This window comes from Streptomyces sp. NPDC046870 (genome assembly GCF_040704595.1).
Lineage (GTDB): Bacteria > Actinomycetota > Actinomycetes > Streptomycetales > Streptomycetaceae > Streptomyces > Streptomyces argyrophylli.
In genome coordinates, this window is the sequence record NZ_JBEYXM010000029.1 from 1 (window position 1) to 57394 (window position 57394).

The following is a 57394-nucleotide window of genomic DNA, read 5'->3' on the forward strand; positions in this document are numbered from 1 at the left end:
GAGGAGCCGCACCCTTTCCGGGCACACACCCACACTCCGCCACCCCACCCCCGCACGGAAGAGACAAGAACCTGCCCGGGAAAGAACCTTCCCCCCTTCCCGCCCGCCCGGGAGTGCCCCTCACACGTGTTGCCGGATCGACGTCGTCATCCGCCGTGCGCGAGACCGTCAGGAGCGGACCGCGAGGATCCAGCGGTTGGCGGCCAGCGCGTCGTCCGGCGCCGGGCGCAGGGCGACGCCGTGGCGGCCCGCGAAGTCGAACGGCGTGTGCACGGCCGTGTCCCAGCCCCGCGCTTCGAGATCGGCGACGGAGTCCGGGCGGGGTCCGGTGCTGAACAGGGCGAGCAGGTCGATGCCGAGCCGGTCCCGGACCGCCGCGTAGACGGGGTAGTCGCGTTGCCCGGCCGGGTTCACCCCGCGTTTGACCTCGTAGCCGAGCGCACTGCCCGGCGCGCTGTGCGCGTTGACGGTCGCGAGCAGTTCCTGTTCCGCGGCCGGCGGCAGATACGGCACCAGCCCCTCGGCGAGCCAGGCCGTCGGGCGCGTCGGATCGAAACCGGCCGTGATCAGGGCGTCGGTCCAGTCCTGGCGCAGGTCGGCGGCGAGGGCGACGCGGGTGGCCCGCGGCACGGCCCCGAGCGTGTCCAGGACGGACCGCTTGAAGGCGAGTACCTCCTCCTGGTCGATCTCGAAGACCGTGGTGCCCTCCGGCCACGGCAGCCGGTGGGCGCGGGTGTCCAGACCGGCGCCCAGCACGACCGCCTGCCGGCAGCCGCCGGCCGCGGCGCTGAGCAGGAAGTCGTCGAAGAAGCGGGTGCGCAGTCCGAAGAACCGGGCCAGCCGTCCCCACAGCGGATCGGCGTCGCCGTCGGGCACCTCGTCGAACCGGCGCGGCCAGTCGGCGCAGCCGGGCGCCGCGCGGACGAAGTGCTCCGCGTACTCGTCCCGCGCCGGTGCGTCGGGCCGGGAGGTCTCGATCGCGCGGGCCGCGGCGACCAGTAAGGCGGTCACGCCCACCCCCGCGACTCCGGTGCTGCTTCCTCGGGCGGTATCGGTCATGTTCCTCTCCGCGGTGCCGTGTCGTGCGCGGTCTCATTGCCTGAAACGTCCCCGGGGGGACCGGGGTTCACTCGACACGTGTGCGCGGGTGCCGGATCCGGCGTCCGGTGGCGGCCCGCGCCGAAGGCCGGCCATGACCGCCCCCGCCACTCGTCGCCGTACCCCGGACGGCATGATGGTGGTTCCCGCACCCGCCTCCGGAGGGGAAGACATGTCCGCCGCACCGGCACCGGAAGGCCGCCCGGTCTCCGTCTCGATCCTGCTCGTCGAGGACGACGAGGTGATCCGCAGATCCGTCGCGCTCGCCCTGGAGCGCTACGGCTACCGGGTCACCACGGCCGGGGACGGGCTGACCGGACTGGAGCGGTTCCGCGAGGGCGGGCACGACGTGCTGCTGCTGGACGTGATGCTGCCGCACCTGGACGGTGTCGGACTGTGCCGGCGCGTCCGGGAGACCAGCACGACGCCCGTGCTGATGATGTCCGCGCGCGGCGACGCCCTGGACGTGGTCTCGGGGCTGGAGGCCGGCGCCGACGACTACGTCGTCAAACCCGTGGACACCGCCGTACTGGTGGCCCGGATCCGCTCACTGCTGCGCCGTGCCACCTTCGTCGCGGCCGACGCCTCGCCCGTCGAGGCCGCGCGGAAGGACACCGTGCTGGTCTTCGGCGACCTGGCCGTCGACACGGCCGGGCTGGAGGTGTCACGGGGAGGCGAGCCGGTCGCGCTGGCCCCCACCGAGCTGCGGCTGCTGCTGGAGTTCGCCGCCAGCCCCGGCATCGTCCTCGACCGGCAGACGCTCCTTCGCAGAGTGTGGGACTACGGCTGGGACGGCGACACCCGGGTGGTCGACCTGTGTGTGCAGCGGCTGCGGAAGAAGATCGGCGCCGAGCGGATCGAGACCGTACGAGGCTTCGGCTACAAGCTGCGGCGGACCTGACGTGGACACCGTCCGCTCCGTGCTCAACTGGCGTTCGCTGCGCTGGAGGATCGCCCTGCTGGTGGCCGTGGCCTGCTGCGCCGTCGCGCTCACCGTCGGACTGCTGGTCCACCGCAGCACCCTGGACCGCTCCATGAACGACGGCGCCGCCAAGGCGGTGACCGCCCTGTCCCACTCGGTGGAGCGCTACGCGCGCGAGGGGACGCCCGCCCCCGGCGACGAGTTGGACCCCGCGGCCATGCCCGAGGAGCTGCTGCGCCGCCTCCACGACCGGAAGGACCCGGTCCACAACCCCGTCACCTGGTATGACGGCGATTCCCAGGATCCCGACATGTGGGCGGCGACCAGCTACCGGGGTGCGCCCTTCGCGGTGTACGTGGACATGACCCCCGATCTGCTCACCCGGCAGGCGCTGGACCGGCACATGTGGAAGTACTCGCTGGTGGTGCTCGGGATCGTCGTGCCGGTGTCGGCGCTCGCCGCCGAGCTGCCCCACCGCAGACTGCGACGGGTGGCCCGGACCGCGCGCCGCATCTCGGACGGCGACCTGGCCGCACGGACCGGGGCCGGTGGCGGGGACGAGATCAGCGCCATCTCCGCCACCGTGGACGCGATGGCCGACAGCCTGCACGAACGGCTGCTCGCCGAGCAGAGGTTCACCGCCGACGTCGCCCACGAACTGCGCACCCCGCTGATGGGGCTCGTCACGGCGAGCGGCCTGCTGCCCGAGGGCGAGGCCACCGATCTGGTCCGGGACCGGGTGGCGGTGCTGCGGAACCTCGTGGAGGAGCTGCTGGAGATCTCCCGGCTCGACGCGGGTGCCGAGACGGCCGATCCGCGCCCGGTGCCGCTGGCCGCCGTGATCCGCGACTCGCTGGCCCGCACCGGCCTCGGGGCACGGTTCACGGCGCACGGGGAGCCGTGGGCGGACACCGATCCGCGCCGGCTGGACCGGATCGTCGCCAACCTGGTCACCAACGCACACCGGCACGGCCGCGCGCCGGTCGAGGTCGAGGTGACGGGCACGACGGTCACCGTACGCGACCACGGCCCCGGTTATCCCGCCCACCTGCTGGCCCACGGACCGCAGCGGTTCCGCACCGGGGCGGCCGAACGCGGCCACGGCCACGGCCTGGGTCTGACCATCGCGCTGGGCCAGGCACGGGTCATCGGGGCCCGGCTGGAGCTGGCCAACTCCCCCGACGGCGGGGCGGTGGCCGTGCTCCGGCTGCCCGCCGCGCCCTGACCGCACCGCCGTATCCGGGCCCCGATACACGACGGATGCACAGCCGAGCGGTGCCGGCGCGCCGGCCACCGCCGCCCGGACACACCTGCCCCGCAAGGTGACCGGGGTGCGTGGACGTCACGCACCTGCCCTCAGGAGGTGCGTTCCCATGTGCCCGGCCACCGTTCCCGGCGAGTCCGAGCTGTGCCCCGACCAGGTGCCGCCGACCACCGGCCGGCGACGCACGCCCCGGCGGCGGCGCCCGCTCCGGTCGCGTCTGTTCGTCTCCGGTACCGCCGGCGTCGGCGCGCTGACCGCCCTGGTGGTGCTCGGCACCGTCGTGCACCCCGGCGGTGACCGTCCGGCGGTCCCCGGGTCGCCGACGTCCCTGTCCTGGCCGGCGGAGGGACAGACCAGCATCTACGTCGAGGGCCCGGGCTCCCGGGGCGCACTCGGCTCCCGGGGCGCGCAGAAGCCCGTTCCGCTGGCCAGCGTGACCAAGGTGATGACCGCGTACGTCATCCTGCGCGACCATCCGATCCCTCCCGGCGGCAGTGGCGTCCTCCTCACCGTCGACGCGCGGGCCGCCCAGGAGTCCAGTCTGGGCGCGGAGTCGACGGTGGCGGTCGAGGCGGGACGCCGGCTGAGCGAACGGCAGGTGCTGGAACTGATGCTGCTTCCCTCCGCCGGCAACGTCGCCCGGATGCTGGCCCGTTGGGACGCCGGTTCGGAGGAGGCGTTCGTCGGGAAGATGAACCGCGCCGCCCACGGTCTGGGCATGACGAACACCACGTACACCGACCCCAGTGGCATCGCCCCGACGACGGTCAGCACCTCCGAGGACCAACTGAAGCTGGCCCGGCAGGTGATGCGCGACCCGGTGTTCCGGTCCGTCGTCGCCGAGCGCGAGGCCCGCGTGCCCGGGGTGTCCGGCACGGTCCGCAACACCAACACCCTGGTCGGCGAGGGCGGGGTGATCGGCGTCAAGACCGGGTCCAGCACCCCCGCGGGCGGCAACCTGATGTGGGCGGCCACCGCACCGGACCGCGACGGGCACCAGCGGCTGGTGCTGGGCGTCATACTGCACCAGCAGGCCGGCACCGGCTCCGAGCAGGGCCTCGACGCCGCGCTCACGGCCGGCCGTTCGCTGATCGCGAGCGCGCGGCGGTGGGTGGCGGCGCCCGGGTCGGCCACGCGGTGACGGGCGGCGCCCGGCGGTGGGGTGCTCTCGGCGGGTGGGTGGGGCGCGGATCGGCTGTCCGGTGGTGGGTCCTCGGCGTGGGCCGTCCGCGCATGCCGCGGTGCACGGATCGGCTGTCCGGTGACGGGTCCTCGGCGTGGGCCGTCCGCGCATGCCGCGGTGCGCGGATCGGCCGTCCGGTGGTGGGTCCTCGGCGTGGCCGCCCGGGCGTGCCGCTGTGCGGGCCACCGCGTTGCCCGCCGTGTCGGAGGCGCTCACCCGCGGGGACCCGAAGCCGGCTCCGCGCGGTGCGTCGAGGACGCCGCGCCCGTCACGCCCACGCCGCGGCCGCTGCCGGGGGTGCCCGTCGCCGTAGGACACCCCGTCGGCCGGCCGACGCGGCCCCTCAGTCCTGGATGCGCAGGACGATCGGGTTGGTCAGCGCCGCCATCGCGCCCCACTGGAGGTCCGGGCCCATCGTGTTGCCCTTGCCGGGGGTGCCGTCCGCCTTCGGGTGGCGGACCTCGGCGCGCACGTACGCGGCGAGCGAGGCGGTGGTGCGCCAGACGACCGTGCCGGTGCCGGCGGCGCCCAGCGACTCCTGGTGCAGCTGGCCCTCGTCGGTGATGAACCGCACCGTGCCGTTCGGCACCCCCGACACCTCAAGGCGCACGTCGACGGGTGTGTCGGCGGGCACCCGGAGCGTCTCGCCGATGCCGGCCTGACGGCCGCCGCCGGTCGCGGTGAAGGCGACGGTGACGGCCGAGGATTCGGCGACGTAGCTACGGCCCCCGCGGATGCCCTCCAGGATCGCCGGCCGGCTCAGGTCGTCGGCGTACACGACCGTCTGCGGCAGGCCGATGACCTGCGGCACGCTGTGCGCGTCGCTGTTGGCCATGGCGGGCAGCCAGTCCTCGCCGGTGCGCATCGCCGTGCCGAGCATCGCGTCCCAGGTGTCGACGGCGGACTCGTCGTCGTAGGTCCAGGGGCCGTTCCACACCTCCACGGCGTCGGCGTCCTCGTAGCCGAACTTCCACTGGCACGCCACGTACGGGCAGTAGGGGTGCGCCGGGACGACCAGGCCGCCCTGGCGGCGCACCTGGCGGGCGAAGCGCGGGAACGCGTCGTCGCGCGAGCGGTAGCGCCAGTCGATCCACGAGCCGTTGTCCAGGCCGAGCGCCAGCCAGTGGCCGTTGCGGGTGGTGATCTCCTCGCCGTTGACGATCAGCAGGTCGGGGCCGGCGTACTCGCCCCAGACCGCGTGCGCGGAGGAGGTGTTGTGGTCCGTGGAGACGATGAAGTCCAGGCCGGCCTCGCGCGCGCCGGCGGCGACCTCCGACGGCAGGCGCTTGCCGTCGGAGTGCACGGTGTGCAGGTGGCAGTCGCCGCGGTACCAGGCCCGGCCGCGGCCCTTGGCGCGCTCGCGCGGGTAGTTCGGCTTGAACGGGGAGCCCGCGGGGCCGTAGCGCAGGGTGACGGTCACCGAGTAGTCCATGCCCTGCGGGGCCACCTGGTAGGGGCCGAGGACGACGTGCCAGGTGCCGGGGTTGACCGGGCCGGGCAGGTAACCCGGGGTCGCCGCTTCGCTGTTGACGACGAAGGAGGTGCGGGCGCCGCCGGACCAGCCGCGGAAGCCCTTGCCGCCGAGCGCGGTGCCGCGCTCGTCGAAGAGGCCGGTGTCGCACGCGTTGCCCGGCGTGCCGCTCGGCACGGACGGCTTGTCGTACGTGTAGGACACGGCGATCTGGTTCACGCCCCGGGGCACTTCCACCGGCAGGTGGACGAAGTCGGCGGCGCCCGTGGCGAGATGGCCGGTGATGGTGCGCGTCACCTCCGTGCCGTCGGCGGGCACGCCCACCGGTGCGGCCTCGTCGGCCTCGGCGAAGCGGACGGGCGCGAGGGTCAGCGCGCCGGCCGCGCCGAGCACCCCGCCCGCCATGAGCAGGCCCCTGCGGCCCATGCCGGCCGTGCTCTCCATGGCCGGGCTCGATCCGTGCTCACATGTTCCGTTCTGGCACATGCGGTCCCCTCCTGAGTGTGTGCGGTGTCCGGTGACCCCGGCACATTCGTCGGCCGAAGTGAAACACCACGCACTCTTCGGCGAAACCCTCACCACGGTTGGTTGAAGCCGGGACGACGCTCGCCGGCCGGCGGGAGCGCGGCGTGCGCGTGGCGGTTCTCGCCGCCCCGCGCCGGACTCGACAAGAGACCACTGGACCTTTATCGTGGGGTCAGTAAAGTTCCACTGGCCTCTTACGGGTCAGCAATTGCCCCTGCCACCGGGCCGCACGGCGCCGCCCGCACAGAAACCGAGGCAACAACCATGAGCAAGACCTGGCTGATCACCGGAAGCTCCCGCGGACTGGGCCGTACCCTCGCCGAGTCCGTCCTGGAAGCCGGGCACAACGTGGTGGCCACCGCCCGGCGTACCGAGGCGCTCGGCGCCCTCGCCGAGAAGTACGGCGACAAGGTCCGCCTCGTCACGCTGGACGTCACCGACGCCGCCGCCGCGCGGAGGGCCGTGCGGGCGGCCGTCGAGGCGTTCGGCGGTCTGGACGTGGTGGTGAACAACGCCGGCTACGCCGACATGGCCGCCATCGAGGACATGACCGACGAGGCCTTCCGCGCGCAGATCGACGCCAACCTCTTCGGCGTCGTCAACGTCACCCGCGCCGCCCTGCCGGTCCTGCGCGAGCAGGGCTCCGGGCACGTCATCCAGATCTCCTCCGTCGGCGGACGCGTGGGCGTCCCGGGCCTGGGCGCCTACCAGGCGGCCAAGTGGGCGGTCGGCGGCTTCTCCGAGGTGCTGGCCAAGGAAGTGGCCCCCCTCGGCATCAAGGTGACCGTCGCCGAGCCGGGCGGCATGCGCACCGACTGGGCCGGCTCCTCCATGGCCACCCCGCCCGTCAGCGCACCCTACGAGCACGTCGTCGGCGGTGCCGTCGCTGCCATCCGCGGGCAGGACGGCAAGCAGCCGGGCGACCCGGCCCGCATCGCCCGGGTCCTGCTGGACATCACGGAGACCGCGGAGCCGCCGCTGCGCCTGCTGCTCGGCAAGGACGCCGTGGCTGTCGCGCAGGACATGGCCGGCCGGCTCGCCGCCCAGGACGCCGAGTGGCGCCATGTGAGCGAGTCCGTGTGACGGTCGCCGTGCGGCGAGCAGGTTCGCACACCCCCGTCGGGGCCGTCCTCCGGGACCGTCCCGGCGGAGCGTAGGGTTGCGGCGGGCGGCACCGGGTGCGGGCCGTGGAGGAGTTCCCTGGGGAAGCGACGATGACAGACGACCGGCCGACGGACTTCCAGCGCGCGCGCAGCGCCGAGCAGCGTGAGGTCCGCAAGCGGGCCATCCTCGAAGCCGCGACACAGCTGCTGACGGAGATGCCGGTCAGCGAGATCAGCCTGCGGGAGCTGAGCCGGCGGGTGGGGCTGTCGAAGACCAACGTCGTACGGTACTTCGAGACTCGGGAGGCGGTGTTCTTCGCACTGCTCAACCGGTCCCTCGCCGAGTGGGTCGAGGAACTGCCCGCCGACCTGCCGACCGCCGGTGCCGGCTCGCCGGAGACCGTGACGGGTGCCCTGGCCCGGTCCCTGGCCCGCCGGTCCCTGCTGTGCGACCTGCTGAGCGCGCTGGGTTCCGAACTCGAACGGAACATCTCCGCCGAGTCCGCGCGCGCCTTCAAGCTCGCCCACGTCCGGCTGCTGGGCACGCTGGCGGATCTGCTGCGCCGGCACATCACCGCGCTGACCCCGGCCGCCGCCCGCGAACTGGTCTCCCTGACCGTCGTGTGCACGGCCGGGCTCTGGCCCTTCGCCCACCCCTCACCGGCTGTCGCCGAGGCCCAGGAGGACCCGGAACTCGCCGGTACGAAGGTGGACTTCGCCGAGCGGCTGGGCCGTACCCTGCACGTCACCGTCGCCGGGCTGCTGAGCCTGGGCTGACGCGAGCGGCCGGCCCGGCCCGGACTCCTGCCGGAGCGGCGGGTCCCGGCGGCACGCGCCGGGCCGTACGACGCCGGGCCACAGTGATTGGCGACGTTGAAGCCGTCGCCGTCCAGGCCGCTCCTGCCGACCTGTCACGTGAGGCTTGGTCACATCTGAACAGGTGACGGGATCGGTGATCCGCCACGCTGATATCGTCGATCCATGACCACGCAGACGGCACCGCAGCAGGCAGGACCGACACTGCGGCAGAAGATCGTCCTGGCCGCCGCCCGGCTCCTGGAGGAGGGCGGCCTGGACGCGGTGTCGACCCGTGCCGTCGCCGCCCGCGCCGGCGTGCCGACCCCGTCGATCTTCCGGATCTTCGGGGACAAGGAGGGGCTGCTCGAAGAGGTCGCGGAGCACGGTTTCCGGCGCTACCTCGAGGTGAAGGCCGAACTGCTCACCGACGACGACCCGGTGCAGGCGCTGCGCGAGGCGTGGGACCTGCACATCCGCTTCGGACTCGAGCACCCGGCCTACTACTCGCTCGTCTACGGCCAGGTCCGCCCCGGCCACATCCCGCAGGCCGGACGGCGGGCCGCCGCCGCCCTGCGGCACATGATCACCCGAGTGGCCGCGGCGGGGCGGCTGCGGATGAGCGTCGAACGCGCCACCGAGGTCATGCATTCCGCCGGCGTGGGCACGATCCTCACGCTGATGAGCCTGCCCGAGGACGCCCGCGACCCGCGGACCGCCGACACGGCACGCGAGATGGTGATCAGCACCCTGACGCTTCCGCCCGCGCAGCACGGCGCCGGCGACGACGGAGTTCCCCGGGCCACCGTGGCCGGCAATGCCATGGCGCTGCTCGCCGCCCTCGACCGGGAGGGCACCGTGGCGCTCAGTCCCGCCGAGTCGAGTCTGCTGCGCGAGTGGCTGAACCGGCTGGCCGACGCGACGGGCGGCTGACACGGTCACACACTCCGCCCGGCAAGGATCACCCTTCGCCCGGCACGGACGGTCAGCCGTCATGGCGCACACGGTCACACTTCGTCCGGCGCGGCGGAGCATCGTGGGGCGCATGACCCGTGACGACGTCCCCCTCAGTGCCATGATGCTGCTCGCCGCCCTCGACCGGGAGGGCACCGTGGCGCTCAGTCCCGCCGAGCTGGGTCTGCTGCGCGAGTGGCTGAACCGGCTGGCCGACGCGGCGGGGCCACGCGCGGATGACGTCGGCACGGATGGTCAGCCGTCGTGGCACATACGGTCGTAACCCGTCCCGTCTGGCGGAGCATCGTGGGGACATGACCAGTAACGACCCGTCCGTCTTCGGTGGACGCCTGCTCATCGGCGCCACCGGCTCCGCCGCGATCGCCATGCTCCCGATGTACGTCAACGCGCTGCGCACCACGTTCACCGGGACCGTCACCGTCCTGATGACGCACACCGCCGCCACGTTCCTCCCGCCGCACACCGTCGGCCTGTTCGCGGACCGGGTGGTCACGGGCGCCGCGCCGGACGGCTGGGCCCGCGAGAACCAGGCGACCCTCGCGGCGGAGCACGACATGATGGCCGTCCTGCCGGCCACCGCCAACATGCTCTCCGCCACCGCCACGGGCGCCGTGCCGAACATGCTGACCGCGACGATCGCCGCCGCCGACTTCCCCGTGGTGTTCTTCCCGGTGATGACCGGCGAGATGTGGCTCAAGCCCGCCGTCCAGCGCAACGTCGACCAGCTCCGCCAGGACGGCTACCACGTCGTCGACCCGCAGTGGGGACAGCGCTACGACGTCGGTCTGAAGCAGCTCGTCAAGGCTCCCATGCCGCCGGCCCCGCCCCGGTTCGTCGAGACCGTCCGGGAGTTCATGCCCCCGCGCCGGCCCGAGGACGGCTGAGCGCGGCACCGGGGGGGCCGGGAATCCGCCGCGTCCCCCTCGGCGCCGCATCACCGGACCGTCACCGCGCGCCCGGCCGCCCGGCACGGTAGGCGCCGGGCGTCATGCCCGTGACCGTCCGGAACGCCCGGTGCAGTTGCGCCTCGCCGCCGAATCCGCACGCGTGGGCCACGGCGGCGAGAGGGCGCTCGGGGTGCGACCGCACCAGCCGCTGGGCGTGTGACACCCGGAGCCGGCGGATCAGCTCGGTGAGCGATTCGCCGTACGCGGCCAGCGCGCGGTACATCGTGCGCCGGGAGATTCCGCAGCCCGCGGCCACCCCGGCGGCGTCGAGGCTGGGGTCGGTGGCGTGCCGGCGCACGAACCGGTGGATCCGTTCGCGGGTCAGCGCCGCGGCGGACGCCTCCGGCGGCGCGCTGCCCGCGGCCCAGGCCAGACCGGTGTCCAGCAGGTCGACGGCGTGCGGCAGCAGCGCGGCCGCCGCCCCGGCATCCCGGCCCTGCAACCGGTTGAGGCCGACGAGGAAGTCCGCGATGACCCGGCCGGGGCCCGAGGCGCCCAGCTCGACGCCGGCCGCCCCGGCCGGCGAGCGGTGCGCCAGCCTGGATACGGGCACCTTGACCACCAGCTGGGAGAAGTCGTCGTCGAAGTCCAGCGCGTAGGGACGGGTGCTGTCGACGAAGGCGATCGTCCCCGGCGCGAGCAGGGCCACCCGACCGCTCTGCTCCAGCCTGCCCCGGCCGCGCAGCTGGATGTTGGCGAGGAGGACGTCCTCGTGGTCGCGTCCGATCAGCCGGGGTGTCCGGGCCACTTGCTGGGGGCCCGCGGTCAGCTCGGCGAAGCCGATCCCGTCCAGGACGGAGTGTTCGATCCGCCCCTCGAAGGCCGCGCCCGGCGCGGGGCGCACCGCCACCCCGACGAACGTGTCACAGATGACGTCGGCCCAGTACGCGAACGCGTCGGAGGTGTCGACGTCCGCGCTGGACCACACGGTGCGCGCGACGGGCCGTGGGCAGGTGTTCATGTTCTCCATGATGGCTGGCCGCACGGGGTGCTCAGGACGTGGACCACTTCTGGTTGGGGCTGCCGGAGCAGGACCACAGCTGGAGCCGGGTGCCGTTGTCCGTGCCGTTGTCCCGGACGTCGGTGCACTTGTCGGCGAGGGTGCTGACCACGTCGTGCCGGACGTTCAGCGTGAACCGCTGCGCCGGGCTCCCGTCGCACGGGGCGAGTTCTAGGTCCGTCCCGTCGGCGGTCGAGCCGTTAGCGAGCCGCACGCACATGCCGAGCGCCCGCATGGTCCCGCCCGTGAACGCCCAGTGCTGCGCGGCGGATTGCGAGCAGTCCCAGATCATCAGGCCCGCGCCCGGCACGGCCTTGCCGCCCACGACGGCTATGCAGCGCTGCGAGGCGTGGCTGAACACGTTCACCCCGGGCGCCGCGGCCGGAGCGGGCGTCCCGGTCCCGTGTGTGGCCTTCGCCGTGGTGGTGGGACGCCGTACGGGGGACGCCGGGTCCTTGCCGGGCGCACTGCTGCCGGGCGAGGCGGACGCGGGCTCCCGGGAAGCGCCGGTCTTCTCGCCGGGGCCGGTCGCGGACGCCTTCACCGGGGGCGCCGACACGTCGCCGAGCCCGTCGATGACGTCCGCGCCGCGACCACGGGAGTCGACCGTTACCGAGGCCCCGCCGCGCCTGCCGTCGCCGTGACCGTTGACCAGGGCCAGGGTCAGCAGGACACCGCCCGCCGCCAGCAGCCCGACGACGCCCACGACACCGAGGGCACCGCGCAGCCCCTCACGCCGGGTCCTGGCGCCCGCGCCCCGCCGGGCCGGTCCGAGGGAGACCACCGGGTCCGGGGCGGGACCGCCGTCCGTGTCGGCGCGGCGTGCGAAGGCGTCGCCGGGTTCGTCCCCGGCGGAGCCGCCCACCGTGCCGTCGGCCGCCGGGGGCGGCGTCCCGCCGGCGCGGCCGGCGTTCCTGCGCGATCCCAGCGAGGAGATCCGGGTGAGCCGGGGCAGGGAGGTGCCGCTCCCGGCCGCGTCGGGCGCCCGGTCACCGCCGTCCGGTGCGGACCGCGCCGCGCCGGCCGCAGTGCCGTCCTGGCCGGGCCCGGAGCCGGGACCGACGGGTCTGGCGCTGCCGGGGACTCTCCTGGGGAGATCCCCCGCCGGCCGGGGCGTGTGTGGAGGCTGCATGGGTTCCTTTCCAGCGGAGCCGGAGCGTGGGTGGCAGTGTCGCGGGGGGTGCCCGACGCGTCTGCGGCGCGGTCCGGCCCTGCCACACATGGAGCGGATCCGCCGCCGCTCGGGGTTCACGCCCGGGAGGTGTGACATGCGACTCATACGGGTCCGCGCATGGGGACTCGAACCGGCGCGGACGCCACCGCGTACACGAACGCCGCCGCGCACACACGAACGCCACCCGACCTCACGGCCGGGCGGCGCCTGGTGCCCGGCACCCGCTCGCCTCGCCGAAAACCTCAGGCCCAGCAGCCGTTCACGGTCGCGGCCAGACCGTCCATCGCGTCCTTGATGTCGTTCGGAGCGGCCGTGGAGCCGTTCTCGACGAAGGAGAAGACCCGCCACTCGCCGTCGTCGGTCCGGGTCAGACCGCTCAGGGCGACGGCCCCGGTGAGGGTGCCGGTCTTGGCCTGCACCTTGCCGACCGCGCAGCGGGAGTCCGGGTCGTCGAACCGGCCCCACTCCGGGCCGAGGATGGAGCCGGCCTCACCGGCGACCGGCAGGCCGTCCAGGACGGAGCCCAGGATGTGCGCGTAGCGGGGCTCCGTGACCAATTCGAGGATCTGCGCGAGGGTGGCCGCCGGGATGCGGTCGCTGCGGGACAGGCCGCTGCCGTCGTGGACGACGAAGTTGTCGAGGGACACGCCGTAGCGGTGGCTGAGCACCTGGCGTACGACCTCGGTGCCGCCCTCGAAGGTGGCGGGGCGTCCCGCGCCCAGGGCGGTCATCCGCAGCAGGGTCTCGGCGATGTCGTTGTCGCTGGTCTTGAGCATCTTCTTGACGATGTCCGCCAGCGGGGCCGACCGGTGGCGCGCGACCGGTACGTCGCCGCGGTGCGCCGTGCCGCGCGTGACCTCGCCGTCGACGGTGACGCCGGCCTGGGCGAGCAGCCCGGCGAAGGTCCGCCCCGCGTCGAGGGAGGTGTCCTGGACGCCGCGGCCGTCGACGACGAGGGCGCGGACCGGGGCGACGGAGTCCGGGTAGTAGCCGTCGTTCCAGCCGTCGGCGAGGGTCGGTGCGGGGAACAGACTGTCGTCCACGGCGACCTTCACCGTGGTCAGGCCCGCCTTCCTCAGCCCGGCGACCGCGGTCGTCGCGAGTTCCGCGAGGTCGGCGCTGCCGAGGGTGCGGTCACCGCCGCCGACGAGGGTGAGGGTGCCGTGGCCGTAGACGACCTTGGTGGTGAACCGGTGCTCGGGGCCCAGCACGGTCAGGGCGGCGGTCGACGTGGCCAGCTTGACGTTGGAGGCCGGCATCAGCGCGGTGGCGCCGTTGTGGTCCCACAGGGTTTCGTCGGAGTCCGCGTCCAGGACCACGCCGCTCACGTCGGAGCCCAGCCGCTGGTCGAGCACGCGGGAGTCCAGGTTGGCGGCCATCTGCCGGTCGCCGGGGCCGGCCAGGTCCGCGTGCCCGGACGTGCCGCCGCCCGTGGCCGTGGTGCCGTCGCCGGCGGCGAAGGCCGAGGGACCGGCCAGCGCGGCCGAGGCGACGGGCACCGCCAACGCCAGCACGACGGTGCGCCGCAGACCCGCGCCGCCCCGCCTCGTCCTGCGGTGCCGGCGCCGGCCGCCCGGCACGAAGGAATCGGTCGGTGTCTCCGCTGGTGATTCCGCTGAGGAGTGGTTCATGGATTCCAGGGTTCGATCGGGATACGTGTGAAGTGGACCGGCGCGCACGCTACTCCGTCGCCCCCCGGCATCCGCACTGCTTCCGTGCCTCGCCACCACTTCTTCACACCGAGGTAACCCGTGCGTGTGCCTAGACTGAGACAGATGTCTCGGGGCGGGAAGGCGGCACACCGTGCCGGTCCTTCGCGTGCCACCGGGCCGGTGTGACACGGGGAGGGTACCGTCCGATGAAGTCCGCACGCCGGGAGAACGCCCGGTGGCCCGCGACGGGTGCGTGGGCCGTCATGCTGGGGCTGGCCGTGGCCGGGTGCTGGTTCGCCGGCCGGACCGGCGAGCCCCCGGACCACGCCGGTGACGTGGCCGCCGACCGTGTGACCGCGGGCCGGGTGTGCCGGTCGGCGCTCCCGCGCGGCATGGAGCTGTCCTGTGGGACGTACGGCTTCGGCGACCTGCGGTACGTCTGCGCCGACCGGCGCCACGACGGTGCGCGGTGCCGGCGGACGTCGCAGGTGACGGTCCGCAACCCGGGGCGCGCCACGGTGTACGTGTCGTACCTGGCGGGCCGGCGGCCGGGCGTGCGCGAGGAAGGCCCGCGGCAGGTGGTGGGGCCGGGAGACGAGACGACGCTGCGCCCCGGTGCGGGACGGCTGTTGTTCGACATCACCCTGCGCGGCGGGGACGCAGGACCGAGCCGCCTGGAGGTGGTCCGCGTCCGGTGAACCCTTACGGGGGCGCTCCGCGTGTGAGGGCGCGGACCGCCTCGCCCCGTGTCAGCGCGCCCGAGGCGTCCTGCCGTACGACACAGGTGTGGCCGTTCTCGGTGAACCGCGCGAAGGCCGCTTCACGCCGCCTCGGGGCGGGAGCCTCACCGGTGATCGCGACGGTGCTGCCGGTGCGCCGGGTCGCCGCCGCGCTGTCCTGGGGTGCAGGCACACGCCGGGGGTCGAGGGGCCCCACGTATGCTCCTCCCCATGAGCGCCGCACATCCCGCCCGTAAACGCGACGGCGCCGCGACGCGCGAGGCTATCCTCGCTGCCGCGGTCGTCGAATTCACCGAGCACGGCTACGCCCGGGCCGGGGTGCGGCAGATCGCCGAGCGGGCGGGTGTCACGGCGATGATGATCAACCGCTACTTCGGCTCCAAGGAGGGCCTGTTCGCCCAGGCCGTCGACCGCGCCTTCGGCCCACCGACCATCGTCGGCGACGAACTCCCCGGTCTGGCGGACTCCATCGCCCGCACGCTCGCCGAGCGGACGACACCCGGCGCCGAGCGGCTCGACCCGTTCCTGCTGTTGCTGCGCTCGGCATCGGACCCGGAGGCGGCGGGCATCGTCCGGCGCGGCGTCGAGACCCACGTGGGTGCCCGGCTCGCCGGGCTGCTCGGCGGGTCCGACGCGGACGTCCGCGCTCAGCTGGGACTCGCGCTGGTCGCCGGTACGTGGTTGCTGCGCAGCGTCGTCGGCATCACCGCGCTCGCGGCGGCCGACAACGAACGCCTCGCGGAGATCCTCGCCGACATGCTCCGCCCGGTCACCGGCGAGACCGACGCCCCACCCGGGCCCACGCCCGACGCCGGCCCGGACGGCACGCAGGGGTAGCGCACCGGCGTCAGGAGGTCACGTCGTACGGTCCGACGCCGACGCCGTCCCGTCCGCGTCCCGCCCGGAGTGCGTCGGCGGGCGTGCCGCCCACTCGCGCTCAGAACGCGGACCGGATGAGCCCGCCGTCCACGCGGATCGTCGCTCCGCTGACGTACTGGGCGTAGCCGCTGCACAGGTACGCCACCGCCGCCGCGATCTCGTCCGGCTCGCCGAACCGCTCCTGGTCGTTGGGGATGAGTGCCTCGACGGCGTTGGGCTGGATCTCCTCCCAGGTGTGGCCCCAGCCGCGGGCGGGCCCGATCCCGGTGACGAGTTCCCTGGTGGCCTCCACCAGGATCGCGCCGGGTGACACCACGTTGGAGGTGACGCCGGTGCCCTTCAGCTCACGGGCCAGGGACACGGCCAGGTTGTGCCGGGCCGCCAGGGTGGCGTTGTACTGCGGGTGGGTGTTCATCGGCTGGGAGGCGAGCCCGCCGCCGATCGTCACGACCCGTCCCCAGCCACGCTCCCGCATCGCCGGGACCAGGTGCTGGATCATCCGGACACCCGAGACGACGTTGACGTTGTAGGTGTCCCGCCACTCGTCGGGGCTCGCCTGCGCCCACGACAGGTGCCGGTAGAAGCCGGCGTTGTTGACGAGGATGTCGACGGGACCGTCGGCGGTGGCCGCACGGGCGACCCCGGCGGCGGCCTCGTCGTCGGACAGGTCGCCGAGGACCGCGATGGCGGTCCCGCCGGCCTCGCGGATCTCCCGCGCGACCTTCTCCGTGCGTTCCTTGCCCCGGCCGTGCACCACGACCGCCGCGCCTTCCGCCGCCAGCAGCTTCGCGGTGGCCTCACCGAGCCCGCTGCTCGAACCGGTGACGAGTGCGCGCTTGCCGGTCAGATTGAGGTTCATTCCTGCTCTCTCTCCTGGGATTCCATGCCGTGACGGCAGGAAACGTGTGTCACAGGAACTAAGTATACAGCCGTAGACTTCCATACTCCCGTGGTGACCCTGGAACCCGCACGACCCGAGCGGCATCCTCAGTGGCAGGCGACAGGCGAAGGAACAAGGCGACAGCAGTGCACCCACACAGCGCGACGCGTGCCCCCGGACGCATGGCAGGCCCGGGAACCGATACCCGCCGGCGTCTTGTTCCGCCCTTCCCGAAGCCGGCGGTCCGTCTGTGGGAGCGCACAGGTCTCGATCCGGCGCGTGCGCAGCGCGTCGCGAAGGCGATGGACTGGCTGGGGCCGCTGCTCGTCGCCGTCCTGGCCGGAGCGGTCCGTTTCCGGCACCTCGGCCGGCCGCGCGGCCTCGTCTTCGACGAGACCTACTACGCCAAGGACGCCTGGTCCCTGCTGCGGCTCGGCTACGAGGGCAGCTGGCCGGACCGCAGGATCACCGACCCGCAGACCCTCGCGCACCCCCGGGTGGTCCCGCTCTCCGACACCGGGGCCTTCGTCGCGCACCCGCCGACGGGCAAGTGGGTGATCGCCCTCGGCGAGTGGATGTTCGGCCTGAACCCGTTCGGCTGGCGGTTCATGACCGCGGCCCTCGGCACCCTGTCGGTGCTCATGCTGTGCCGCACAGGCCGCCGCCTGTTCCGTTCGACGCTGCTGGGCTGCCTGGCCGGCGCGCTGATGGCGCTGGACGGTCTGCACCTCGTGATGAGCCGTACCGCGCTGCTGGACCTCGTGGTGATGTTCTTCGTCCTGGCGGCGTTCGGCTGCCTGCTGATCGACCGGGACCACGCACGGGCCCGGCTCGCGGCGGCCCTGCCCGTCGGCGCGGACGGCCGGGCGCGCCCGGACGCGCGCACCGGGGACCGTGCCGGGACCGGGGTCCGCCCCTGGCGGCTCGCCGCCGGCCTCTTCCTGGGACTGGCGGCCTCCACCAAATGGAACGGGCTCTACGTCCTCGCGTTCTTCGTGGTCCTGACCGTGCTGTGGGACGTCGGTGCCCGCCGCGTCGCCGGGGCCCGCCGCCCGTACCGGGCGGTGCTGCGCAAGGACCTCGGCTGGTCGTTCCTGTCGTTGGTCCCGGTCGCCGCGGCCACGTACCTGGCGACCTGGACCGGCTGGTTCCTGTCCGGCGAGGGATACGGACGCCACTGGGCCGACGGCCGCGGCGGCACCTGGTCATGGGTTCCCGCCCCGCTGCGCAGCTGGTGGTACTACGAGTACGGGGTCTACCGGTTCAACGTGGGGCTGCACTCGCCCCACTCGTACGAGTCCAACCCCTGGAGCTGGCTGGTCCTGGGCCGGCCCGTGCTGTTCCACTACGAGGGGCCGAAAGCCGGGCAGGACGGCTGCCACACGGCGGCCGGCTGCTCGCAGACGGTCCTCGCCCTCGGCACACCGCTGCTGTGGTGGTCGGCGTGCTGCGCCCTGGTGTACCTGCTCTACCGGTGGGCGCTGCGCCGCGACTGGCGGGCCGGCGCCGTCCTGTGCGCGACGGGCGCCGGCTATCTGCCCTGGTTCCTCTACCAGGACCGCACGATCTTCTCCTTCTACGCGGTGATCCTCGTGCCCTACCTGTGCCTGGCCGTCACGATGCTGCTGGGAGCCATGGCCGGACCGCCGGGCGCCGACCGCGGACGCCGCACGGTGGGCGCGGTGGCCGCGGGTGTGCTCGTCCTGCTCATCGCCTGGAACTTCGTCCACTTCTTCCCGCTCTACACCGGGCAGACGATCCCGTACGCCGACTGGCACAGCAGGATGTGGCTCGACACGTGGGTCTGACGGCACGTATCAGGTTGCCGGTATTGCGCGAAAGGCGCATATGTGTTCCGCTCTGTGTACTGACACCTGACACCTGACAACTGACAACTCACACCAGAACCGACTCGAGGAGAACACCCCATGCTTCGCAACGGACTGGAACCCTGGCACCTGCTCATCGTCGCGGTCGTGCTCATCGCGCTGTTCGGGTCGAAGAAGCTCCCCGACGCGGCCCGCGGTCTGGGCCGCTCGATGCGCATCCTCAAGAGCGAGGCCCGGGCGATGCGGGAGGACGACGCCGTCGAGGGGTCCACCGCCTCCGCCGCTGCGCAGGACGCCCGCACCCCGGCCGCCGGGCCCGCCACGACAGGGCCCGCCACCGAACGCTGACCGCCGCCGCCCGGGCGGCCGTGGCCGTGCGAAACGGGACAGTCGTCCGACGCAGAGTCCGAAGACGCCGTCGCACCGGTGACGCAGTCATTCGACGGATGTGTGCGCAATGTCGGTTCCCCGACACTGATCAGGTGCTGCTCGCACGCGCCGACCCGCGAGCAGGCGGGCACCGGCCCGCGCGGTTTCCCCGCCGCCCCGGACGCGCTCACGACCGACGAAAGGCGACCCGTATGCCCACCTTCGCTGACCACGTCATCGCCTCCCTGAAGGCCTCCGGCGTGCGGCGCCTGTACGGCCTGCCCGGCGACTCCCTCAACGGCCTGACCGACGCCATACGCCGGGACGGCGACGTCGAGTGGGTGCACGTGCGGCACGAGGAGAGCGCCGCCTTCGCGGCGGCGGCCGAGGCCGGGCTCACCGGTGAGCTGACCGTCTGTGTCGGCAGCTGCGGTCCGGGCAACCTGCACCTGGTCAACGGCCTCTTCGACGCCCAGCGCAGCCGTGTGCCGGTCCTCGCCATCGCCGCCCAGATCCCGGGCGGTGAGATCGGCTCCGGCTACTTCCAGGAGACGCGCCCGCAGGAACTGTTCGCCGACTGCAGCGTCTACGCGGAGGCCGTCACCAGCCCCGAGCACGCGACGCGCGTCCTGGAGATGGCGATGCGGGCGGCCGTCGAGCGCAGGGGCGTAGCGGTCGTCGTCGTACCCGGTGAGATCTTCCTCGGCAGGACCGGCCGCGACCTGGCCCCCGCGGTGGTGCGCCCGGCCGGGACCGTCGTCCGCCCGGACGACGCCGCCCTGCGCGAGGCCGCCGCGCTGCTGAACGACGGGCGGAAGGTGACGATCCTGGCGGGCGCGGGGGCCGCCGGCGCCCACGACGACCTGGTCAGGCTCGCCGAGACCCTCAAGGCACCCGTGGTGCACGCCCTGCGCGGCAAGGAGTACGTCGAGTACGACAACCCGTACGACGTCGGGATGACCGGCCTGCTCGGCTTCGCCTCCGGTTACAAGGCGATCGAGGAGGCCGACACCCTGCTGATGCTGGGCACCGACTTCCCCTACCGGCAGTTCTATCCGCGGGGCGCCAAGGTCATCCAGCTCGACATCCGCGGCGAGCAGATCGGCCGGCGCACCCATGTGGACCTGCCTCTGGTCGGCAGCGTGCGCGACACCCTGCCCGCGCTGCTGCCGCTGCTGACGGTCAAGAGCGGGCGGGGGCATCTCGACGACGCCCTCGCCCACTACGCCCGCACGCGCAGGTCGCTGGACGCGCTCGCCGTCAACGACCGTGAACGCACCCCGATCCACCCCCAGTTCGTGGCCCGCACCCTGGACCGCCTCGCGGACCGGGACGCGGTCTTCACCGTCGACGTCGGCTCCCCGGTGGTGTGGGCGGCCCGCTACCTGACCTTCAACGGACACCGGCGCCTGCTGGGGTCCTTCAACCACGGGACGATGGCCTGCGCCCTGCCGCACGCCGTGGGCGCGCAGGCGGCGTACCCGGGCCGTCAGGTGGTCTCGCTGTCGGGCGACGGCGGACTCACCATGCTCCTCGGGGAGCTGTTCACCCTGCGGCAGAACCGCCTGCCGGCCAAGATCGTCGTCTTCAACAACGGCTCGCTGAACTTCGTCGAGCTGGAGATGAAGGCGGCCGGCATCGTCAACTACGCGACCGAGCTGGACAATCCGCAGCTCGCCGAGGTCGCCGCCGCCGTCGGGCTGTGGGCCCGCAGGGTGGAGCGGCCGGGGGACCTGGAGGACGCGCTCAAGGGCGCCTTCGCGCACGACGGACCCGCCCTGGTCGAGGTCATGACGGCCCGCCAGGAGCTGTCCGTGCCGCCGGCGGTCACGGTGGAGCAGGCCAAGGGTTTCACGCTCTACGCGATCCGCACCATCCTGTCCGGCCGGGGCGAGGAACTCCTCGACCTGGTCACCACCAATGTCGCCCGACCGGCATGTCGACGGCGAGCAGTTCCGCGAGCCTGCCGATGCGCATGTCGCCGTCGCGGCCGAGCAGGGCCGGCACCGTGGCGGCGACGCCGGAGCAGCCGCCCGGAACACCAGCCGCCCTGTCGCCCACCTGGCCGCCCGGGGCTGGATCGACCGCAGCCCCGATCCCGCCGACCGGCGCTCGCGCATCCTGCGCCTGACCCCCGAGGGCCGGGCCGTGCTCACCGAACCGTCCGAGCACACCGCGCGGATGCTCGCCCGGCGGCTCAGCGGTCGGAGCGACGAGGACGTCCGCCGGCTGACGTGCCTCATGGCCCGGCTCCGGGCCAGCTTCGAGGACCCCTGGACCGGACGCGACCCCTGGGCGGAACGGCCCTCCGGGACCGCACAGGACCCCGGCGCCGGACCGCCGGCGACGAACGTCCACCCCGTACACCCGCTGTCACCACGTAAGGACGGGAAACCCCATGACAACCACCCCCGAAGCAGGTGTGCGGGCCCACGCCCGTCCAGGAGGAGGTCCGCCCGACGCGCCGATGACCCACGCGCAGATCATGCGCGCCCTGTCCGGGCTGCTGCTCGGCCTGTTCGCCGCCATCCTGTCCTCCACCGTGGTCACCAACGCGCTGCCGAGGATCATCGGTGACCTCGGCGGCGGCCAGAGCGCCTACACCTGGGTCGTCACCGCCTCCCTGCTGGCGGTGACCGCGTCGACCCCGCTGTGGGGCAAGCTCGCGGACCAGTTCAGCAAGAAGGTCCTGGTCCAGTCGGCGCTGATCGTCTACTCCGTCGGCTCCCTGGTGGCCGGTCTCGCGCCCGACCCCGCGACGCTGATCACCGCCCGTGTCATCCAGGGCCTGGGCGGCGGCGGTCTGTCCGCGCTGGCCCAGGTCGTCCTGGCCGCGATGATCTCTCCGCGCGAGCGCGGCCGGTACTCCGGCTACCTGGGCGCGACCTTCGCCGTCGCCACGGTCGGCGGGCCGCTGCTCGGCGGCGTCATCACCGACACCAGCTGGCTCGGCTGGCGCTGGTGCCTGTTCGTCGGCATCCCCTTCGCGCTCGTCGCGCTGGTGGTCCTCCAGCGGACGCTGAACCTGCCCGTGGCCAGGCGTGACGTCAAGGTGGACTGGGCCGGCGCCTTCTTCGTCACCGCCGCCGTCTGCACCCTGCTGATCTGGGTCACCTTCGCCGACGACAAGTACGCCTGGCTGTCCTGGCAGACGTACACCCTGGTGGGCGCGTCGATCGTGCTCGCGCTGACCTTCCTGTTCGTCGAGACGAAGGCCGCGGAACCGATCATCCCGCTGCGGCTGTTCCGCAACCCCACCATCGCCCTCGCCTCCGCCGCCTCCCTCTTCGTCGGCATCGCGCTGTTCGCGGGCACGGTCTTCTTCAGTCAGTACTTCCAGCTGGCGCGCGGCGACTCCCCGACCAGGTCGGGCGTCATGACGATCCCGTTCATCGCGGGTCTGTTCGTCTCCTCCACGGTCTCCGGCCGGGTCATCACCCGCACCGGCAAGTGGAAGGGCTGGCTGCTGACCGGCGGTGTGCTGCTGACGGCGGGCCTGGCCCTGCTGGGCATGCTCCGCTACGACACCCCGTACCTGTTCATCGCGCTGTGCATGGCGCTGATGGGTCTCGGCGTCGGCATGACCCTCCAGAACCTCGTGCTGTGCACCCAGAACCAGGTCGCCCCGACCGACCTCGGTGCCGCGTCCTCCACGGTGACCTTCTTCCGCTCGCTCGGCGGCGCGGTGGGCGTCTCCGTGCTCGGCTCGGTCCTCACCACCCGGATCGGGCACTACGCGCGTGAGACCATCACCCGGCTCAGCCCGCCGGACCGGGCCGTGGCCGCCAAGACCTCCGGCGACGGCCGGCTGCCCGACCTCGCCCTGCTGCCCGGCCCGGTCCGCGCCTGGCTGGAAGGCGCCTACGGGCACGCGATCGGCGACATCTTCATGTACGTCGCCCCGGTCGCGCTGATCGCCTTCCTGGTGACGCTGTTCATCAAGGAGGTCCCGCTGCGCGCCTCCAGCGGCCTCGTCCAGGCGGCGCGGGCGGCCCAGGCGGCGGAGACCGCCGAGGCCGTCGCCGGGATGCCCGTACCGGCGGAGGCCGCCGACACGGGCGCGCGGGCCCCCGCGCCCGGGGGTGTCCCGGTCCGCGGCCGGGTCAGGGCCGAGGGGAGTGAGCCCGTCCCGCGGGCCGTGGTCACGCTGACCTCGCCACAGGGCCGGCAGCTGGCCCGGGCGGAGGTACGGGCCGACGGCTCCTTCAGGCTGGACGCCCCCGGCTCCGGGCGGTACGTGCTGGTCACCTCCGCCGACGGCTACCCGCCGCAGCAGTCCACGATCGTCGTCGACGACGAACCGGTCGTCCACGACGTCCTGCTGACGGCACCGGCCGGCTGACCGGTACGGTGCCGCCGTACCGGCGTCCCCGTGCACAGCGGGGCCACCGCCCCCACGGCACCGGCGCCCGCACGTGCCCGAGGGGCTGGACGCGGACGGCAGCTTCGCTCGGGTCCCCTGACGGCATGTCAGGTCGCCGCACGCGACAAGAGGGACGACGTCGGACACGTATCTGCGCGCACACCGACCGGCTGGGGCGGCCGGTCACCGGCGGGCCGGCACTCGCCGCGACGACTCGGCGGCACCGGGAAGCGGAGGCGCCCCATATGTCCGCGAGCGGCTTACGCCCGGCACCCGCTCAGCCGACCTCGCCGCCCACCGCCCGTGTCACCGGTACCGCCGCCGCCCGTACGCCCGGTCCGAGCGCGGCGAGCACGCCGACGGCGGCGGCGCCCGCGAACAGTGCCGACAGGGCCGCCCAGGGCACCGAGATCACGGCGCCGTGCTGTCCGGCCACCGCCGCCACCCCCGCCGCGCCGCCCGCGAGGATGCCCAGCCCGGCGCCCAGCGCCGACACCACCACCGCCTCCACCCGCAGCATGGACCGCACACCCGCGCGGTCGAGACCGACGGCGCGCAGCAGGCCGATCTCCCGGGCCCGCTCGAAGACCGCCATGCCCATGGTGTTCGCCACGCCCAGCGCGGCCACGGCGACCGTGACACTGAGCATCGCGTACAGCACCGACAACAGCGGGCCGAAGCCGCGCTCCGCCTCGCGTGCCGCGTCCGCCCGGTCCTGGACGAGCAGCACCGGATTGTGCAGGGCACGGCGGATCTCCTCCTTCAGCGCGACCGTGCGGCCGGGCTCGGCACGCACCAGCACCGAGAGCACCGCACCGTCCGGCGTACCGCTCCCGGCCACCGCGCTCTCCGGCAGCAGGGCCGGACCGAGGGCGTCCGGGCCGTCGTAGACCGCGACGATCCGGCGGTCCAGCGCCGGGCCGTGCGCCGTGCCCTCGGCCGACAGACGCCTGCCGGTGATCCGGTCGCCCAGGCGCCACCCGTGCTCCTCGGCCAGGTCCCGCGTCACCGCGATGCCGCCGGCCCGGCCGGCCAGCTCGTCCAGGTCGCCCGCGCGCACCGTGAGATCGGCGAGCCGGCCCCGGCCCACGGCCCGCGGATCCACCACCGCGGTCCACAGTTCGGAACCGTCGCGGAGGCGGAAGCCGGCCTCGCGGACCGCGCTGACCGCCGCCACGTGCGGCAGCCGCGCCACCCGGGCCGCCGTGTGCGCGCCGATCCGCGCGTAGTCGACCGCGGTGATCCGCAGGTCCGTCGGCATGGCGGCCTCCGCCTCCCGCCCCGCCGTGGCGCTCAGCGAGGACAGCGCCACGGTGACCGCGCTGACGAGCGCCACGCACACGGTGAGCGCCCCGGCCGTCGCCGCCGTACGCCGTGGATCGCGGCGCGCGTTGGCCAGCGCCAGGGTGCCGCGCACTCCGGTCAGCAGCCGCACCGGCGCGCGCAGCGCCCGGGTGACGGCGTCCGCCAGCCGCGGCGTGAGCAGGATCAGCCCGGCCAGCAGCACCGGAGTGGCGAGCGACAGCACCCCGAGGTCGCCCTCGCCCGCCGCCATCAGCAGCGCACCGGCGGCGGTGGCCGCGAGGCCGGCCAGGGCGCGGCGCCGCAGCGCGGCGGGCGGGGCCGGCAGGTGCGTGCGCAGGGCCGCCACGGGGGCGACGGCGGAGGCCCGCAGGGCGGGGACGTACGCGGCGGCGGCCGTGAAACCCACGCCGACGCACAGGGCCGTCAGCAGCGGAACGGGGGACAGCAGGGCCGGCGCAGCGGTGCCGGCGGGTCCGGCGGCCGGTCCGAACAGGCCGGTGAGCAGCGAGGCCGCGCCCACCCCGAGCGCGTACCCGGCGACGGCCGCCACGGCTCCGACGACGGCCGCCTCGGCGAGCACCATGCCCAGCACCCGGCGGCGGCTCGCGCCCACCGCGCGCAGCAGGGCGTGCTCACGTGCCCGCACCGCGCTGAGCATGGTGAAGGTGTTGCTCACCAGGAAGGCGGAGACGAACAGGGCGATGCCGGCGAAGAGCAGCAGCAGCGTGCCGAGCTTCTTCCGGTCGGGTGCCGCCGCGGCCTCCCTGTCCAGCTCCGCGCGGGTCACCGCGTCGAGGCCCCGCGGCAGGATGCGTGACGCCCGCTGCGCGAGGGCCCGCGCCGGGGTGCCGGGGGCGGCCGTGAGGGTCACCGACGCGTACCGGCCGGGCGCCGGCGCGAACAGGGCCCGCGCGGTGGCACCGTCGAACGCGGTGACCGTGCCGCCGGCGGCGGTGGCGGGGTCGTACACGGTGAAGACACCGGTGAGCCGAACCGTGCGGACCTCGCCGGCGACGACGACCCGGACCCGGTCACCGACCCGGTACCCGGCCCGCTCGGCCGACCACCGGTCCACGGCGACCTCCCCGGGACCCTGCGGGCCGCGCCCCCGCGTCATCGGGTAACGGGGATCGGCGCCGTGTGCGTCCGGCACGAGGTTCACCCCGACGTCGGCGGACGGCGGCCCCACCAGGGTGCCGTCGCGCGCCACCAGGAAGGCCGGGCCGCGCAGGGTGCCCCGGGCCGCCGCCGCCCCGGGCAGCGCGGCGAGCCCGCGCCGCAGCGCCTCGCCGGGTGCCGCGCCGCCGCCGATGGGACGCACCTCCACGGACACGTCCGGCCGCGAGGCCCGCTGGAGCCGCTCGGCACCCCGGGCCAGGGACTCGGTGTACAGCAGGGAGCCGCTGACGCAGGCCACGCCGATCAGCACGGCCAGGGCGGGCAGGGCGAAGCGGTGCCGGTCGCGGAGCACGGAACGCATGACGGTACGGAGCATGGGGCCTTCCAGCGCTGCGGTCGGGAGTGACGGTGCCGGGAGCCGGCGGACGGTCCGATCCTGACCGGGTCCGGGGGCCGCGCGGATCAGCCGGAGGTGCGAAGGTGCGGGGCGCGCACCGGGCGTTCCTCGGCCGAACGGACGAGGCGCGGCGGCGGGGGAGCGCCGTAACCTCCCCGGCATGAACCAGCTCTTCGACGTCCCGGCGGGAGGCAGGCGGATCGCGGCGGCCTGCGCGGCGGTCCTGCTGACCGCAGCGGTGGCCACCGAGGGCGCGGACACCGGCTCCGTTGCGCTGGCCGCCGCCTGGACGGTGTCCGGCGGCCTGCCGCTCGCCGCCGTCGCCGTGCGCCGGGGCCGCTTCGACGCGGTGGCCGCCGCCGGTGTCCTCGCCTCGTGCCTGGTGACCCTCGTGACCATCCGGGTGGCCGCCCGACCCGACACCACCTTCGGGCTCGTCGAGACCTCCGCCCTGCTGCTGGTCGTCGTCCGGGCGGCGCGCCTGCGTCCGCCGCTGCGCGCCGCGGCCCTGGCCGGCGGGGCGCTGGTCGCACTGACCGTGATCCTCCTGCGGCTGCCGCCGTCGGAGTACGAACCGCTGGTGCCGTTCGTGGTCCCGGCGCTCTGGTTCGCCGCCGCCCTGGCGACGGCACTGGGCCTGTACCTCCGGCTGCTCGACCGCTACCGGGCGCAGGAGCACCAGGCCGGGCTGCAGGCGCAGCGCCTTGAGTACGCGCGGGAACTGCACGACTTCGTCGGCCACCACGTGACGGCGATCATCGCCCAGACCAAGGCCGTGAGGTACGCGACGGCGGCCGGCCGTCCCCCGTCGCCGGAGGAACTGGACGGCATGCTGGCGGCCGTGGAGGAGGCCGGGTCGCAGGCCATGCAGTCGATGCGCGCCATGGTGGCGGTCCTGCGCGACCCCGCCGGCCCGGCGGCCACGGCGGGTCCGGGCGCGGAACTCGCCGACCTGCGCGCCCTGACCGAACGCTTCTCCGCGACCGGCCCGGCCACCGCGCTCACCCTCGACCCCCGTCTCACCGCCGGCGCGCTGCCGCCGGGTGTGGCCGCCACCGTGCACCAGGTCGTACGCGAGTCGCTGACCAATGTGCGCAAGCACGCGCGCGGGGCGGGGGCGGTCACCGTCGACGTACGGCTGGCCGGCGACACCGCCCGCCCGTTCGTGCTCGTCTCGGTGACCGACGACGGACCGGACGCGGCCGGCAGCGGCGGGGCGCCCGTCGACGCGGGCGTCGGGCCCGCCCGCACCGGGTACGGACTGGTCGGGCTGGCCGAACGCGCGGCCATGATGGGCGGCACCTTGACCGCGGGGCCGCGGCCGGGTGTCGGCTGGCTCGTCGAGGCCCGCGTCCCGCTGCCCGGCCCCCTGCCCGTCCCCGGCGACGACCGGCGTGACGGTGACGACCGTACGACTGCCACCCTGGAGCCATGACGATCAGCATCCTCATCGCCGACGACCAGCAGATGATCCGCTCGGCCTACGGCATGATCCTCGGCGCCCAGCCCGACATGGAGATCGTCGCCTCGGTGGCCGACGGCAGCACCGCGGTGCGGGAGGCCCGCCGGCTGCGTCCGGACGTGTGCCTGCTGGACATCAGGATGCCGGGCACCGACGGCCTGGAGGCGACCCGGCTGCTGGCGGGCCCGGAGGCGCCCGACCCGCTGAAGGTGCTCATCGCCACCACCTTCGACCTCGACGAGTACGTGTACCGGGCGCTGCGCAACGGCGCCCACGGGTTCCTCCTCAAGGACGGGTCCCCCGCGCTGCTCGTCGAGGCGGTGCGCGCGGTGGCCGCCGACAACGCCCTGATCTCCCCGGCGGTGACGGTCCGGCTGCTCCGGCACATGACCGACGCCGCGTCCGCGGCAGGGTCCGGAAAGCCGGCGGACCGGCGGCGCGGCTCGTCACGGACCCGCCCGGCAGCGCTCGGACTCCCGCTCACCGCCCGCGAGCTGGACGTCGTACGACTCGTCGCGCGCGGCCGTACCAACGAGGAACTGGCGGCCGAGCTGCACGTCTCCCTGTCCACCGTCAAGACGCACCTCGGCAGTGTCCAGCGCAAGCTCGCCGCCCGCAACCGGGTGGAGATCGCCGCCTGGGCCTGGGAGAACGGGGTGTGCACCGGCCAGGACACGCGGGGCGCGGCCACCGACTGAAACGGCGTCGCCGGGAGGAGCAGGGCATACGTTTCTCGCTCCGGGCGGCCGATGGGGCGCACCCCGGGTTTGCGTGACGGCGTGTGCAGGGCACTCCCCACAGGTGTGCCGGGGGAGGCCGCTCCCGTTCGGGCGGCCGGGGCGCGACCCGCCCGACGCCGCCGTCGGCTGCGGGAGGCCCCCGGGCGCGCGCGGAGTTCCCCATGCATGAGTGGTACACAAACCGTAGGGCTCCCCCTATGGCCCCGCCGTCCGACCGTTGGGCATGCTGAGGCCATGTGCATCAACATCGTCGTCGTCGACGACGACCCCGGATTCCGCCGCATCGCCACGACGCTGCTGACGGCACGGGGCCTGCGCGTCGTGGCGGAGTCCGGGGACGGCGCATCGGCCCTGGCCGCCGTGCGGGCACACCGCCCCGACGGACTCCTGCTCGACCTGCACCTGCCCGACCTGGACGGACTGAGCGTGGCCCGTCGGCTGACCGAGGAGGACGATCCGCCGCGGATCGTGCTGACCTCCACGGACAAGTCGTTCTGGTCGCAGGAGGAACTGCGGAGAGCGGGGATCGAGTCCTTCGTCGCCAAGGACAAGCTGTTCGACGCCGACCTGCGGGGCATGTTCGCCCCCTCGGCGCCATGAGCCCCCGGCGTCCCGCTTACTGTCCGAGGTAGCGCAGCACCGCCAGCACGCGCCGGTGCTGCCCGGAAGCCGACTGGCTGAGCCCCAGTTTCATGAAGATGCCGGTCACGTGCCGCTCCACGGCGGCGACGCTCACGAAGAGCTTCTCGGAGATACCGGTGTTGGAATGGCCCTCCGCCATGAGCGAGAGGACCTCCCGCTCCTTCGGCGTCAGTGCCGCCAGCGGGTCCTCCGGGCGCTTGCGCCCCAGCAGGGCCGAGATCACGTCCGGGTCGAGGGCCGAGTCGCGGGCCACGACCCGCTCGACGGCGTCTATGAGGATCTGGGGACTGGCCACCTTCTCCTTCAGCAGGTAGCCCACCCCGCTCGGATCGTCCCCGACCAGGTCGAGCGCGTAGGAGGCGTCGAGGAACTGCGAGAGGACGATCACGGCGGTCTCCGGCCGCGCCGCGCGGATCTTCCGTACGGCGTCCAGGCCGTCGGCCTCCAGGGCCGGCGGCATCCGGATGTCGGTGATCACCACGTCGGGCCGGTGCTCCTCGGCGACGCGGACGAGGTCCACCGCGTTGTCGACGGACGCGACGACGTCGATGCCCGCGTGCCGCAGGATGGTCGCGATGCCCTCGCGTACGATCGGCTGGTCTTCTCCCAGCACCGCCCGCAGTGGTTGGCTCATGGCGGAATCCTAGCCTGCGGTGTGCCGTGTCCAGTTGACGAGGGACCTCACCGGCGCCGGCCGCTCACGCGGAGACCGGGGCGGAGTCGACCTCGCGCGCGTACAGGCGGGCCAGCTGGACGCGGGAGCGGACGCCGAGCTTCTCGAAGGCGTGCCGCAGGTGTGTGTTCACGGTGTGCGGGGACAGGAACAGCCGTTCCGCCGCCTCGCGGTTGGTGGCACCGTGGGCGATCAGCCGCACCACGCCGAGCTCCGACCGGGTCAAGCCCCGCCATTCCGGGTGCGGGGCGGCCGGGACGGCGGCGCCCGTCACGCCGACGGGCCGGATGCCGAGCCGGCGGAGCCTGCCGTGCACCCGCCGCGCGTCGCGCCCCGCCCCGCACCCGGTGTAGAGCGCGAACGCCTCCTCCAAGCGCGACCGGGCCGTGCCGGCGTCGGCCGAGGCGGCGCACTCCCCGGCGTCCTCGAGGGCGCGGGCCCGCAGCAAGGGGCGCGCGGTCCCATGGAGTTCCGCCGCCTCGGCGAGCAGGTCCGCGTCCCGGGCGAACAGGCCCCGGGCGTGCGCGGCGGCGCCCGCGAACAGCGGCAGGCCGGGGTTGAGCCGGGCCCGGTCCTCGGCGAACCCCACCGCCGCGGCGGCCACGTCACGCTGCCCGGAGGCCAGCGCGGCCGCCGCCAGCAGCACCACGTCCCCGGCGTCGACGCAGGTCGCGTGGAGGAAGCCGCGGCGCAGATGGGCGGCGGCCGCGCACAACCGGTCACGGGTCAGGGCCTCGTCCCGGTACAGGGCGGTCAGGACCGCGATCCACGCGCCGGCCCTGCGCGACTGCCGGTCCCCACCCGCCAGGTAGGTCTCCGCCAGGGCCGCGCACGCCTCCAGCGCGGCGTCGTCCCCGGTGTGGAAGGCGATCCGGGCGCGGGCGCACACCACGGCGGCCTCGCTCGCCGCGGACGTCCCCGGACCGTGCGGTCCGGCCCCGGCCGCCGCCAGTTCGCGTGCCGCCTCCGGCAGCCGGCCGGCGTCCAGCAGCAGCCGGGCCCGTGCGGTGCGCCACAGCGGCAGGTACGCCCGCCGGCCCCGCTGCTCCGCGTCCGCCAGCCCTCCTTCCACCAGGTCGGCGGCGGCCGTGCCGTCGCCGGCCAGGCCCAGCAGCGCGGCCCGCCAGACCGTCGACAGGACCACTTCGGGGAGGGCGGGCCCGTACGCCGGGTCCAGCTCGGCGGCCCTCGCCGGCACCGACTCGCTGTGTGCGAGCGCCTCGGCCCACCGCTGCCGGTGGCCGGCGCTCATCGAGCGGAGGGTGCGCTGCGTCAGGTCGTCGAGCGGGTGTGTGCCCCGGGCGCGTGCCGGGGACCCGGTGAGGGCTTCGCCGGCCTCCTCGGCCTCGCCCGCCAGCAGACGGTTCAGCAGCGTCGTCGACAGCAACTGGTCCTTCACCGGCCGCGGCACGCCGCGGTGGGCCAGGGCCCGGCGCAGATGTGCCTCGGCCTGGGGCACCGGGAACGGGCCGCCCATCCGGGTCAGTTCCAGGCACACCCGCGCGTGGGTGGCCGCGTCCGGCGGCATCCGGACCACCTCACGGGCCAGGGCGCGGGCCTCCGCGGCGTCACCGGTCTCCCACAGCAGCGGAACCAGCCGCGCCGCCAGCCGCATCCGCCGGGGCGGGGTGTCCTCGCTCAGCTCCACCGCGCGGCGCAGGTGTGCCGCCGCCGTCGCGGGCGAGTGGGGTGCCAGTTCCCGGGCGGCGGTCTCCAGGACGCGGATCGCGTGCTCGTCGCCGGGCTCGGCCAGTTCGGCGATCTCCGCGGCGAGCGCCGCCGGGGGCGTGCCGTCCGCGAGCCGCAGGTCGACCGAGCGCCGGCGCACGGACAGCCGTACGGGCGGCGGCAGGGTGGCGACGACGGCGTCCCGCACCGACGGGTGCGCGAAGGCGAGGTGCTGCCGCTCCGCCCGCATCAGTCCCGCCGCCAGCACCTCGCGCAGGGGGCGCAGCAGGGCGGACTCGCCGCGGCCGAGCACCCGGGACAGGTGCCGGACGGTGAGGGTGTCGCCCAGCGCGGAGGCGATCAGCACCAGTTCCTTCGCGGGCCGCGTCAACTGGTCGAGCCTGCGGGCGGCGACGGCCCCGGCCACCGGGTCCTCGCCGGCACGGGCACCGCCGGCGGTCTCGGTCCGCGCGGTGAGCAGGCCGCACAGCTGCCGGACGGCGCCGGGCAGGCCGCCGGCGAGGGGCAGGTACGGATCGGCCTGCGCGGCCCGCGGCCCCAGCAGGTCCCGGACCAGCAGCCGTACGGCGTCCGGGTCCAGGGCCCCGACGTCGAGGGGGAGCGCCCCCTCGGCCAGCAGATCGCGCCGCAGCGACTCCACGGCCGGCACGTCGGGGTGGGACCGCGCGGCCAGCACCCACAGCAGCGGCAGCCCGGCGAGCCGCGCGGTGAGCCCGCGCACCGCGAGCAGGGTCGGCTCGTCGCAGTACTGCACGTCGTCCAGGACGACGACGAGCGGCCGGTCGCGGGCGAGGTCCCGCAGCGCCTCCTCCACCCGCCGCATCGACTGGTACGGAGAACCGGCCCCGGGGTACGACGACCCGGCCCCGGGGTACGACGACCCCGACGCGAGGGCGTCCAGCAGGGGAGCCAGCGGTGGCATGCCGTGTCCGGCGACGCCGCTGCCGGTCAGGGTCAGGGCCCCGGCGGGCGCCGCCTCCTCGGCGGCGAAGGCGAGCAGGCGGGACTTTCCGGCGCCGGCGGGCCCCTCGACCCACAGCACCCCGCCCTCGTCACGGTGGAGGAGGCGCAGCATCCGCTGAAGGAGCTGTTCGCGCTGCTCCCCGTGCCCGCGCGGGACCGCCGCGGGCACGGGGACGGCGGCGCCGTGCGTTCTCGGCGGGATGTCAGTCGCCTGGATCAAGGCAGCCTCCGGTGGTCCGTGTGCCGAGCGGCCGGTGCCCCCGGCTGTGCGGCACGGCCGCGAGTCCGGCCCGCCCGGGAGCGGCCGGCCGCGTTCCGCCTCGTCGGCGTCCCGCACACGTGATGTGTCCTCGGTTCCGACAGGATGTGCCGTCGTCACCTCCAGTGGCTGTCAAGCACACCTGAGAGGCTCCCGGGGGCGCACTCCACGGGCGATGTGGGGACAACCCGACGTTCCGCACGCGTGCCGTCCCGGAACCAGCCGGTCCGCCTCGGCCGGAGCGACCGCTGCGCCGCACGTCACACGGCCGGTGCCCGCCACGGTGTGGGGTGGGCCCTACATAGCCGTGGGGCAGCCCCTAGGAAGGCGGAGGGAGCACACGACAGACCCGGATGCGGCCCGATTCCGAGACTGACGCTTGTATCCGGGGGCTGTTCCACACCGGCCGGCCCACCGGGACCGACATGTTTCACCGAGAACAAGAAGGCCCGCAGTGCACCGGACGCCTGCGGCTGACGAACGGGAACTGGGCATGGCACAGCTGGACACCATTCGGGCCGAGGTCCGTCACCCCCTGGGCAGCACCGGCGTCCGGATGGTCGCCGGACCGGGTGGTGTCCTCACCCGGAAGGCGATGCTGGCCGGCTCACTGGTCTCGGCCGCTGTCGGGGCCGTACTGATCGTCGCGCCCGTCGGCACGGTGACACGGGCCGGGGCGCTCTTCGGGGTCCACCTGACCGTCCAGGGGCTCCTGCAACTGCTCGCGGTCCACCGGTCGAAGGCGTCGGCGGCGGTCCGCTGGATGCTGGCCGCCGGAGGGCTGGCCGCCCTGCTGCTCGGCACGGTCCTCCTCCTGGGCCGGGCCGACACCGTGTTCCTGCTCGGGCTGTGGACCGGCTGCGGCTGGCTGCTGCGGGGACTCACCATGGCCGTCTCCGCCACCTCGGCCTCGGTGAGCCACGTCTTCGTCCACGACGACGTACTGAACGCGGTGATCGTCTCGGCGGGTCTGTTCATGACCGCCTTCCCCTTCTCGTCCCTGGGGCAGCTGGCCGACGTCGGCGGCTCCGTACTGATGGCCACCGGCGCCTTCGAGGCGTTCGCCGCCGCACGGCGGCACCCCCGCACCCTGCGCGCGATCGACTGAGACGCACCCCGGCCCGGGCGGCGCACTCGCAGGCAGCCGCGCGCCGGGACCGTACGCACACGACAACCCACGTTTCCAGGCCGGTCGACCGGCCGAGCCCCGAGGAGGCGACCATGAAGAAGTGCCGGCTCTCGCTGGAGGTCACACACTGGGTGACCTCGGACCTCACCCTCACGCTGAACTCCGAGATCTCCTACGACACCCACGATCCGCTGGCCGTCACCGTGGTCCTCGACGCCGACGGCGAGCGGCCGGTGCGCTGGATCTTCGCCCGCGACCTGCTGGCCGACGGCCTGTCCGCCCGGGTGGGCGAGGGCGACGTGGCGCTCTGGCCCGTGTGCGACCTCGACGGTGAAGCGTCCTCCTTCTGCCTGCGGGTGGGAGGCGCCCGCAAGGCACTCTTCGAGATCCCCGCCGAACCGGTCAGGACCTGGCTCGCCGGGACCTACACCATGGTCCCGCGCGGGGCCGAGCTGGACGGGGTCGACTGGGACGAGCTGGTCCAGCTGGCGGAGTGAGACGCGCCCACCGCCGGCACGGCGCGCGCGAGCGGATGCCGGGACACGTGTCCCGGAGGACCTACACACACCTTTCCCGGAAGGAAGACCATGCGAAGCAACCCGCGGCCCCTCCTCAGCGACTGGCAGTGGCAGCAGAGCGCCGCCTGCCGCGGCATGAGCAGCTCCACCTTCTTCTCCCCTCCGGGAGAGCGGGGGCGGGCGCGCCGCGACCGGGAGGAGCGGGCCCGGCGCATCTGCGGCCGCTGCGAGGTCGCCGACGTCTGTGCGGCCACGGCTTTCAAGCACGGGGAGAACTACGGCATCTGGGGCGGGATGTCGGACACGGACCGCCGCCGGTTCGACACGGGCACCGCGGGCGCGGCCTAGGGTCTTTCGTTCCGATCACGCCGGGCTCGCGGGCCCTGGCACCGACGCTGCACCTGCCACCGGCCCATCACGCACACGCGGCGCCGGCGCCGACCCCGACCGCATGACCGGGCTGAGTGCCGCACACTCGGGGTGACGGGCCTGTGGAGGGTGTTCCCGCCCTGGGCGGTGGTACGGCACCCGGCACGCGCCGCCGCCGCGGACGGCGTGGTCCTCGGCCTGTCGTCCACCGTCATGGTCCGGCGGGCCGGCCGCCTCCCGTGAAGCGACCGCCGCGGCGGTACGACCACTCGCGCCGCCCCCGCAGCATCCGGACACCACCCCGGGCCTTCCGCACCGCCCCCGCACCATCCGCTTCCGCACGGCCGGGCACAGCCCCCCGCACCGCCCTGCACCGGCCCCGCACACCCCGCCCCTGCCGTCCCCGTCTGCCGACGGGCACCGCGCCGCTCCCAAGGAGAAGTCCGATGGCCGCACCCGTACCGCCCCGACACGACCCGCGGTCCCCATGGCGTTCCGAGGGAGTGCCGGGCGGGCCGCCCACGCCGGACGGCCGGCGCTCCCGCAACGGCTGCCTGGTGCAGGTCGTGATCCTCCTCGTCGTCTACCTGGGGACCGGCCTGCTCTACAACACCATGCACGGCGACGGCACCACGTCCATCGACTACACCGCCTTCACCGCGCAACTGGACGCGGGCAACGTCAAGACGGTCTACTCCCGGGGCTCGCAGATCCAGGGCACGCTCAAGAAGGAGGCCCGCACGGCGCCCGGCGGTGACGGCGGCACCACCTATCTCCGCTTCAAGACGTACAAGCCCGCCTTCGCCGACGACGACGGGCTGTGGCGGGAGATCACGCGGCAGAAGGTCTCGGTCTCCGCGTCGCCGGTGGCCCAGGGACCGGGCCTCGGCCAGTCGTTGCTGGTGTCGCTGGTGCCGACCGCGCTGCTCATCGCCGTATGGGTGTTCTTCGCCCGCAGGGCGGGGGGCGGTCTCGGCGGCGGCATGGGCGGCATCCTGGGCCGCAGGCCGCCGAAGCCGGTCGAGGCGGAGCAGGGGCGGACGACGTTCGCCGACGTGGCCGGCATCGACGAGGTCGAGGGCGAACTCAACGACGTCGTCGACTTCCTCAAGCGGCCCGAGGCCTACCGCCGCCTGGGCGCGAAGATGCCCCGCGGCGTCCTGCTCGCCGGTCCACCCGGCACCGGGAAGACGCTGCTCGCACGGGCGGTGGCCGGCGAGGCCGGGGTGCCGTTCTTCTCCGCCTCGGCCTCCGAGTTCATCGAGATGATCGTCGGCGTGGGCGCCTCCCGGGTGCGCGAGTTGTTCGCCGAGGCCCGCAAGGTGGCCCCGTCGATCGTCTTCATCGACGAGATCGACACCATCGGCCGGGCGCGCACCGGTTCGGCGGTGGGCGGACACGACGAACGCGAGCAGACGCTCAACCAGATCCTCACGGAGATGGACGGCTTCTCCGCCTCCGACGGCGTCGTCGTGGTCGCCGCGACCAACCGGGCCGAGATCCTGGACCCGGCGCTGACCCGGCCCGGCCGGTTCGACCGGGTGGTGACCGTCTCCCCGCCGGACCGCAAGGGCCGCGAGGCCATCCTGCGCATCCACACCCGGTCCATGCCGCTGGCCGGGGACGTCGACCTGGCCCAGGTCGCCCGTACGACCCCGGGCATGACCGGCGCCGAACTGGCCAACCTCGCCAACGAGGCCGCGCTGCTCGCGGTCAGGCGCGACCGGGACCAGGTGACCGGGCACGATCTGTCCGACGCCCTGGAGAAGGTGCAACTCGGTGCGCAGCGCCCGCTGGTGATGCCCGAGGAGCAGCGCCGGCGCACCGCCTACCACGAGAGCGGCCACGCCCTGCTGGGCATGCTGCAGCCCGGCGCCGACCCGGTCCGCAAGATCACCATCGTGCCGCGCGGCCGGGCGCTGGGGGTGACCCTGTCGACACCGGACGCCGACACGTACGCGTACACGGAGGAGTACCTGCGGGGCCGGATCATCGGGGCCCTCGGCGGCATGGCGGCCGAGCGGGTCGTGTTCGGGGTGATCACCACCGGCGCCGAGAACGACCTGGAACACGTCACCGGCATCGCCCGCGGGATGGTGGCGCGGTGGGGGATGAGCGACCGGGTGGGACACCTGTCGGTGCTGCGCGAGGACGGTCAGCAGCCCTACGGGATGTCCGCCGCCCCGCGCACCCTCGACCTGGTCGAGGGCGAGATGCGCCGGATCGTCGAGGAGTGCTACGCCGAGGCGTGCCGCACCCTGGAGGAGAACCGCCACCGCCTGGACGATCTGGCCGCCGCCCTGCTGGAGCACGAGACGCTGGACGAGGCGGAGGCGTACCGCGTCGCCGGCGTCACACCCGCCGCCGGCGGACGGGAGGCCTGAGCGATGCGGCCCCGCCGGCGGCACCTCGGCCGGCCTGCCGCGCGCGTCGGCGGACCGTCTCCTCCGGGACCGTGACGCGACCGGCGCCGCATCCCGCGCTGCCGGCGGGCGGCATACGACGTATCGGCACCGCGCACCCCGCACCCAGGGGCTTCCAAGTCAAATGACGGATGCGTCGACCGGGTGTCTCTGTGAGAGTCGACGCCAGCGGCGCCGGCGCAGTCAGGTGCGCGGGTCCGCCTCGCGCGGGGACGTGCGGCGGCCGCCGTCCGCGGGCGTCGCTCTGTGACGCCGCGAGGGCGGGGTGCCGAGCCCTGGGGGAAGGAACGAGCGCGATGACGTCGATCGCCGATGAGCTGGGAAGCGTCTTTGACGTCATACGGCAGCCGGTCTGGGCCGTGGGCGCCGATCACTCGGTGCGCTACGCGAACCCCGCGGCCGCCGAGGCGATGGGCTACGACCGCCCGTCCGACCTGCTGGGCACGGACGGGCGTCCGTGGGGCCTTTCGGAGGCTGGTCGTGCTCCGTCCGACCCGTTGGGTGCTGATGGCCGTCCGTCCGGGCCGTCGGGCAGCGAGCGCCGTCCGTTCGACCGGCTGGGCATCGACGGCCGGACGTCCGGCCTGCTGGGCGCGAACGGGCGTCCGTGGGGCCTTTCGGAGGCTGGTCGTGCTCCGTCCGACCCGTTGGGCGCTGATGGCCGTCCGTCCGGGCCGTCGGGCAGCGAGCGCCGTCCGTTCGACCGGCTGGGCATCGACGGCCGGACGTCCGACCTGCTGGGCACGGACGGGCGTCCGTACGACGGTTCGGGCGCCGAGCACCGTGCGTCCGGCCTGTCCGGTGCCGGTGCCGGCGCCTGCGGTGGTCCGGCCCCCGGCTCCGGGGAGCCGGAGACCGCCGGGCGGGGCGGCGGCGTGAGCGGTCGGGGCACGCTCACCCGGGCCGACGGCTCCCTTCTCCCGGTCGAGTGGACCCTGGTGCCGCTGTCCCGGCCGGGTGGCGACGCCGCCCTGTACGTCTTCCTGCCCCTCGGCGAGCCGGCCCGTGCCGGGCACGCCCCACGGAACGACGGGCCGCCGTTCCCGCTCCTCGCGCACCGGCAGGTGGAACGCCAGCGCCAGTACGCCCGGACCCTCCAGCACGCGGTCCAGGAGCGTCTGGTGCGGACCCTGCTCGGCCTGAGCCTCGCCCGGCAGGAGCTGGGCGCGGCACCCGCCCGCGCAACGGACCTGCTCCACGACGTGGTCCGCGACACGGAGGAGGCCCTGGCCGGCGTGCGGGAGGTCACCGACGCGCTGAGTCCCGGGGCCCTGCGCGCCGGCGGGCTTCCCGCGGCGCTCGCCGCCCTCGCAGGACGCTGCCCGGTGCCGATGACGGTCTCGGGCTCCCTGGCCGGACGGCTGCCCCCGCTGGTCGAGTCACACCTGTATCTCCTCGTCACGGAGGCCGTCGAGCGAGCCGTGGAGAGCGGCGGCGCCGGCCGCGTCCGGGTGTCCGCCGACCTCGGGGCGAGCCTCGTGGTCACCGTCGTGGACGACGGGGCGCCACCCGCCGGGGAGGCGGACCTGGCGGCGCTGGCCGCCCTGACGGAGCGGGCCGCGAGTGTGGACGGAACCCTGTGCGTGCGGCACACGCCCGGCGCCGGCACCACGGTCACGGCGGTCGTCCCGGTCTGACCGTGCGACCGCGCGACCGCACCCCCGACACACGTGTGCACGCGCGGAAGCCGGAACACCTGCCGGTTCAGGCCGGAATCGGTATCTGGATCAGGATGGTCGTGCCGCCACCGGGAGGGGAGTCGATGGCCAGCTTCCCGTCGAAGGCCGCCACCCGGTCCGCGAGTCCGCTCATTCCGCTGCCGGCGGTCGCCTTGCCGACGCCGCCGACCCCGTCGTCGGCGACCGTGATCCGCAGCAGGTCCCCGAACTCCAGGGTGACGTCGATCCGGGACGCCTGGGCGTGCTTGACGGCGTTCGTCACCGCCTCGGCCACGACGAAGTACGCGTTGGACTCGACGGTGGAGGAGATCCGCCGTTCGCCCGTGCTCACGACGACGGTGGGCACCGGGCACCGGGACGCCAGGTCCTTCACCGCGGCCACCAGCCCCTTCACCGTGAGCACGAGCGGGTAGATGCCCGAGGCGAGCTCCCTCAGCTCGTTGATCGCGGTCTGCGCGTTGTCGATGGACTGGTCCAGCAGGTCGATCGCGTCCGCCTGCGTCTCCGGTATCAGCTCCCGTGCCAGCCGCAGCCCGATCATCAGGCTCACCAGACGCTGCTGTGCCCCGTCGTGCAGGTCCCGGGCCGTACGCCGGTGCACGGCCTCGGTGCTCTCCATGATGCGTCGGCGGCTGTCCTGGAGGGACGCCGCCATGGAGTTGAAGGAGGTGCCCAGCGCCCCGATCTCCGCCACTCTGCTGGGCGGCATCCGCACGCCGAGGTCACCGCCCGCGAGTTCCTCCGCCGCGGCCGCCGCCCCGCGCACCGGCCGCACCACCGCACGGTGCTGGAGCACCGTGAAGACGGCCACGAGCGCGGTCGACGCCGCGAGTCCCACGGCGGCGGCGAGAACCGCCTGGCGGCTGTTGGTGCCCGCCGCGTCCGTGCGTTCCGCGAGCTGGGCCCGCTCGTCCGTCATGTACCCGTTGAACTGGTCCCGCAGGACGTCGACGCGCTGCTTGCCCTCGGCCGTCTCCTTCAGGCTGGACGCGGTGGGATCACCCCGCCGGACCATCTCGACCAGCGGGACCGAGTAGTCGTCCAGGAAGGACTTCACGCCGCGTGCGATCTGCTCGGCGGTGCGCCGCTGTCCCGGGGAGGTGGCGCTCTCGGTGAACCGCCGTTCCTCCGCCGGCAACGCCTTGCGCGCCCCCTGCCACGGCTGGAGGAACTCCTCCCGCTTGGTGATCACATAACCGCGCTGTCCGGTCTCCAGGTCGAGGAGCAACTGCTCCATGCTGCCGGCCTCCACGAGGGCCGTCCGGGACGCGCGCCGGGCCGAGGCGGAGCTGTTCGCGTCGGAGATCGCGAACAGCAGGACGGCGAACGCCACACCGATCAACAAGGCGAGCAGGCCGCTCGCCGCGACCGTGAGGCTCGTCAGCCCCAGCCGCCGGCCCGTCTTCTCCTGTCGTGCGCCCATGTTCCGCCTGCCAGCCCGTGGATGGATCGAGACACCTGAAGTGTGCAATGTATCCGCACGTGAGCAGAAGACGTGTCCACATGGCAGGCGTGGGCGCACCCACGCCCGCTAGGTATGCGAGCCGGCGCGCCCTCGCGCCGTTTCGGCCCCGGTGCCGTCAGCCTCGGGTCATCGGCCGCCGGTGTACCGGCCCGGGGGTCCGGCTCTCGCGCGACCCGCCTGGACGTCCGAGGTCGCAGTGGCGGAGCAGGGTGAGCAGGGCGAGTGTGGTCACGGCGCTGAAGCCGGCGGCCAGCGCGTGTCCGGCCGTGTAGGCGAGGCCCGGCCGGGACCAGGCGGGCACGGCATGCGACAGGGCACCCGCGGCCAGGAGCCCGCCGGTGCCGAGTCCCAGCACCGCCGCACCCACCAGCGGTACGACCACCAGCAGCGACCCCACGGGATGCCGGTGCCCCGGGGCGGGCCGGACCCGGCCGGTGCGGGCCAGGACCGCGGTGAGGCCACAGGCGACGGTGAGGACCAGCAGGTCGGCACCGATCGTGTCGCTGGGACGGTGCCACCCGGCCGCCACCGTGTAGGCGCCCACGCCGGTGGCCCACAGCGAGCAGACGCCCACGACAGCGGCGCGCAGCCGGTACGGCACGATCAGGGCCAGCCCGAACAGCACGCTCATCGCGATGGTCGTGTGCCCGCTGGGAAAGCTGTTGTGCAGCAGGTGCGGCGGGGCGCCGACGAGATCCGGCCGGCCCAGCACCTGCCGTTTGAGCACTTCGGACAGCGCGAGCGAGCCGGCCACGGTGCCGACGGCGACCGCGGTGAGGGCAGGACGCCGGCGTACCGCCCCGATCACGACGAGCACACCCACGGCGGTGCCCAGGGACATCACGGTGATGTGGTCCAGGACCCGGTCCGCCTGGTGCACGGCGGTCGGCGTCTCGTCCCGCGCCCGCCCGGCCAGCACCGCGTTCTCCCAGCGCTGGCCCGCCGCCGTGCGCACGAGCCCGGCGTAGACCAGCAGCCCCAGCCCCGCCGCGACGCCTCCGGCCGCCACCAGCCGCGCCGACACACGTACACCGAAGCTCCGGTCGGCACCATTTCCTCCGGTTCGTGACATCTTCCCGATGCTACGGGGGAGTCGCCGACCGCACACGCCAGGACGTGCCCTCCCCGACGAGCGTCCCCTCCGGGTGCCGGTTCCGCTCCGCCGCCGCGCCTGCCGCCTCGCCGAGGAGTGGACAACGGGGGCCGCTGTGTAGGGACTTCCTCACCCCGTGCGCGCCCCGATCGTGGGGTGTGCCCCATGGCGTCGCGGGCCGTGCGGCGCGAGAGTGGGGGTGTCCGGTCGAAGCACCTGACCGCGTTGGACCACGTGTGGCGCGGCGGCCCCGTCCCCCGGGGGCCGAGCGCCACCTTCCCCGCGGTGCGGGCCCGGTGTCACAGGCACCGGGCCCGCACCCACGCAGGCCGGTCCCCCGGCCGGGGGCCGGGTGGGGCCTGGTCGGAGGCCCCACCCGGCTCACACCCGGGCGGGCCGGGGCGCGCCGGTTCAGTCGACCTGGGCGGTGGCCTGGTCGGCGAGACGCTGCGCGAGTTCGCCCAGCCGGGCGGGGTCCCGCTTGAGTGCCCAGACGCCCAGGAAGTCGATGAGGTCGAAGAACGTGTCGTCGCTCTCGATCTTCCGGTCCAGCAGCATCGCGAGGGGGCCGGGCTCGTCGTACGGCAGCGTCCGCGCGGTCTGCCCGTTGGCGGCCGGGGGCGGGGTGCCGTCGGAGGGGGCGGCGGCCGTGCGCGCGGGGGCGACGGGCGGCGCCGGCCTGGACGGCACCGGGGAGGACGCGGCGGGTGACGCCTCGGGCCGGGCCGTCCCCCGGCCCGCGTCGGCGGCCGCCGCCGGTGCCGGCGGCGCCTGGACGGTGTCGGCGGTGGCCGCCTGGGCCCGGGGCGCCCGGACCGTCTCGGCGGTCCCCGCAGGTGCCGGCGGCGCCTGGACCGTCTCGGCGGCGGCCGCCTGGGGCGGCGGTGCCTGGACCGGTACCGTCGGCGGCTCGTCGCGCACCGCCGGCGCCGCGGCCCCGGCGACCTGTCCGGCGTCCGGCACGGCCGGGTAGCCGTCCGCGGCGGAGTCGGCCGCCGCCGGTTCCGCCTGGCGAGCGGCCTTGCGGGCCGCCTTCTCCGCCTCCTTGCGGGCACGTTCGGCCTTCAGCGCATCCAGTGCCGCCATCTGCTGGTCGGCCGGCTTGTTGCCGACGGCGCGCAGCAGGTCGATGGGCTCCTGGCCGATCCTCGCCTGGAGTTCGGGGGTGAGCGTGAGCAGCGCCAGCCGTTGCGACACCCAGCCCTGGGAGCGGTGCAGCCGCTTGGCCAGGGCCGTCTGGCTGCCGTGGATGGCGAGCAGCCGCTGGAGGGCCCGGGCCTCGTCGAGTTCCTCCAGGTCCTGCCGGTGGATGTTCGCGACCAGCGCGGACTCGAGCAGTTCCTCCGAGGTGCTGCCCTGTTCGTCGCTCACCATGACCTTGACGGTGGCGAGGCCGGCTTCGCGGGCGGCGGCCAGGCGGCTGCTGCCGTCGATGACGACGTGGGTGGTGTTGGGTTCCAGGTCGCCCGCACGGTCGGGGTTGGCCGCGAGGTAGGCGTCACGGTTCATGACCGTGATGGCCTGCTTCTGGCCGTGGGTCTTCAGGCTGCCCGCGAGGTCGGTCAGATCGCCCAGCTGCGAGCGGGGGTTGTCGGGGTTGGGGCTGATCTGGTGGACGGGCAGTTCACTGGGCGGGGCCACGCCCGCGGTCGGTACGCCGGTCGCGGCGGCCACGGCCTGCCGGCGTGCGCTGACGGGCCGGGCGCCGCCGAAGCGTCCGGCGCCCAGCTGGTCGGCCTTGCTCATGAGATCTCCCGGGCCAGTGCGCGCATCCCGATGGCCTGCTGCGACTTGGGGGCGTAGGACAGCAGGGGCTGCTTCATGCGGACCGCTTCCTTCTGTTCCTTCAGGTCGCCGATCAGTCCCACCACCCTCGGGTCCTTTATGTCGACCCAGCCCTGGAGGGAGGAGGTGGCGATGTAACCGCGGCGCGAGTCGTAGAGGTTGACGACGATACCGAGGTAGTCGATGTCGATCTGCAGGTCGTCGCGCAGGTCGTCGATCTGCGTGGTGAGCAGTTCGTAGGCGTCGGCCGAACTGTCCTCGGCCTGCACGACGATGAGCGCGCCGGACTGGCCGGGCTTCTCGCCGTCGCGACGCCTGCCGTAGTAGGCGGCGGCGTCCATGCTGAGGCCCAGGCTGGGCGGGCAGTCGACGATGATGACGTCGTAGTCCGCCTCCAGCGGGGCGAGGGCCCGCTCCAGCGCGGCTTCCCGGGCCCGTACGGCGGACAGCCGCACGTCGAGGAGGAAGGCGTCGTTGCACGCGGGCAGCAGGTGCAGACGGTCGCCGAAGGTCTCCGCGTCGATGGGCACGACGAGGTCGCGCAGATCGCCCTTGGGGTCGCCCGCCATGTGGTTGGTGAGGCTGTCGCCGTTCATCGGCAGGGGGGCGGCGCCGAGCTGGTTGGTGAGGTGGCACTGGGGGTCGAAGTCCACCAGCAGGACCCGCATGCCGAGGCCGGGCAGGTTCTCGATCTCCAGGGGCTCGTCCTCGCCCTCCTCGGCGTCGCTGGCCCGCAGGGCCTTGGCGAGCGCCTTCGACACGCGTACGGCGTGCAGGGTGTTGGGGGACTCGGCGAGCGCCTCGCCGACGCCGGCCGTGATGGCGGTCTTGCCCACCCCGCCCTTCTGGTTGCAGACGATGATGCGCCGGGTGACGCTGGGCCGTTCGACGTCGGGCGCCGGGTTGGAGTCCAGCCACAGCCGGACGGACTGGGCGAGTCCCTGGATGAGGGAGACGCTGCGGTCCGCCGCCACCTTGCGGAACGTCTCCCACTGCCCGGGCGGGAGGAAGGTGGAGAAGGAGTCGGCGCCCGCGGTGTCGACGGGTTCGGTGGCCGAGGCGAGGGCGCACCAGTCCCTGATGCCCTGCTCGACGGCGGCCTGGATCTCGATGCCGTGCTGGGCGGCCCTGACTTTCAGGTCCTGCCGCAGCTGGCCCGGCAGCTTGGAGACGACCTTGTCGCGGTCGCCGGAGGAGGCTGGAGAACTCATGGGGGTACCTTACTAACGCTCGTGATCGTTCGCGTCGCCGACACGTTAGTTAAGCCGACTGCCTGACGGTCCGTTCCGCCCGTCCTGGCGGTCGGGACCTTCATGTGCGCGCCATGTCCCCCCATGTGTAACGGATTTCGCCGACTCGTCGGATCAGTTCCGGTTCCGGCCGCCCGGCCGAGCCGGTCACCCGCGAGCAGCAGTCCCCGGCGGACACCGGACGCGGCGCCGGCCGCGACCCGTGTCCGGGCCGCGGCCGGCGCCGCGTCGGTCAGGCCCGCCGCAGCCGCAGCGTCACCAGCTCGAACGGCCGCAGCCGTACGGCGATCCGGTCGCCGTCCCGCTCCGGGGCGGCCGCCGTCGCGAGCGGGCGCTCCAGCAGGTCCGTCACCGTCGCCTCCGCGACCTCGAAGCCGGCCGTGAGCGTGGCCCGGGCCCGGCCGCCGTGGGCCTCGTGGAAGCGGACCACCACGTCCCCGCTGCCGTCGTCGGCGAGCTTCACGGCGGTGACCACGACCGCGTCGTCGTCCATGGTGACCAGCGGGGCGACCTCGTGGGCGCCGGTCAGGCGCCGTTCGGGCAGGTTGACGCGCCAGCCCTCGCGCACGGCGTCCCCGATCCCGGCGCCGGGCACCAGGGCGTGCCGGAAGCGGTGGACGCCCTGGTCGGTCTCGGGGTCGGGGAAGCGCGGGGCGCGCAGCAACGACACCCGGACCGTCGTGGTGGTACCGAGGTCGCCGTCGGACCGCACGGTCCGGGTCACGTCATGGCCGTACGTCGAGTCGTTGACGACGGCGACGCCCCAGCCGGGCTCCTCCAGGTGGACGAAGCGGTGGTTGCACGCCTCGAACTTGGCCGCCTCCCACGAGGTGTTGGTGTGCGTGGGCCGGTGGAAGTGCCCGAACTGCGTCTCGGAGGCGTACCGTTCGGCGTGCAGGTCGAGCGGGAAGGCCAGCTTGAGGAACTTCTCCGTCTCGTGCCAGTCGACCTCGGTGTCGATGACCAGCCGCCGCTCGTCCGCCCCGAGGGACAGCACCTGGGTGACCCGGGACCCGCCGAAGGCGCGGACGACCCGTACCGACGCCCCGTCGTCGCCCGGCAGCACCGACTCGGCGTCGGTGAGGTCGGTGACGGTGTTGCGGTAGAACTCGTCGACGTCCCAGGCGTCCCACATGTTCGGGAAGTCGGGGTGCAGCTGGAGCAGGTTGGCGGCCCGGCCCGGCGCGACCGTCTCCCGGCCCGCCGCGATGTCGTACGCCGACACCACCAGGCCCCGGGCGTCGACCTCGATCCGCAGCAGGCCGTTGTCCAGCGTGAACCCGCCGTCCTCGCGCGCCGTGAGCGTGGTGCCGCCGGTCACGGCCGGGACGGCGGCACCGCCTGCCGGCACACCGTGACGCGGGTGCGGGGCCGCGTTGAAGACCAGCTCGGTGCCGCCCTCGCCGGCCAGGGCACGCTGGGCGCCCTCGATGATCGCGGTCAGCTCACCCGCGATCCGGTCGTACGTCGCCCGCGCCTCCCGGTGCACCCAGGCGATGGACGAGCCGGGCAGGATGTCGTGGAACTGGTGCAGCAGGACCGTCTTCCAGATCCGGTCCAGCTCCTCGTACGGGTACGGGAAGCCGGTGCGCACGGCCGCGGTGGCCGCCCACAGCTCCGCCTCGCGCAGCAGGTGCTCGCTGCGCCGGTTGCCCTGCTTGGTCTTGGCCTGGCTGGTGAGGGTGGCGCGGTGCAGTTCGAGGTACAGCTCGCCCACCCAGACCGGCGGCTCGGGGTACTCGGCCTCCGCCTTCTCGAAGAACGCGCGCGGGGTCTCCCACTCGACGGTCGCCGAGCCCTCGAGGTCGCGCAGCCGGGCCGCCTTGGCGACCATCTCCCGGGTGGTGCCGCCGCCTCCGTCACCCCAGCCCGTGGGCGCGAGCGAGTGCCGGGCCCGGCCCTTGTCCTTGAAGTTCCGCGCCGCGTGCGCGATCTCACTGCCCTTCATGGAGCAGTTGTAGGTGTCGACGGGCGGGAAGTGCGTGAAGATCCGGGTACCGTCGATGCCCTCCCACTGGAAGGTGTGGTGGGGGAACTTGTTCGTCTGCGACCAGGAGATCTTCTGCGTCAGCAGCCACTTGGAGCCGGCCGCCTTGATGATCTGCGGCAGGCCCGCGGCGAAGCCGAAGGTGTCGGGCAGCCAGGCCTCCTCGTTCTCGACGCCGAACTCGTCGAGGAAGAACCTCTTGCCGTGCACGAACTGCCGGGCCATCGCCTCCGAACCGGGCATGTTGGTGTCCGACTCCACCCACATCCCGCCGGCCGGCACGAACCGCCCCTCCGCCACGGCCTTCTTCACCCGCGCCCACACCTCGGGCCGGTGCTCCTTCACCCACGCCCACTGCTGCGCCTGGGACATGGCGAAGACGAACTCCGGCTCGTCCTCGATCAGCGCGGTCATGTTGGACGTCGTACGGGCCACCTTGCGCACCGTCTCCCGCAGCGGCCACAGCCAGGCGGAGTCGATGTGCGCGTGCCCGACGGCGCTGATGCGGTGCGCGGACGGCACGGCGGGGGCCGACAGGACGCCGGTGAGCTGCTGCCGGGCCCGGTCCGCCGTGCCGTTCACGTCCTGGAGGTCGACCGCGTCGAGCGCCCGGTCCACGGCGCGCAGGATGTCCCAGCGGCGCGCGGAGTCCACCGGCAGCTCGGCCATCAGCTCGCCCAGCACCTCCAGGTCCAGCACGAGCTGCCACACGGTCTCGTCGAACACGGCGAGGTCCATGCGGGTCAGGGTGTACTGCGGCTCGCTGCCGGCGGTCTCCTTGTCGCCCAGCTGTGTCGGCAGGAAGGGGTGGTAGTCCAGGATGACCGGGTTGGAGGCGGCCTCGATGTGCAGCCGCACCTCCTCGCCGCCCGCCACGGGCGCGCCGATCCGCACCCACTGGTTGCGCGGGTTCAGGCCCTTCACCGGCGTGCCGTCGGGCCGGTAGACCAGGCCCTCGCACTGGAAACCGGGCATGTTCTCGTCGAACCCGAGGTCCAGCAGGGCCTCGACGGTCCGGCCGGCCCACTTCTCCGGGACGGTCCCCGTCACCCGGAACCAGCTGGTGCCCCACGGAGCACCCCACCGGGCGCCCACCTCGATCGGCTCGGGTGCGGCGGCCAGCCCCTCCGCGACCGGCACCGGCTCGCCGGGCGCGTGCCACACCGCGACCTGAAGCGGCACGGACTCGGGGTACACGGCGGGACGGATGCGTTCTTCGAGGACCCGCTTGAGGCGGGCTTCCACCAGGGTGCGGTCGTCATGCATGGGGGATGCTCCGTAGGTCGTACGTCGGGGAGGTGGTTACCAGGGTGGGGGAAGGGCGCGGGGATCTCACGCGGAACCGGTCGCCCGCTCCGCGCCCGCCCCCGCTGCCGGGAGCACCTGCCCGGCCGTGACCACCTCGGTGATGCCACGCGCCCGCAGATGGTCCGTGTCGTCGGCGCGGACGTCGAGGACGGTGGTGGGCCGGGCCCCGTCGGCGGTCAGCCGGAAGAAGGCGTCGTACAGGTCCCCGCCCGGGGCGAGCGCCGTACGCCCCCCGGGGTCGGCGGGCACGACGAGGGCGGTGGTGCGCGGTGCCGGCGTGCGGTGGGTGCGGCGGGCGGCGTCGGCGAGCACCCGCGCGATGTCCTTCGGCCGCCGGTCGTTGGTCAGCAGGCCGAGGCTGTACTCCAGTTCCGGGAAGTCGGCCAGGCCGCGCGAGACGTCGTGCGAGCACCACCAGGTGACACCCCACAGGCCGGGGCAGTCCAGCACGTTGGCGACGGTCGCCTCGGCGAAGGCGGCGGCGTGCTCGGCGGGCACCAGGGGCGCGGGGGCGCCGACCTCCTGCAGCCACACCGGCCGGTGCGGGTCGTCCGCCCAGGCCTTGCTCAGCTCGACCAGGTAGGCGGCGTGGTGCTCGCTGGGCACGGAGGTACGGCCGTGGCGCTGGGCGGTGCCGTTGAACACCCAGGAGTGCACGGCGGTGACGCCGCCGTACCGGGCGGCCTGCGCCGGGGTGAACGGCATGTCGTGCTGGTACCAGGTGGCGTCGTACTCGGCGTGCAGGTGCAGCCGGCCGGGGGCCCCCTCCTCGCAGGCCGCGAGCATGCGCTCCAGCCAGGCGTCGATCTGCTCGGGTGTGGCCCGGTCCGGGTCGGGGTGGGGGCCGGCGCTGAACTGGTTGACCTCGTTGCCGACGGTCATGCCGATGAAGTTGGGCCGGTCGGCGAGGGCCGCGGCAAGGGTGCGCAGGTAGGCGGCCTGACCGTCGATGACCTCGGGGTCGGTGAAGAGGTTGCGCCGGTGCCAGGTGCGCGTCCAGGCGGGCAGGAAGTCGAAGCTGGACAGGTGGCCCTGCAGCCCGTCCACGTTGACGTCGAGGCCGCGTTCGGCGGCGGCGTCGGCGAGGGCCACGAGCTGTTCCACCGCGCGCGGCCGGATGAGGGCCCGGTTCGGCTGGAAGTAGGGCCACAGCGGGAAGACCCGGACGTGGTCCAGGCCGAGCGCGGCGATCGAGTCCAGGTCGGCGCGTACGGAGTCGAGGTCGAAGTCGAGCCAGTGGTGGAACCATCCTTCGCTGGGGGTGTAGTTGACGCCGAAGCGCACGGCAGGAGGCATGGAGATCCTTCGCGGGGGGTTCGAATGCGGCGGTCAGCCCTTGACGGCGCCCTCGCCGACCCCGCGGAAGAAGTACCGCTGGAGGCAGGCGAACAGGGCGATGAGCGGGGCCACGGCGATGATCGTTCCCGCGGCGACCAGGCGCTGGTCGTTGGCGAAGGTGCCGTGCAGGTAGTTCAGGCCGACGGTGAGGGTGAACTTGGACGGGTCGCCGAGCACGATCAGCGGCCACAGGAAGTCGTCCCAGGCGCCCATGAAGGCGAAGATCGCGACGACGGCGAGGGTGCCCTTGACCGACGGCAGCGCGATCCGCAGGAACCGCTGCCAGACGTTGGCGCCGTCGACGAAGGCGGCCTCCTCGATCTCGTACGGCAGGTTGAGGAAGGCGTTGCGCATCAGCAGCACGTTCATCGCGCCGACGCAGCCGGGCAGCACCACGCCGATGAGGGTGTTGTTCAGCTCCAGCGACCGCATGGTCGTGAACTGGGCGATGATGATGCTCTCGGCGGGCACCAGCAGCGCCAGGATGAACACCAGGGTCAGCGCCCCGCGTCCCCGGTAGCGCAGCCGCGCCAGGGCGTAGCCGGCGAGGGCGGAGCCGACGCAGTTGGTGACCACGCTGGCGACGGCGACCTTGAGGGAGTTCAGGGCGTAGTCCCAGACGGGGATGACGTCGGCGACCCGGCTGTAGTTGTGCAGGGTGGGGTGCTCGGGCAGGAACGACGGCGGGGAGCTGTAGATGTCCTCCGTCGGCCCCTTCAGCGAGGTGGACAGCTGCCACAGGAACGGGCCGATCGTCAGGGCCAGCACGGCGAGCAGCAGCAGGTAGCGCAGGACGAGTTCCCAGGGCCGTACGCGCCGGCCGGTCTCGTCGGTGAGACGGGGGCGGCGGCCGGTCCGCCGGGCGGGCTCGGCCGCCGGGTGGCCGGGGCGGGCGGACCGCTCGCCCGGGGTGCGCAGGGTGTCGGTCATGCCTGGGCCTCGTCCTTCCGGTCCGCGCGCAGCACCAGCAGCATCAGCACCACGGTGATCAGGAAGACCACCACGGAGATGGCGGAGGCGTAGCCGACCCGGCCGCTGAGGCCGGTGCCGGTGCGCTGCACGAGCATGACCAGGGTGGTGTCCTCGCCGGCCGGACCGCCGGTCGGGTTCGCGATCAGGTACACCTCGGAGAACACCTTGAAGGCGGAGACCGAGGAGAGCGCGGCCACCAGCACCATCGTGGACCGCAGGGCGGGCACGGTGACGCTGAGGAAGCGGCGGACCGCGCCCGCGCCGTCCACGGCGGCGGCCTCGTGCAGTTCGCGCGGCACGTTCGCGAGCGCCGCCAAGTAGATGATCATGTAGTAGCCGAGGCCCTTCCACACCGTGACCGCCATGGCGCTGAGCAGGATCAGCCACTGGTCGCTGAGGAACCCGACCGGACCGGCGCCCAGGGTCTCCAGCAGCGCATTGATCAGACCGCGTTCGTCCAGCAGCCACACCCAGATCAGACCGACGACCACGATCGAGGCGACGACCGGGGTGTAGAAGGCGGACCGGAAGAAGGCGATGCCGGGGATGTGCTTCTGCACCAGCAGCGCGAGCAGCAGCGGCAGGATCACCAGAGCCGGGACGACTCCGACGACGTACAGCGTGCTGTTGCGCAGGGCGATCCAGAACTGGTCGTCGTGGAGCATCTCGCGGTAGTTGGCGAGACCGACGAAGTGACCCGGGATCAGGGTGCGACGGTCGGTGAAGGAGTTCACCACGGTCGACACGAACGGGTACAGCACGAACGCGGCGGTGACCAGCAACCCGGGCGCGGCGAACAGCCACGGACTGGTGGGCAGCTGGCGCCGCACCCGGGAGCCCCGGCGAGCAGGGGAGGAGAGGGCCACGGCGGATCAGCCCTGCTTGAGCAGCTGGTCGCAGGCCTTGACAGCGTTGTCGAGCGCTTGCTTGGGGCTCTCCTTGCCCTGGAGCGCCTTGGCGACCTCCTGCTGGAGCGCGGTCTTCATCTGGTCGCTGAACACCACCGGCGTGTAGTTCACGGCCGTCTTCAGCGACTTGGCGGCGGCCACCCGGACCCGGGTCTCGTCGGTGCCGTCCTCCTTGGTGAAGTACGGGTCGTTCAGGGAGCCGGCGGTGCTCGGGAAGATGGCGACCTGCTTGGCGAAGGCCATCTGGTTCTTCGCGTCGGTGACGAAGTGCGCGAAGGCCACGGCCGCGGGCTTCTGCTTGGACTGCGCGTTCACCATCACGTTCTGCACGTACATGTTGACGTGGCCGGTGCTGGTGATCTGGTCGGTGATGCCGATGTTCTTGTACAGGGTCGGCGCCTGCGTCTTGAAGTTCTTCAGGTCCAGCGCGCTGCCGGGGTTCATGGCGACGGCACCGGTGAGGAACTTGTGGCCGGCCGACTCGGGCGTGGCCGTCAGGGCCTGCGGGTCGAGGGCCTTGGCGTCGTACAGCTCCTTGTACTTGGTGAGGAGCTCGACACCCTTGGCGTCGTTGAAGGAGAAGGCGGTGCCTTCCTTGTTCACCAGCTGGACGCCGTAGCGGCCGAAGTCCTCGACGGACGGCACGTTGGCGAGGGTGGCGACCTTGCCGTCGGTCTTCTTGGAGATCTGCAGGCCGACCTCGAACAGTTCGGCGTACGTCTTCGGCGGCTGGTCGGGGTTGAGGCCGGCCTCCTTGAACAGGGCCTTGTTGTAGAACAGCGGCCCGGTGTTCAGGTACCAGGGGAACGCCCAGGTGCCCGGCAGGCCCGGGATGTCGGTGCTGCTCCACGCGCCCGGCAGGTACTCGCTCTTGTACTTCGCCGCCGCCTTGTCCTTGTCCAGGTTCAGGGCGAGCCCGGCCCTGGCGAGCGGGGCGGCCAGGTCGGGGGAGACGTTGACGACGTCGGGCAGCGTGCCGCCGGCCGCCTCCGCGCTGAGCTTGTCGGCGTAGCCCTCGGCGGGCTGGTCGACCCACTTCACGTGGGTGCCGGGGTACTGGTGCTCGAAGTCGGCGATCAGCCCCTCGAAGTAGGGCTTGAAGTTGGCGCGCAGGTTCCAGGTCTGGAAGGTGATGTCGCCCTGGACCTTGCCCGAGGCGTCGCCGGACGAGCTGTCGTCGTTCCCGGAGCCGCAGGCACTCAGCGGCAGCAGGGCCGCGACGGCGACAGCGGTGGCGAGGGTTCTGCGGGATATGCGCACGGCTGGAGGCTCCTTCGGACAGCGGGCGACGGCGACGATGCCGGCCACGGGTTCAGGGGCAGACATTGCATCCTTCGATGGAAAAATGTCAATGGACCGAGGTCGAGAAGTTGCTCGGCTCGGACGAAGTCCCAGGTCAGAGCCGTGTGACAGAGACGGCTCCCGCCTCTTGTCACTGATCGCTAATGCGCTTTAGGCTGGTCCCGCTCAAGCGCATTAGTGCTCACCGGCAGAGAATGGGAGCGGAAGTGGCGGACAAGCGTTCACCGGCGCGCCGGCCGACGATGAAGGACATCGCGCGACGGGCCGGGGTCTCCGAGAGCGCCGTCTCCTTCGCCCTCAACGACCGTCCCGGGGTCTCCGAGGTGACCCGGGCCCGGGTGCGCCGGGTGGCCGAACAGCTCGGCTGGCGGCCCAGCACCGCCGCGCGCCAGCTGTCGGGTGAGGGCGCGGCCACGGTCGGGTTCGTGCTGGCCCGGCCCGCGCACACGCTCGGTGTGGACTCGTTCTTCCTCCAACTGGTCTCGGGCATCCAGGAGGTGCTGGCCGAACGCCACCTCGGCCTGCTCTTCCAGGTCGTGGAGGACATCGCCGACGAATGCGCGGTGTACCGGACCTGGTGGGCCGAGCACCGGGTCGACGGCGTCCTCATGGTCGACCCGCGCACCGACGACCCCCGCCCCGGCCTCCTCGACGAACTCGGCCTGCCCGCCGTGGTGATCGGGGGGGCGCCGGCCGGGCTGAACCCCCGGCAGTCGGCGGTGTGGGCGGACGACGCCGGCGCGATGGCCGCCGTCGTCGCCGAACTGCACGCCCTGGGCCACCGGCGGATCGTGCACATCGCCGGGCTCCCCGGCCTCGCGCACACCCAGCGGCGGATGCGCAGCCTGCGGGCCGAGGCCGAACGGCGCGGCCTCAGCGAGGTCCGCTCCGTGACCACCGACTACTCGGACGCCGAGGGCGCCGCCGTCACCCACCGGGTGCTGTCCGGACCCGGCGCGCCCACCGCGCTGATCTACGACAACGACGTGATGGCGGTCGCCGGGGTGGCCGCCGCGGCCGAACTCGGCTTCTCGGTGCCCGAGGACGTGTCGGTGGTCGCGTGGGAGGACTCCGCGCTGTGCCGGATGGTCAAGCCGTGGCTGTCCGCGCTGTCCCGGGACAGCGTGGCCTTCGGCCGTACCGCCGCGCGCGAGCTGCTCTCCCTGCTGGACGGTTCCTCCCCGGCCACGGTCCAGGTACCCCTCCCCCAACTGATCGCCCGCCAGAGCACGGGCCCTGCGCGGGGGGCGTGAGCGCGGGCGGAGCCGGTGTCGCCGTGAGCCGGTGCGCCGGTTCGGTGTCGGGGGGTCGGGTCGGTGGGCACCGGGATGAGGGACGGGTGGATCGCCCGCGTGCGCAGGGGAGCCGTCGTACCGTGCCGGGACGCTGCGGAGCGGCCCCCGCCGCTGTGTCGCTCAGCGCCGCCGCGGGCCATCCGCCGGCACGTGGCGTCGGCCGGCACGGGACCCTCGCGGCGCCGGTGTCGCGCCCTTCCTGGCAGCGCCGGCGCCCTCCCCGGCTACGACCGGCGCACCGGTCCCGACGGCTTCCTCAACGTCTGACGTCGTAGACGCGGTTGGTGGGGGTCTCGACGGCGAGCCGCCACCCGAGCAGACCCGCCTCCGCGGCGATCGTCTGGAGGGCTTTTGGCCCCGGGTGGTTGCCGAGCGCGTGCGGGCCGCCCTGCGACATGGCCGCCGGCAGGCACAGAACGGCCGAGGTGGAGGCGAAGGACCGGCCGATCGGGTTGATGTTCTCGGCGGGCTCGGCCGACACGTTCGGCTCCACGACGAGGCAGCTTCCGTCGTCCGCGAGGACCTTCTCGGTGTGCCGCAGCGCCGCGCCGGGATCACCGAGATCGTGGAGGCAGTCGAAGAACGTCACGAGGTCGTAGCCGCCACCGGGGAAGTCGTCCGCGGCGGCGACCTCGAACGTCACCCGGTCGGCGACGCCCTCCTCCTCGGCCAGCTTCCGGGCCGTCTCGACGGAGGGCTCGTGGAAGTCGAAGCCGTGGAAGCGGGACCGCGGAAACGCCTGGGCCATGAGCACCGTCGAGTGGCCGAAGCCGCATCCCACGTCGGCGACCGAGGCGCCGCGCCGGAGCTTGGCCTCGACGCCCTCCATGGCGGGCAGCCACTCCTGGACGAGGACCGCCTCGTAGCCGGGCTTGAAGAAGGCGGCGACGCCCTCCGCCAGTTCCGGCCCGTAGTCCCGCCAGCTCACGCCGCCGCCGTTGCGGTAGGCGTCCGCCAGCGCCTCTTCGGCGCCGTGGAGGGCCTTCAGCATGGTGAAGCCCCCACCGACGTACGTCGGCAGGGAGGAGTCGGCCAGTACCGCCGCGTGCTCGTCCGGCAGGACGTACGTGTCCGTCCGCGGGTCGTGCACCACATACGCACCGGCGACCTGCGCCGCCAGCCACTCCCGGACGTACCGCTCGACGAGCCCTGTCCTCCCGGCCAGTTCCTCCGAGGAGAGCGCCCCCGCCCCCGACATCGCCTCGTACAGTCCGAGGCGGACGCCCAGGGACGTCGACACCCCCGCGAAGGCGGCCGCCTGGTCGGCGACCACCCGCTGCAGGAACTCCATCACACGATTCTCATCCGACATGCGCACATACTTCCGTCCGGCGCCGCCGCGAAGCGGCCGCGCGGCTGAGGACAGCTGGTGACGAGGAAGAACCTCTCACCCACCCAACGCGTCGGAGCCCCTCCTGGTTCACACGACCCGCACACGTGCTACCGACGCAGATGACGGCTCACGTCACCGACGAGGTTGATGCGGACCTTCCGTTCCACGAACCGCCACCGCCCGTCACGGCGTTCGAAGCGGTCGTGGTAGCGGCCGCCCGCGATGGGTTGCAGCGGCAGGTCCGGCAGCGCCTGCAACACGGTGACGTAGGAACGCGCCCGCGCTGTGCCCGCCTGTTCGTCGACCTCGATCGCGGTGTTGGTGGTGACGTGCTGGGTGCGCGGCGTACCGTCGGCGTAGACGATCAGGGTGTCACGGAACATCTTCTCGATCGCCGCGCGCCCGCTCACCGGCTCGCCGCCGCCCGTGAACGTGGCGTCGGCGAGCAGCGTGCCGAGCCCCGCGAAGTCGCCGTCGTCCACCAGCTCGGCGTACCGTGCGATCAGGTTCTCGATGGCCCGGTGGCTCGACGCGGGGTCGGCGGGCACGGGGGTGGATGTCGGCATGGTCTCCTCCAAGCGGCACGGCCCACTCCAGGCGTGAACACCTGAAGTGTCCCAGCCTACGCGCGGGCGTGTGCACACCTCCCGCCGATGACACCTCCGTGCCGGAGGGAACTCATGTCGCGGCGAGCGCCTCGGTCGGTGTGAGCCGCGCCGCGCGGAACGCCGGGTACACACGCGCCGGATGAGCTTCAGCCGACCGCGACCGGCGCGGGCACCCGGGCCGGAGCCGCCAGGCGGTGTGTGGTGTACACCAGGAGGGACAGGCTGATCGCGGCCAGCACGCCGTAGGCGATGTCGCTGTCCAGGCTGTCCCACAGGGTGTGCAGGGTGACCGCGACCGCGTAGACGAACACGAACAGCACCACGGAGCGGCGGCGCCGGCCGTGCGCGGCGGCGGACCACAGGGCCGCGGCCGTCAGGCCCGTCCAGGCCATGTGCGCGGCGGGGCTCAGCAGCCCGCGCCACACCAGGAGGTCGTCCACCGCCGACAGGTCGCCGTTGGAGTCGACGAGTTCGACGAAGGCGTAGCCCATCGTCTCGAAGACGGCGAACCCGGCACCGGAGGCCACACCGATCAGCAGCCCGTCACCGGGGTGCCGGTCGCGGATGGCCAGGAGCAGCAGGGCCGGGACGATGAGTTTCGCCGCCTCCTCGATCACTCCGACGGCGACCATCGGCAGGACGTCCAGCAGCCGCAGCGTCCGGTACTCCAGGAACCCGGCCGTGGTCACCCCGATCGCGCCGCCCGCCAGGGCGGTCACCGCGACGACCCCCATGCCGGTGCCGAAGTCGAGCCGCCGGCCCGCCACGAAGGCGACGAAGGACGACGGCACCAGCGCCGCTCCGAAGAACAGCAGAGCCGGGATCAGGTTGGGGTTGTCCGTGGAGACCAGGGCCGAGTGGATCAGCCAGAACAGCAACAGGCCGACCAGCAGGACGGCGGCCCAGCCCCAGCGGCGGCCGACGCGGGCCGGCCCGCTCCGGCCGAACCGGACCGTTCGGTGTGTGAGCGACACGGGTACGACTCCCTCCCCAGACGTGGATGAGCCGACAGTGCCCGGTCGCGCGACGGCCCGCATCACACGTTCATGCGAACATGGGCGCCCGCAGGGCCTGGCCGCCTACGTTGCGTCGCCTGCGGGGTCTGTCTCGGTGAATCCGATGGCGAACGCCTTGAGGGAGCGGTTGAGGCGAGGGGCGAAGTCGAGGGCGACGTGGCCCCACTGCGGTTCCTGCTCGTAGAGCGCTGCGAGGGTGGGGGTGGGGTGGGAGACCTGCCAGAAGCCGGAGGCCAGTGTGATCGCGACGGCCAGCAGGTTGCTGACCTGTTCCCGCGTCATGGTGCTCGCCCGGTCCAGCGCTTCGGCGATCTGGTCGTGCGCGGCGAAGGCGTTGGTCTTGTACCGGCGGGCACGTTCGATGTCGACGTCGCCCTCGAGGTGGAGCGTGACGTGGGTCAGCAGGTCGCAGAAGACCGGCAGCGCGACCAGGGTCTCGCTGACGACGGCCGCGGTCTGCGCCGGCCCGAGCGCCGCGCGGCCGTCGACCTGGCTTCTGATCGCGTCCCGCCACTGCTGCCATCCGCGTTCGGCGAGTTCGAGGAGCAGCTCCTCCTTGCTGGCGAAGTAGCGGCGTACGCCGGTGCGGTGCAGGCCGGCGCGTTCGGTGACCGCGGTCAGCGTGACGTGGCGGATGCCTCCGAGGTCGAGCGCGACCGCTTCCGCCGCCTTGAGCAGGTCTTCCGAGCGGCGGGTCTTGTCCTCGGCTGACCTGGCTCTCTGCTGCATTCCCCCAGTCTAACGCACGCTGTGATGCGCTAACCGGAACGGGGGTGGTACGGTCGAGATAACGCATCACGGGGTGCGTTAAATGTGAGAGGGGCCACCATGAAGGCCGTACAAGCCACCCGGTTCGGCGCACCGAGCGTGCTCGCCGTCACCGACCTGCCGGATCCCACCCCCGGCCCCGGTCAGATCACGATCGACGTCACCCACGCCGCCGTCGGGCTCATCGACGTCTACCTGCGGCAGGGCGTGTTCAAGGACACCCCGGGGCTGCCGCAGCCGCCCTACGTTCCCGGCCTCGAGGTCGCCGGCACCGTGCGCGCGCTCGGCGAGGGCGTCACGGACTTCGCCGTCGGCGAGAAGGTGGTGTCGCTGTCCTCGTACGGGACGGGCGGATACGCGTCCGTGTTCGTCACCGACCAGGAGCGGGTGGTGTCCACGCAGGACTACGACATCGATCCCGCGCTGGCCG

At 73.6% G+C, this 57394-nt stretch carries 47 protein-coding genes and 2 pseudogenes (1 of these 49 cut by a window edge); 26 read left to right on the forward strand and 23 right to left on the reverse strand.

The window, feature by feature from the left end; all coding sequences use genetic code 11:
• Positions 1 to 168: 168 nt before the first annotated feature.
• Positions 169 to 1059: a class I SAM-dependent methyltransferase gene (locus AB0946_RS36165; RefSeq protein ID WP_366764943.1), complete on the reverse strand. Its 891-nt coding sequence runs from the start codon at positions 1057 to 1059 to the stop codon at positions 169 to 171.
• 211 nt (positions 1060 to 1270) lie between these two features.
• Between AB0946_RS36165 and cseB the strand changes: the two genes are divergently transcribed.
• The 3 genes from cseB (at position 1271) to AB0946_RS36180 (ending at position 4425) form a co-directional block, all read left to right on the forward strand.
• Entirely contained in the window at positions 1271 to 1999 is a 729-nt protein-coding gene (gene cseB, locus AB0946_RS36170) for a two-component system response regulator CseB (protein WP_366764944.1), read from the forward strand.
• A gap of 1 nt (position 2000) precedes the next feature.
• Positions 2001 to 3245, forward strand: coding sequence for a HAMP domain-containing sensor histidine kinase (locus AB0946_RS36175; protein ID WP_366764945.1), 1245 nt, complete (start codon positions 2001 to 2003; stop codon positions 3243 to 3245).
• Positions 3246 to 3393: 148 nt separating this feature from the next.
• Positions 3394 to 4425, forward strand: a complete 1032-nt coding sequence (locus AB0946_RS36180; RefSeq protein WP_366764946.1) for a D-alanyl-D-alanine carboxypeptidase — start codon at positions 3394 to 3396, stop codon at positions 4423 to 4425.
• Between the two features lie 385 nt (positions 4426 to 4810).
• Here AB0946_RS36180 and AB0946_RS36185 read toward each other — a convergent pair whose 3' ends face one another.
• Positions 4811 to 6382, reverse strand: a complete 1572-nt coding sequence (locus AB0946_RS36185; RefSeq protein ID WP_366764947.1) for a CehA/McbA family metallohydrolase — start codon at positions 6380 to 6382, stop codon at positions 4811 to 4813.
• 345 nt (positions 6383 to 6727) lie between these two features.
• On the opposite strand from AB0946_RS36185, the gene AB0946_RS36190 reads away from it, so the two are divergent.
• The 5 genes from AB0946_RS36190 (at position 6728) to AB0946_RS36210 (ending at position 10220) form a co-directional block, all read left to right on the forward strand.
• On the forward strand, positions 6728 to 7546 hold the full coding sequence (locus AB0946_RS36190) for an oxidoreductase (protein ID WP_366764948.1): 819 nt from the start codon (positions 6728 to 6730) through the stop codon (positions 7544 to 7546).
• A gap of 131 nt (positions 7547 to 7677) precedes the next feature.
• A complete protein-coding gene (locus tag AB0946_RS36195) occupies positions 7678 to 8343 on the forward strand; it encodes a TetR family transcriptional regulator (RefSeq protein WP_366764949.1) in 666 nt (221 codons plus the stop codon).
• A 204-nt stretch (positions 8344 to 8547) separates the two neighbouring features.
• The gene (locus AB0946_RS36200) at positions 8548 to 9294 is read left to right on the forward strand and encodes a TetR/AcrR family transcriptional regulator (protein ID WP_366764950.1); all 747 of its coding nucleotides are present in this window, start codon (positions 8548 to 8550) and stop codon (positions 9292 to 9294) included.
• Between the two features lie 112 nt (positions 9295 to 9406).
• Complete coding sequence (locus AB0946_RS36205; protein ID WP_366764951.1) at positions 9407 to 9598, forward strand: hypothetical protein; 192 nt, start codon at positions 9407 to 9409, stop codon at positions 9596 to 9598.
• A 31-nt stretch (positions 9599 to 9629) separates the two neighbouring features.
• A complete protein-coding gene (locus AB0946_RS36210) occupies positions 9630 to 10220 on the forward strand; it encodes a flavoprotein (RefSeq protein WP_366764952.1) in 591 nt (196 codons plus the stop codon).
• Between the two features lie 61 nt (positions 10221 to 10281).
• Here the strand turns inward: AB0946_RS36210 and AB0946_RS36215 are convergent, their stop codons facing one another.
• The 3 genes from AB0946_RS36215 to dacB form a co-directional block, all read right to left on the reverse strand.
• A complete protein-coding gene (locus tag AB0946_RS36215; protein WP_366764953.1) occupies positions 10282 to 11244 on the reverse strand; it encodes a helix-turn-helix domain-containing protein in 963 nt (320 codons plus the stop codon).
• Positions 11245 to 11275: 31 nt separating this feature from the next.
• Entirely contained in the window at positions 11276 to 12415 is a 1140-nt protein-coding gene (locus AB0946_RS36220) for a ricin-type beta-trefoil lectin domain protein (RefSeq protein ID WP_366764954.1), read from the reverse strand.
• A gap of 284 nt (positions 12416 to 12699) precedes the next feature.
• Complete coding sequence (gene dacB / locus AB0946_RS36225) at positions 12700 to 14088, reverse strand: D-alanyl-D-alanine carboxypeptidase/D-alanyl-D-alanine-endopeptidase (RefSeq protein WP_366764955.1); 1389 nt, start codon at positions 14086 to 14088, stop codon at positions 12700 to 12702.
• Positions 14089 to 14315: 227 nt separating this feature from the next.
• Here dacB and AB0946_RS36230 point away from each other — a divergent pair, with 227 nt between their 5' ends.
• Positions 14316 to 14807 (forward strand): hypothetical protein, encoded by a 492-nt coding sequence (locus AB0946_RS36230; protein WP_366764956.1) that lies wholly within the window; start codon positions 14316 to 14318, stop codon positions 14805 to 14807.
• Positions 14808 to 14811: 4 nt separating this feature from the next.
• Here AB0946_RS36230 and AB0946_RS36235 read toward each other — a convergent pair whose 3' ends face one another.
• Positions 14812 to 15021 carry a hypothetical protein gene (locus AB0946_RS36235; protein WP_366764957.1) on the reverse strand — a complete coding sequence of 70 codons (210 nt, stop codon included), beginning with the start codon at positions 15019 to 15021 and terminating at the stop codon, positions 14812 to 14814.
• A gap of 38 nt (positions 15022 to 15059) precedes the next feature.
• On the opposite strand from AB0946_RS36235, the gene AB0946_RS36240 reads away from it, so the two are divergent.
• On the forward strand, positions 15060 to 15686 hold the full coding sequence (locus AB0946_RS36240; protein WP_366764958.1) for a TetR family transcriptional regulator: 627 nt from the start codon (positions 15060 to 15062) through the stop codon (positions 15684 to 15686).
• 100 nt (positions 15687 to 15786) lie between these two features.
• On the opposite strand, the gene AB0946_RS36245 is transcribed toward AB0946_RS36240, so the two are convergent.
• Positions 15787 to 16587: an SDR family NAD(P)-dependent oxidoreductase gene (locus AB0946_RS36245; protein ID WP_366764959.1), complete on the reverse strand. Its 801-nt coding sequence runs from the start codon at positions 16585 to 16587 to the stop codon at positions 15787 to 15789.
• Between the two features lie 203 nt (positions 16588 to 16790).
• Here AB0946_RS36245 and AB0946_RS36250 point away from each other — a divergent pair, with 203 nt between their 5' ends.
• The 5 genes and pseudogenes from AB0946_RS36250 (at position 16791) to AB0946_RS36270 (ending at position 23148) form a co-directional block, all read left to right on the forward strand.
• A complete protein-coding gene (locus tag AB0946_RS36250; protein WP_366764960.1) occupies positions 16791 to 18416 on the forward strand; it encodes a phospholipid carrier-dependent glycosyltransferase in 1626 nt (541 codons plus the stop codon).
• 120 nt (positions 18417 to 18536) lie between these two features.
• Positions 18537 to 18785 (forward strand): Sec-independent protein translocase subunit TatA, encoded by a 249-nt coding sequence (gene tatA, locus AB0946_RS36255; RefSeq protein ID WP_366764962.1) that lies wholly within the window; start codon positions 18537 to 18539, stop codon positions 18783 to 18785.
• A 233-nt stretch (positions 18786 to 19018) separates the two neighbouring features.
• Positions 19019 to 20737 (forward strand): annotated as a pseudogene (gene poxB, locus AB0946_RS36260) (ubiquinone-dependent pyruvate dehydrogenase); the annotation flags it as partial.
• 109 nt (positions 20738 to 20846) lie between these two features.
• Positions 20847 to 21077: pseudogene (locus AB0946_RS36265) on the forward strand (winged helix DNA-binding protein); the annotation flags it as partial.
• Positions 21078 to 21204: 127 nt separating this feature from the next.
• Entirely contained in the window at positions 21205 to 23148 is a 1944-nt protein-coding gene (locus tag AB0946_RS36270; protein WP_366764963.1) for an MFS transporter, read from the forward strand.
• 298 nt (positions 23149 to 23446) lie between these two features.
• Here AB0946_RS36270 and AB0946_RS36275 read toward each other — a convergent pair whose 3' ends face one another.
• Positions 23447 to 25969: an ABC transporter permease gene (locus AB0946_RS36275; RefSeq protein ID WP_366764964.1), complete on the reverse strand. Its 2523-nt coding sequence runs from the start codon at positions 25967 to 25969 to the stop codon at positions 23447 to 23449.
• A gap of 181 nt (positions 25970 to 26150) precedes the next feature.
• Here AB0946_RS36275 and AB0946_RS36280 point away from each other — a divergent pair, with 181 nt between their 5' ends.
• The 3 genes from AB0946_RS36280 to AB0946_RS36290 all read left to right on the forward strand — a co-directional run bounded on the left by AB0946_RS36280 (position 26151) and on the right by AB0946_RS36290 (position 28792).
• A complete protein-coding gene (locus tag AB0946_RS36280; RefSeq protein WP_366764965.1) occupies positions 26151 to 27425 on the forward strand; it encodes a histidine kinase in 1275 nt (424 codons plus the stop codon).
• A complete protein-coding gene (locus tag AB0946_RS36285; RefSeq protein WP_366764966.1) occupies positions 27422 to 28150 on the forward strand; it encodes a response regulator transcription factor in 729 nt (242 codons plus the stop codon). Before AB0946_RS36280 ends, AB0946_RS36285 begins: the two co-directional genes overlap by 4 nt.
• Before the next feature lie 276 nt (positions 28151 to 28426).
• Positions 28427 to 28792, forward strand: coding sequence for a response regulator (locus AB0946_RS36290; RefSeq protein WP_366764967.1), 366 nt, complete (start codon positions 28427 to 28429; stop codon positions 28790 to 28792).
• A 16-nt stretch (positions 28793 to 28808) separates the two neighbouring features.
• Here AB0946_RS36290 and AB0946_RS36295 read toward each other — a convergent pair whose 3' ends face one another.
• Together AB0946_RS36295 and AB0946_RS36300 are read right to left on the reverse strand one after the other, a co-directional pair.
• Positions 28809 to 29468 (reverse strand): response regulator transcription factor, encoded by a 660-nt coding sequence (locus AB0946_RS36295; RefSeq protein WP_366764968.1) that lies wholly within the window; start codon positions 29466 to 29468, stop codon positions 28809 to 28811.
• Positions 29469 to 29532: 64 nt separating this feature from the next.
• A complete protein-coding gene (locus AB0946_RS36300; RefSeq protein ID WP_366764969.1) occupies positions 29533 to 32379 on the reverse strand; it encodes a LuxR C-terminal-related transcriptional regulator in 2847 nt (948 codons plus the stop codon).
• 532 nt (positions 32380 to 32911) lie between these two features.
• On the opposite strand from AB0946_RS36300, the gene AB0946_RS36305 reads away from it, so the two are divergent.
• From AB0946_RS36305 to AB0946_RS36330, 6 genes are all read left to right on the forward strand, one after another.
• Positions 32912 to 33526, forward strand: coding sequence for a hypothetical protein (locus AB0946_RS36305; protein WP_366764970.1), 615 nt, complete (start codon positions 32912 to 32914; stop codon positions 33524 to 33526).
• A 113-nt stretch (positions 33527 to 33639) separates the two neighbouring features.
• On the forward strand, positions 33640 to 34044 hold the full coding sequence (locus AB0946_RS36310; RefSeq protein WP_366764972.1) for an SsgA family sporulation/cell division regulator: 405 nt from the start codon (positions 33640 to 33642) through the stop codon (positions 34042 to 34044).
• Positions 34045 to 34134: 90 nt separating this feature from the next.
• A complete protein-coding gene (locus tag AB0946_RS36315; RefSeq protein WP_366764973.1) occupies positions 34135 to 34413 on the forward strand; it encodes a WhiB family transcriptional regulator in 279 nt (92 codons plus the stop codon).
• Between the two features lie 132 nt (positions 34414 to 34545).
• On the forward strand, positions 34546 to 34677 hold the full coding sequence (locus AB0946_RS36320; RefSeq protein WP_366764974.1) for a hypothetical protein: 132 nt from the start codon (positions 34546 to 34548) through the stop codon (positions 34675 to 34677).
• 203 nt (positions 34678 to 34880) lie between these two features.
• A complete protein-coding gene (ftsH, locus tag AB0946_RS36325) occupies positions 34881 to 36818 on the forward strand; it encodes an ATP-dependent zinc metalloprotease FtsH (protein WP_366764975.1) in 1938 nt (645 codons plus the stop codon).
• Positions 36819 to 37153: 335 nt separating this feature from the next.
• Positions 37154 to 38494 (forward strand): hypothetical protein, encoded by a 1341-nt coding sequence (locus AB0946_RS36330; RefSeq protein WP_366764976.1) that lies wholly within the window; start codon positions 37154 to 37156, stop codon positions 38492 to 38494.
• 67 nt (positions 38495 to 38561) lie between these two features.
• Here AB0946_RS36330 and AB0946_RS36335 read toward each other — a convergent pair whose 3' ends face one another.
• The 9 genes from AB0946_RS36335 to AB0946_RS36375 all read right to left on the reverse strand — a co-directional run bounded on the left by AB0946_RS36335 (position 38562) and on the right by AB0946_RS36375 (position 51902).
• Positions 38562 to 39959, reverse strand: a complete 1398-nt coding sequence (locus AB0946_RS36335) for a CHASE3 domain-containing protein (protein ID WP_366764977.1) — start codon at positions 39957 to 39959, stop codon at positions 38562 to 38564.
• 157 nt (positions 39960 to 40116) lie between these two features.
• A complete protein-coding gene (locus tag AB0946_RS36340) occupies positions 40117 to 41025 on the reverse strand; it encodes a phosphatase PAP2 family protein (RefSeq protein WP_366764978.1) in 909 nt (302 codons plus the stop codon).
• Positions 41026 to 41505: 480 nt separating this feature from the next.
• Complete coding sequence (locus AB0946_RS36345) at positions 41506 to 42840, reverse strand: ParB/RepB/Spo0J family partition protein (RefSeq protein WP_366764979.1); 1335 nt, start codon at positions 42838 to 42840, stop codon at positions 41506 to 41508.
• On the reverse strand, positions 42837 to 44090 hold the full coding sequence (locus AB0946_RS36350) for a ParA family protein (RefSeq protein WP_225809771.1): 1254 nt from the start codon (positions 44088 to 44090) through the stop codon (positions 42837 to 42839). Before AB0946_RS36350 ends, AB0946_RS36345 begins: the two co-directional genes overlap by 4 nt.
• A 271-nt stretch (positions 44091 to 44361) precedes the next feature.
• Positions 44362 to 47382: a glycoside hydrolase family 38 C-terminal domain-containing protein gene (locus AB0946_RS36355; RefSeq protein WP_366764980.1), complete on the reverse strand. Its 3021-nt coding sequence runs from the start codon at positions 47380 to 47382 to the stop codon at positions 44362 to 44364.
• A gap of 66 nt (positions 47383 to 47448) precedes the next feature.
• Positions 47449 to 48720 (reverse strand): glycosyl hydrolase, encoded by a 1272-nt coding sequence (locus AB0946_RS36360; protein WP_366764981.1) that lies wholly within the window; start codon positions 48718 to 48720, stop codon positions 47449 to 47451.
• Positions 48721 to 48753: 33 nt separating this feature from the next.
• Positions 48754 to 49692 carry a carbohydrate ABC transporter permease gene (locus AB0946_RS36365; protein ID WP_366764982.1) on the reverse strand — a complete coding sequence of 313 codons (939 nt, stop codon included), beginning with the start codon at positions 49690 to 49692 and terminating at the stop codon, positions 48754 to 48756.
• A complete protein-coding gene (locus AB0946_RS36370) occupies positions 49689 to 50600 on the reverse strand; it encodes a sugar ABC transporter permease (RefSeq protein ID WP_366764983.1) in 912 nt (303 codons plus the stop codon). The genes AB0946_RS36365 and AB0946_RS36370 overlap by 4 nt, the downstream gene beginning before the upstream one ends.
• 6 nt (positions 50601 to 50606) lie before the next feature.
• Entirely contained in the window at positions 50607 to 51902 is a 1296-nt protein-coding gene (locus tag AB0946_RS36375; protein WP_366764985.1) for an extracellular solute-binding protein, read from the reverse strand.
• 248 nt (positions 51903 to 52150) lie between these two features.
• Between AB0946_RS36375 and AB0946_RS36380 the strand changes: the two genes are divergently transcribed.
• On the forward strand, positions 52151 to 53197 hold the full coding sequence (locus AB0946_RS36380) for a LacI family DNA-binding transcriptional regulator (protein WP_366764987.1): 1047 nt from the start codon (positions 52151 to 52153) through the stop codon (positions 53195 to 53197).
• A gap of 298 nt (positions 53198 to 53495) precedes the next feature.
• On the opposite strand, the gene AB0946_RS36385 is transcribed toward AB0946_RS36380, so the two are convergent.
• The 4 genes from AB0946_RS36385 to AB0946_RS36400 form a co-directional block, all read right to left on the reverse strand.
• Entirely contained in the window at positions 53496 to 54551 is a 1056-nt protein-coding gene (locus AB0946_RS36385) for a class I SAM-dependent methyltransferase (protein WP_366764988.1), read from the reverse strand.
• Positions 54552 to 54679: 128 nt separating this feature from the next.
• Positions 54680 to 55138: a nuclear transport factor 2 family protein gene (locus AB0946_RS36390; RefSeq protein ID WP_366764989.1), complete on the reverse strand. Its 459-nt coding sequence runs from the start codon at positions 55136 to 55138 to the stop codon at positions 54680 to 54682.
• Positions 55139 to 55326: 188 nt separating this feature from the next.
• Positions 55327 to 56154 (reverse strand): PrsW family intramembrane metalloprotease, encoded by an 828-nt coding sequence (locus AB0946_RS36395; protein ID WP_366764990.1) that lies wholly within the window; start codon positions 56152 to 56154, stop codon positions 55327 to 55329.
• Between the two features lie 105 nt (positions 56155 to 56259).
• Positions 56260 to 56925: a TetR family transcriptional regulator gene (locus tag AB0946_RS36400; RefSeq protein ID WP_366764991.1), complete on the reverse strand. Its 666-nt coding sequence runs from the start codon at positions 56923 to 56925 to the stop codon at positions 56260 to 56262.
• A 99-nt stretch (positions 56926 to 57024) separates the two neighbouring features.
• On the opposite strand from AB0946_RS36400, the gene AB0946_RS36405 reads away from it, so the two are divergent.
• Positions 57025 to 57394, forward strand: partial view of a zinc-binding dehydrogenase gene (locus AB0946_RS36405; protein WP_366764992.1) — the 5' portion only. It continues 611 nt past the right edge of the window; 370 of the gene's 981 nt are visible here — the first part of the coding sequence; it begins with the start codon at positions 57025 to 57027; the stop codon falls past the right edge of the window.

Coding starts and splice junctions, on each gene's coding strand:
- AB0946_RS36245 (WP_366764959.1), bottom strand. CDS start 16,587: ATGAACCTCAATCTGACCGGCAAGCGCGCACTCGTCACCGGTTCGAGC.
- cseB (WP_366764944.1), top strand. CDS start 1,271: ATGTCCGCCGCACCGGCACCGGAAGGCCGCCCGGTCTCCGTCTCGATC.
- AB0946_RS36205 (WP_366764951.1), top strand. CDS start 9,407: ATGACCCGTGACGACGTCCCCCTCAGTGCCATGATGCTGCTCGCCGCC.
- AB0946_RS36185 (WP_366764947.1), bottom strand. CDS start 6,382: ATGGAGAGCACGGCCGGCATGGGCCGCAGGGGCCTGCTCATGGCGGGC.
- dacB (WP_366764955.1), bottom strand. CDS start 14,088: ATGAACCACTCCTCAGCGGAATCACCAGCGGAGACACCGACCGATTCC.
- AB0946_RS36355 (WP_366764980.1), bottom strand. CDS start 47,382: ATGCATGACGACCGCACCCTGGTGGAAGCCCGCCTCAAGCGGGTCCTC.
- AB0946_RS36220 (WP_366764954.1), bottom strand. CDS start 12,415: ATGCAGCCTCCACACACGCCCCGGCCGGCGGGGGATCTCCCCAGGAGA.
- AB0946_RS36400 (WP_366764991.1), bottom strand. CDS start 56,925: ATGCAGCAGAGAGCCAGGTCAGCCGAGGACAAGACCCGCCGCTCGGAA.
- AB0946_RS36305 (WP_366764970.1), top strand. CDS start 32,912: ATGGCACAGCTGGACACCATTCGGGCCGAGGTCCGTCACCCCCTGGGC.
- AB0946_RS36345 (WP_366764979.1), bottom strand. CDS start 42,840: ATGAGCAAGGCCGACCAGCTGGGCGCCGGACGCTTCGGCGGCGCCCGG.
- AB0946_RS36195 (WP_366764949.1), top strand. CDS start 7,678: ATGACAGACGACCGGCCGACGGACTTCCAGCGCGCGCGCAGCGCCGAG.
- AB0946_RS36230 (WP_366764956.1), top strand. CDS start 14,316: ATGAAGTCCGCACGCCGGGAGAACGCCCGGTGGCCCGCGACGGGTGCG.
- AB0946_RS36240 (WP_366764958.1), top strand. CDS start 15,060: ATGAGCGCCGCACATCCCGCCCGTAAACGCGACGGCGCCGCGACGCGC.
- AB0946_RS36335 (WP_366764977.1), bottom strand. CDS start 39,959: ATGGGCGCACGACAGGAGAAGACGGGCCGGCGGCTGGGGCTGACGAGC.
- AB0946_RS36215 (WP_366764953.1), bottom strand. CDS start 11,244: ATGAACACCTGCCCACGGCCCGTCGCGCGCACCGTGTGGTCCAGCGCG.
- AB0946_RS36210 (WP_366764952.1), top strand. CDS start 9,630: ATGACCAGTAACGACCCGTCCGTCTTCGGTGGACGCCTGCTCATCGGC.
- AB0946_RS36385 (WP_366764988.1), bottom strand. CDS start 54,551: ATGTCGGATGAGAATCGTGTGATGGAGTTCCTGCAGCGGGTGGTCGCC.
- AB0946_RS36200 (WP_366764950.1), top strand. CDS start 8,548: ATGACCACGCAGACGGCACCGCAGCAGGCAGGACCGACACTGCGGCAG.
- AB0946_RS36165 (WP_366764943.1), bottom strand. CDS start 1,059: ATGACCGATACCGCCCGAGGAAGCAGCACCGGAGTCGCGGGGGTGGGC.
- AB0946_RS36275 (WP_366764964.1), bottom strand. CDS start 25,969: ATGCTCCGTACCGTCATGCGTTCCGTGCTCCGCGACCGGCACCGCTTC.
- tatA (WP_366764962.1), top strand. CDS start 18,537: ATGCTTCGCAACGGACTGGAACCCTGGCACCTGCTCATCGTCGCGGTC.
- AB0946_RS36270 (WP_366764963.1), top strand. CDS start 21,205: ATGACAACCACCCCCGAAGCAGGTGTGCGGGCCCACGCCCGTCCAGGA.
- AB0946_RS36295 (WP_366764968.1), bottom strand. CDS start 29,468: ATGAGCCAACCACTGCGGGCGGTGCTGGGAGAAGACCAGCCGATCGTA.
- AB0946_RS36290 (WP_366764967.1), top strand. CDS start 28,427: ATGTGCATCAACATCGTCGTCGTCGACGACGACCCCGGATTCCGCCGC.
- AB0946_RS36330 (WP_366764976.1), top strand. CDS start 37,154: ATGACGTCGATCGCCGATGAGCTGGGAAGCGTCTTTGACGTCATACGG.
- AB0946_RS36310 (WP_366764972.1), top strand. CDS start 33,640: ATGAAGAAGTGCCGGCTCTCGCTGGAGGTCACACACTGGGTGACCTCG.
- AB0946_RS36250 (WP_366764960.1), top strand. CDS start 16,791: ATGGCAGGCCCGGGAACCGATACCCGCCGGCGTCTTGTTCCGCCCTTC.
- AB0946_RS36360 (WP_366764981.1), bottom strand. CDS start 48,720: ATGCCTCCTGCCGTGCGCTTCGGCGTCAACTACACCCCCAGCGAAGGA.
- AB0946_RS36315 (WP_366764973.1), top strand. CDS start 34,135: ATGCGAAGCAACCCGCGGCCCCTCCTCAGCGACTGGCAGTGGCAGCAG.
- ftsH (WP_366764975.1), top strand. CDS start 34,881: ATGGCCGCACCCGTACCGCCCCGACACGACCCGCGGTCCCCATGGCGT.
- AB0946_RS36190 (WP_366764948.1), top strand. CDS start 6,728: ATGAGCAAGACCTGGCTGATCACCGGAAGCTCCCGCGGACTGGGCCGT.
- AB0946_RS36180 (WP_366764946.1), top strand. CDS start 3,394: ATGTGCCCGGCCACCGTTCCCGGCGAGTCCGAGCTGTGCCCCGACCAG.
- AB0946_RS36365 (WP_366764982.1), bottom strand. CDS start 49,692: ATGACCGACACCCTGCGCACCCCGGGCGAGCGGTCCGCCCGCCCCGGC.
- AB0946_RS36350 (WP_225809771.1), bottom strand. CDS start 44,090: ATGAGTTCTCCAGCCTCCTCCGGCGACCGCGACAAGGTCGTCTCCAAG.
- AB0946_RS36285 (WP_366764966.1), top strand. CDS start 27,422: ATGACGATCAGCATCCTCATCGCCGACGACCAGCAGATGATCCGCTCG.
- AB0946_RS36280 (WP_366764965.1), top strand. CDS start 26,151: ATGAACCAGCTCTTCGACGTCCCGGCGGGAGGCAGGCGGATCGCGGCG.
- AB0946_RS36390 (WP_366764989.1), bottom strand. CDS start 55,138: ATGCCGACATCCACCCCCGTGCCCGCCGACCCCGCGTCGAGCCACCGG.